The following is a 57671-nucleotide window of genomic DNA, read 5'->3' on the forward strand; positions in this document are numbered from 1 at the left end:
ATGGTAATTAAATCGGAAGCATTAGGAAATCTTCCTGATATTGATGTTAGATGTGTTACAATTGATAATAGAAATCAGTTGTGGATTGGAACTGCCAGAGGATTACGAATTATTTCAAGCGTTGATCAATTTCTTTCTCAAGATTTAATTCAAACTAGAGATATTATTATAAACGAAGACGGACTGGCACAAGAATTATTTTTTCAGCAATTTATAAATGATATTGCCGTTGATGGTGCCAATAGAAAATGGGTTGCTCTTGCCGATGCCGGTGTTTATTTAGTTTCTCCCAATGGCCAAGAAACGATTTATCAATTTACTAAAGACAACTCGCCATTGCCAAGTAATACTATAAATGATATTGAGATTGATAATGTCTCGGGTGAAGTTTTCTTTGCCACAGATAAAGGATTGGTTTCGTTTAAAGGTACTTCTACAAAACCAGAAGAAACGCTACAAAATGTTTATGTATATCCAAATCCGGTGCGACCAGAATTTTCAGGAACTATAAAAATTGCTGGATTAACAGATAAAGCAATTATTAAAATTACCGATATAGAAGGAAATTTAGTGTTCGAAACTACTTCATCTGGAGGAACAATTGAGTGGGACGGAACTGCTTTTGGGAAGTATAAAGTCGCTTCTGGAGTTTACATGATTTTTGTTTCAGCCCAAGATGCTGTTGAAACAACTGTGAAAAAAGTAATGATAATTAGATAAATGAATATTTATAAAATTCTTAAACTCAACCAATCTATAAAAAGTCATAGAATTAAATTTTTAGGGCTATGGTTGTTGAGTATTTCAAATAAAAGGTATTTGTCTATTCAGTTTGATCCAGTTCTTGCGTGTAATCTTAGATGCAAAATGTGCTATTTTACAGACAATGAAATTGTAAAAAAACTTAAGGGAATTTTTAAAAAAGAAGATTTAGAAATTCTTGCCAAAATTAATTACAAAAATGCATTGCGATTGCAAATAGGTTGTGGAGCAGAACCAACTCTTTTTAAACACGTTACAGATATTATAAAACTCGGTAAAGAATACAAAATTCCGCACATAAGTTTAATAACGAATGGCAATTTACTCACCGAAAAAGATGTTGTAGACTATTCAAATGCTGGATTGAACGAGTTTATACTTTCTATGCACGGTGTAAAAAAAGAAAGCTATGAAAACTTTATGAGTAAAGGCGATTTCTCAAAATTCAATCAGGTTTTACAATGGATTTCAAATGAAAAAATAACTAATAAAAACCTATCATTACGAATAAATTACACCTTTAATGTTGACAATTTCTTCGAATTAAAAGATTTTTTTGCCGATTATGGCAAGTACAATATCGACACAATACAATTTCGTCCAATTGATAAAATCGGCGAAACCGAATACAATAATTTTGATTTGTCTGCAATAGAAAATGAGTATTCCACAATAATTGGTGCGTTAAAAAACGAGGCAATTTCTAGAAAAATCACCTTCCTTGCACCAAGTTCTATTAAAAGAGATTTAAATCAAAATGTGGTCGAAAACACCAACAATAGTTCTTTTCTTGTGCCCTATACTAATTTTTACGTTGGACCAGATTTCGTCTGGAAAGATAATTTCGATTGGAAAACCCAAACATTTTCGCAATGGAAAAAACAAAACAATTGGAATTTAACAATCTTTAAAAACATTTTTATTTCTAAGAAAAAACTAGAAAAATTAAATAGAAATATGCTTAATTACAACGTAGATATCAATTAAGTAAATGTTAGTTAAAACCAAAGCCATTGTAATTTCATCATTAAAATATCAAGAAAAAAGCTTGATTGTAAAATGTTTCACACAATCCGACGGACTTAAAAGTTACTTTGTACAAAGTGCCTATTCTGGAAAAAAATCAAATCAAAAAATTGCTTATTTTCAGCCCTTGACAATTTTAGAAATTGAAGCCAATCACAAAAACAAAGGCACATTAGAACATTTTAAAGAGATAAAATTAGCAGCAGCTTTTCAAACCATTAATACCGATATTGTAAAAAGCACTATTGTCATTTTCTTGTCAGAAATGTTACACCACAGCATTCAAGAAGAAGAAAAAAACGAAAACTTATTTACTTTTCTAGAAACTGCATTACTTTGGCTCGATACACACGAAGAAACATCTAATTTTCATCTGATTTTATTGCTGGAAATCACAAAATTCTTAGGATTTTACCCAGATAATTCCGAAACCGATTTCAAACATTTTGAAATGATCGACGGAATATTTTCGCCTTTTCAAGGAACAAGTTGCCTTAACGAACACGAAACGCATTTGTTTAAAAAACTAATCAATCTGAAATTCGATTCCGACCAAAAAGTCTTCGCCGGAATTGAACGTCAAATTCTGCTAAAAATACTATTAGATTATTATTCCATTCACCTCGACGGATTTAAAAAACCAAAATCACTTGACGTTTTAAAGGAAGTTTTTTCATAAAAAGATAAAAAAGCATCCTTCTTTCTAATTTTTCGTCAAAAGTCCATTCTCTTTTCTCTATTTTCTATTCTCTTTTCTCAAAATTCATTACTTTCGCAAATTGATTTTAGAAAACGATAAAATGAGCACAAAATTTACTGAATACAAAGGACTTGACTTACCAACAGTAGCGTCAGAAGTTCTAAAATTTTGGAAAGAAAAGAACATCTTTGAACAGTCTGTAACTTCTCGAGAAGGAAACCAACCTTACGTGTTTTTTGAAGGTCCGCCATCTGCAAATGGTTTGCCAGGAATTCACCACGTAATGGCGCGTGCCATTAAAGATATTTTTTGTCGTTATAAAACTCAAAAAGGGTTCCAAGTTAAGCGTAAAGCAGGTTGGGATACACACGGTTTGCCAGTAGAATTAGGCACTGAGAAAGAATTAGGAATCACCAAAGAAGACATCGGAAAAACTATTTCTATCGAAGAATATAACGAAGCGTGCAAAAAAACCGTAATGCGTTACACCGACGTTTGGAACGACCTTACCGAAAAAATGGGTTATTGGGTTGATATGGAAGATCCGTATGTGACTTACAAATCCAAATATATGGAATCGGTTTGGTGGTTGCTTAAGCAAATTTACAACAAAGATTTACTATACAAAGGTTACACAATTCAACCCTATTCTCCAAAAGCTGGAACAGGTTTATCTTCACACGAAGTAAACCAACCAGGAAGTTACAGAGATGTTACGGATACAACTGTTGTGGCACAATTTAAAACTAAAAATGAAACATTACCAAGCTTTTTACAAGGTTTTGGAGATATTCATATTTTGGCTTGGACGACAACGCCTTGGACATTGCCTTCAAATACAGCATTAACCGTTGGGCCAAAAATCGATTATGTTTTGGTGGAAACGTTCAATCAATATACATTCGAACCTGCAAAAGTTGTCTTGGCTAAAAACTTAGTCGGAAAACAATTCGGAAAAGGATTTGCAGCAAGCGAAAATTCATCTGATTTTGAAAATTATAAAGCTGGTGATAAAGTAATTCCATTCAAAATTTTAACCGAATTTAAAGGAAAAGACTTAGTTGGAATTCGCTACGAACAATTAATGCCGTTAACGTTACCATATCAAAATCCAGAAAATGCTTTCCGAGTAATTTCAGGAGATTTCGTAACGACAGAAGACGGAACTGGAATTGTGCACACCGCGCCAACTTTTGGTGCCGATGATGCTAAAGTTGCCAAAGAAGCGTCGCCAGAAATTCCGCCAATGTTGGTTTTGGATGCCAATGGAAATCCGGTGCCTTTGGTTGATTTACAAGGAAAATTTATTCAAGGTTTAGGCGATTTATCTGGAAAATATGTTAAAAACGAATATTATGATGCCGGAACTGCTCCAGAACGTTCTGCCGATGTTGAAATTGCCATCCAATTAAAAGAAGAAAATAAAGCTTTTAAAGTAGAAAAATACGTTCACAGTTATCCACACAGTTGGAGAACCGACGAACCATTATTATATTACCCATTAGATTCATGGTTCATTAAAGTAACTGATGTTAAAGACAGAATGTTCGACCTTAACGAAACCATCAACTGGAAACCAAAAGCTACAGGTGAAGGACGTTTTGGAAACTGGTTGAAAAATGCCAACGACTGGAATTTATCGCGCTCAAGATATTGGGGAATTCCATTGCCAATTTGGAGAACCGAAGACGGAACTGAAGAAGTTTTAATTGGTTCAGTCGAAGAATTATATTCTGAAATCGAAAAATCTATCACTGCTGGTTTTCAATCAGAAAATCCTTTTAAAGGTTTTGAAGTGGGTAATATGAGCGAAGAAAACTACGATTTGGTTGATTTACATAAAAATGTAGTTGATGCAATTACACTAGTTTCTGCTTCTGGAAAGCCAATGAAGCGTGAAAGTGATTTGATTGATGTTTGGTTCGATTCGGGTGCAATGCCTTATGCACAATGGCATTATCCATTTGAAAATAAAGAACTAATTGACGGAGTTTGTCATTCTGAACTTGTTTCAGAATCTCAAGACCAGAACCTGAAACAAGTTCAGGTTGACAAGCGCATGTTTCCTGCCGATTTTATTGCCGAAGGTGTAGACCAAACGCGTGGTTGGTTCTATACTTTACACGCCATCGGAACATTAGTATTTGATAAAATTGCCTATAAAAATGTAGTTTCTAACGGATTAGTTTTAGACAAAAACGGTCAGAAAATGTCGAAACGTCTAGGAAACGCTACTGATCCTTTTACAACAATCGCCGAATATGGTCCAGATGCGACACGTTGGTATATGATTTCAAATGCTAATCCTTGGGATAATTTAAAGTTTGATATTGAAGGTGTTGCTGAGGTTCGTAGAAAATTCTTCGGAACGTTATACAATACTTATTCGTTCTTTAGTTTGTATGCTAACATTGATAATTTCAACTACTCAGAAGCTGAAATTCCGTTAAACGAAAGACCAGAAATTGATCGTTGGATTTTATCTGAATTGCATACTTTGATAAAAGTGGTTGATGAAGCTTACGCCGATTACGAACCAACAAAAGCAGCAAGAGCAATCTCCGATTTCGTTCAGGAGAATTTAAGTAACTGGTACGTTCGTTTGTGCAGAAGAAGATTCTGGAAAGGCGAATATGGAACCGATAAAATTGCGGCTTATCAAACGCTTTATACGTGTTTGTTGACTGTTGCAAAATTGGGTGCGCCAATCGCTCCATTCTTCATGGACAAACTTTACAGAGATTTAACACAAGCGACACATTCAGAGGAATTTGAGTCAGTACATTTGGCGAAATTTCCAAATTCGGTTGAAAACTTTGTTGATAAATCACTTGAGAGCAAAATGATGAAAGCACAGACGGTTTCGTCACTAGTTTTATCGCTTAGAAAAAAGGAGATGATTAAAGTGCGTCAACCGTTGCAAAAGGTTATGATTCCTATACTTGACGAAAATCAACGTGCTGAAATCGAGGCAGTTTCCGACCTGATAAAAGCCGAAGTAAACGTGAAAGAAATCGAACTTTTAGACGATGCATCGGGTGTTTTAGTGAAGCAAATTAAACCTAATTTTAAAGCACTTGGACCACGATTTGGTAAAGATATGGGATTGATTTCTAATGAGATACAAAAATTTTCACAAGATCAAATTAATGAAATTGATGGCAAAGGCGAGTTAACGCTTGTTATTTCAGGAAAAAGTATAACTTTAACTTCTGAAGATGTAGAAATAGCATCGCAAGATATTCCGGGTTGGTTGGTTGCAAATGCTAACGGAATTACAGTAGCATTAGACATCACCATTTCACCAGAATTGAAGCAAGAAGGAATTGCGAGAGAATTGGTAAACAGAATTCAAAACATCAGAAAAGATTCTGGATTTGAAGTTACCGATAAAATAAAAGTACAGTTGCAACGAAGTGGTGAATTAGAAGAAGCGATTAAAAATAACGAAGACTATATTAAGTCGGAAACGTTAACCGAAAACTTAATTTTTCAAGATAACGTAGATAATGGTATAGAAATTGAGTTTGACGATATAAAAACAAAAATATTAATCTCAAAATAGAAAACGATGGTAGATGAAAAAATGAGATACTCTGAAGCTGATTTAGCAGAGTTCAAAGAAATTATCCTTAATAAAATTGAAAAAGCACAAATAGATTTAGAATTAATCAAAAGTGCTTATATGAACGATTTAAATAATGGAACCGACGATACGTCACCAACATTCAAAGCATTCGAAGAAGGAAGCGAAACAATGAGTAAAGAAGCGAATTCGCAATTGGCAATTCGTCAAGAGAAATTCATTCGCGACTTGAAAAACGCGCTTTTCCGTGTAGAAAACAAAACTTATGGTGTTTGTAAAGTAACAGGAAAGTTAATTGGAAAAGAAAGACTAAAAATCGTTCCTCATGCTACAATGAGTATTGAAGCTAAAAATTTACAACGATAATACTTCGTATATAAATAGAAAACCTCGCTAATTGGCGAGGTTTTTTGGTTTTGAAAAGAAAAATATTTATTATATATTTTGTTAATTCTAGTTTGTTGATTAAGGTTTTTTATAAATAATTGTAAAGTTTTCTTCAAATGCTGGTTGCATAATATTTATATCCCAATCTTTTGGTATTTCTTGAAAAACTTCTTTTAGTTTTAATACTAGTTGAAACCAACCCGGAGATTCTTCATTGATTGTTAAAACATGACCTTCTGAAATAATATCCATAGCGACTAAATCATAAATAACAACATCTTTTTTATAAGTATTTATTTGATCTATATCAGACCAATTTATTGATTTTTGAAAATCTTTTGATTTAAATTTGAAACCTAATTCAGTATATTCAAACATTCCTAAATCAGAATAAATTTCATCAAATGATTTGGTTTTTTCTATGATTTTAGGAGTTTTTCGTTTAAATAAATTTTTAAAGAAATCCATATGAGTTTTTTTATTTAAAAACTTATCTCACTAATAGGAACCAACGTAAAATTAGCTCCATAATTGTATTGAATAATTTTATTCGTTCCCACAACAATTAAATGACTGTTCAACGGAATCACATCTTTTACATCTTCATTGTAGGTGTTCTCTAAAGTTAAATTGGAGCTGTTTACGGCATTAAAAACCTTTAAACCATTTGTGCCACAACATACATACAAAACATCATTGCGAATGCCTAATCCGTAAGGTTGGTCTAGTAAAGTTGTAGAAAGCAAAGTTGGATTAGCAATATCAGTTACATCAATAACATTTACTTGGTCTTCAATGGCACCACAACTAGAACCGCCACGAACCGTGATGTAAGCTGTATTTCCAAAAACTACTACAGGATCGCAAGCTGTTGCGTGAGAAAAACCTCCAACAAAACTTGGGTTGAACTCATCTGTCGCATCAACAGTGTACATTCCCGAAGTCGCGCCAATAAACAACGTTTCTTTCTGGATGAATAAGGTTTCAAATATTCCGCCATTGATCCAAATATTCATAGAAACCGATTTATCAAAAAACGTATTTTCAGGATTGGTGATATTAAATACATTCAACTGATACGAATCTATCGTGTAAAGTGCGTTATTATTGATTTGAAATTTAGCATACGATCCGCCAGTTCCAATGTTGTTTCCAGCCGAACTTTCAAACCCAGATAAAGCATCATTCGCCATAATAACTTCTGAATCATTAGGACGATTTTTCAATTGTAAAGTGAATCCAGTAATAATTTCTCCTGCTTCTGGATAAATCGTGTAATCATAATATTCGGCTTCTGTTGGATACGTTGGGGAAAACACAATCGAATTTTCTACCGTTTCCACTAACGTAATATTATTAATGTTCGAAATATCAAATACCAATAAATCCACAAAATTATCGGCATACAAATAATTGCCTTTCACAGCAATATCATGAACGCCTTCTAGATTTATAAAAGCTGTATTTACTGGCGATGCAGGATTTTGATTATTGTAAATATGAACGCCTTCTTCCTGCGCAATATAGAAAAGATAATTTTCTGAAACGTATATCTTACCATCAGAATTGGTTGCTTTTACTCCTGTAACCGAAACATTCGCTCTAATTTGAGTTAATGATTTTATTGTTGGAACTGCAAATTGTACTTTATCCGAATTAGAATCGTCATTGTCACAAGACACAAATAAAACGATACTAAAAAAAGCAATTAAATACTTTAATGTTTTCATAGCTAATGATTTATAAATCAAGTCAAATGTAATAAATTATTTTTTACACTTTAACAATTGTTCATGTCAATTCAAAATGAAGTGTTAAAATTATACAACTATTTAATTATCAAGTATAAATTCTTATTTCTTATTGCTAAATTATCTTTTTTTATATTATTTAATTGTTATTTTTGCACTCAAATAACCAAAAAGACCATGAAATCGCTACTATTTAAAAGTTTGCGATTGCAAAAACTAAATGATTATTTAGGCGATAACATATGTTACTGCTAAAAAATAAAATTTAAACATATGAAACTAAGGCATTCCGTACTTTTAATACTTTTAATTTTAGTTGTAGATCAATTCTCGAAAGTTTTTGTAAAAACAAATTTCTACTATCAAGAAGAAGTTCGAATTTTTGACTGGTTTCGATTAGTATTTATAGAAAATGAAGGAATGGCTTGGGGAACTGTAATTCCTGGGGAATATGGAAAGTTGTTTTTAACAATTTTCAGAATTTTAGTCGTGCCGTTTATCGGATATTGGCTTTGGGATTCAATCATTAGAGAAAAATCGAATTTCTTGATTACTGCCATCGCTTTAATTTTTGCAGGAGCAGTTGGAAACATCATCGATTCTGTACTTTACGGAGTAATGTTTGACGACAGCACACGAACACATTTAGCTACCTTTTTCCCAGAAGATCATTACAGCACTTGGCTTCACGGTCGTGTAGTCGATATGTTTTACTTTCCTATTATTGAAGATTATTTAGTACCAACTTGGGTTCCGTTCATGGGCGGAAAAACAGTAACCTTTTTCAACGCAATTTTTAATGTTGCCGACGTCGCTATTTCTACAGGAGTTGGTATTTTAATTGTATTCAATAAAAGAGCTTTCACTTTACCACCGCAAAGTATTTCTAGAGTTTTTCATAATAAATTAGATTAATTCTTTTAAGAAAAATTATAGATTTTATTCGGTGTAATGCAATAATCCAAGCGAATATCATCTTGGTAAACATCTACAATTTCTTCTTCGGCTTCAAAGAAAGACAATCCTATTTTTATAGTTTCGGGTTGGCATTGCGATAGGAATTTATCATAAAATCCTTTGCCATAACCAACACGATTCCCTTTAGTATCGAATGCTAAAAGCGGTACAAAAACCACATCAATTTTAGAAACAGGAACTTCTATACCATCAACAGGTTCGGGAATATTGTACTCGTTTTTCTTGAACTTTGTATTATCTGTTAACAGATAATGCGTCATTTTAATCGAATTAAAATCAGTTTTAGCCACCACAATTTCCTTATCTTTTCCTGCTAAAACTTGAAGAATAAACTCAGTATCAATTTCTTTTTGCTCTTCAATCGTTAGAAACAGATGAAAATACAATCGATCCCAAATAGCTAATGGAAGTAAATTATTAGCAATGGCAAGACTATTATTTTCAATTTCTTCCAAGGTTAATTCGCGTCGCAAGGCTTTGTACTTTTGTCTAAGTTCTTTTTTATACATATAGAAAATATAACGGTATTAGTCCTTCTTTTTTGTTTTTCCAGTTTTAGGAAAAAACACTTTAAGTTCGTTTATTTTTCCTTCATAACCAACTTCAGAAGCAAATCGGTTTTTATATTTAGCATACTGATAATCGCGCAAAGCATTGGTTTTATTATCATAATCGCGCAATATTTTTATAGAAAGAACACGTTCTTCTAGCGATTGTAGTTGCGCCAAAATACCGCTAACGAAAACCCTATCCTGATAATCGTTTTCAAATTCTACCCAATCTACTTCTGGCGATTTCAAATTGGGTTGCGACTCGTGATATGACTTTACTTTATCAATAAGCAGTTTCCCTTTTTCGCCTACTTTGCCATATTTACTGCGTTCTTTAGCTGTAATATTCACAGCCAAACTTTCGGTTAAGGCAAAAATCTGAGCCAAAGCTTCTTGTATTCCTTCCTTTTGCTCATCGCTGAAATGGGTATTCCCTAAATTGTCTATTGGCATAACTCTAAATTTTAATATATATCCAAAAATAGATAATTTTTATTAAAATATTGATGAACATCATTAAAATATATATAAGTAATAATGATAAATTAATGAATTTTACTAAAAATTATATAAATAACATTAAAATATAGATAAAATTTAATTATAAATTAATAAAATACATTAAAAAATTAATGATTTTCATCAATTTATCACGTCTAAAATTCCATTTTAATTGTAAAGTAAAGTTCAAATGAAAATACAACTTATCCCAAATAGCTAATGGAAGTAAATTATTAGCAATGGCAAGACTGTTGCTTTCAATTTCTTCCAATGATAATTCGTTGCGTAAGGCTTTGTACTTTTTTCTTAAATCTTTTTTAAACATAAACAGACGACTTCAATTCGTCTATAAAAACAGTCAAATGTTGCACTTCTACGTGATTCATGAGTACAATTTTATACCATTTATTTTCATTATTGTGCGTTTCAGGAACCAAATCATACTTTTCAGCAATTTCTTTGGGTATAAATTCGGAGTGAATTGTAACAATATTCATGTACGGTTCACGGAAATACTCAATTTCTAATTTATCCAATTCGTTACATAAAAACTGCGTTCTCATTTGCAAAACGCTAATTTTTTCAAACCATTTGTGTGGACCATAAGTAAACAAAATCATCCAAACCGCAATAGCATTGGCACCAGAACGACTTCCGCAAAGTGTTAAATCCATTCCTTCAACATATTGCGCTTCTTTGGTCAACACGTTTTCAATCAAGTTTTTTCGGCAAATGAAAATTCCTGTTCCATATGGTGCTTGAAGCATTTTATGAGCATCAATAGTAATTGAACTGATTTTAGGATTACTAAAGTTTATTATAGAATTCTCATTACTAAACGGATAAACAAAGCCACCATAAGCGCCGTCAATGTGGAGTTTGTAATCTAAATTGTACTTTTCTAATACAGTAGTATAATCTTCAGGATTGTCAACCGAACCAAACATCGTTGTTCCCATATTTGAAACCACAATGAAGTACTTTTTACCTTTATCTACAGCTTTAAGAACAATTTTTTCTAAAGCAATGGTGTCAATTTCTCTGTTTTCAAAAGAGACTGGAATTTTCAACCAATCCAATTGCAACAAGTTGGCCGCTTTCGGAATTGAATAATGAGTATCTTCTGAAGCCAAAATCACAATTTCTTCCAATTTTGCCTCCTTTTTATAAATGAAAAAGTTGCGATACATCCAAATAGCTTGAGTATTAGCTTCTGTTCCGCCAGGAGAAATATAACCGTCAAATTCGTTTGGTTTTGCTTTAAAAACATCAACAGCAAGTACATTCAAAACCTCTTTTTCGAGCTCGTGCGTGCCTTTGAAAGCACTTTCAGAATCGCCCAAAGTATGGCAACCAATATGATTTGGATTGGCAACAAAAGTCTGTAAAACTGGAGCGTCTTTCAAAAAATCGGCATCATAAAATACTTTTCCGTCTAGTTTTGAGGCTGGATAGCCCAAGGAGGTATCTTTTGCAAAATTGACATTCGCATTTAAAGCCTGTTGAATCTTATTTTTACGTTCTTCTTTTGGGAGTTTTTTCCAATATATCATACCTATAATTTTCGCCAAAACTACTTCAACCACTTAATATAAAACATGATAATTGTTAGTTTTAAAGATTGGCATTCGGAATTTGTTTTGTGAAGAATTTAAAGTTAAATTTGTTTGAAGAAAAAGAGTAATTTTTTTTCTCTGTGCCAATTCTCCGTGAAATAATTAAATCAAAATAAATCAATAAGCAGTTTCAAATTATAATGAGATTGCTTCGTGCCTCGCAATGACAATGAACAATCCATCTTTAGAACTTCAAATACAAACCTTGCCAAATAATCCTGGCGTGTATCAGTATTATGATAAAGATGAAAAAATTCTATATGTAGGTAAAGCCAAAAATCTCAAGAAACGAGTAGCGTCTTATTTTAATAAAATTCACGATACGGCAAAAACAAATGTGCTGGTTAAGAAAATTGTAACTATAAAACACATCGTTGTTACATCAGAACAAGATGCACTTTTACTCGAAAATAATTTAATAAAAAAGCTACAACCACGATACAATGTCTTGCTTCGTGACGACAAAACTTATCCGTGGATATGCATCAAGAAAGAACCTTTTCCTAGAATATTTCCCACACGCAGAATGGTAAAAGACGGCTCTGAATATTTTGGTCCTTATACCAATTTCAAGGTCGTGAACACAATTTTAGATTTAATAAAAGAACTGTATCCGCTTAGAACTTGCAATTATGATTTGTCGCCAAGTAACATCAATTCGGGCAAATTCAAAGTCTGTCTAGAATACCACATTGGCAATTGCAAAGGCGGATGCGAAGGCTACGAATCGGCAGAAAATTATCAAAATCACGTTAATGTCATCCGCGAAATATTAAAAGGAAATTTCAAAGAAAGTTTGAAAGACTTCAAGGTCAAGATGAATCAATTTGCAGCCAACATGGAATTTGAGGAAGCTCAAAAAATTAAAGAAAAGATAGATGTTTTACAAAACTACCAATCGCGTTCTACGATTTTGAATCCAAAAATTTCCAACATCGATGTTTTTTCAATCATTTCCGACGAAAGTATGGCGTATGTCAATTTCCTTCAAATTGCGCATGGTGCCATCATTCGTTCCTACACTCTAGAACTTAAAAAGAAACTAGATGAATCCGATGAAGAACTGCTAGAATTAGCCGTAGTAGAACTTCGCGAGCGATTTAGCCTAACATCCAAAGAAATTATTTTGCCTTTTCCATTAGATTTTGGCGATAGAATAAAAATTACAGTTCCGCAATTGGGCGATAAAAAACAAATTCTAGAACTGTCTGAAAGAAATGCAAAGTATTACCGAATGGACCAATTAAAACAAATTCAAATTGTAGATCCAGAGCGACATACCACTAGAATTATGGCGCAAATGCAAAAAGATTTACGCCTCTCGGTTGAACCGCGACACATAGAATGTTTTGACAACTCCAACATTCAAGGAACCAATCCTGTGGCGGCTTGCGTAGTATTTAAAGACGGAAAACCATCTAAAAAAGATTACCGACATTTCAATATAAAAACCGTAGAAGGACCAAACGATTTCGCATCCATGGAAGAAGTAGTTTATAGAAGATACAAACGGCTGCTAGACGAAAACCAACCGTTGCCACAACTTATCATTATTGACGGTGGAAAAGGACAATTGTCTTCGGCATTGAAAAGCATAGACGACTTGGGTTTACGAGGCAAAATAGCTATTATTGGTATTGCAAAACGACTAGAAGAATTATTTTATCCAGGAGATTCGGCTCCGTTATACTTAGATAAAAAATCGGAAACCTTAAAAATTATCCAACAATTGCGAAATGAAGCCCACCGATTCGGAATCACATTTCACAGAGATAAACGAAGCAAATCGGCACTAAATTCTTCCATAGAAACCATTCCGGGTATCGGCGAAAAAACCATGCTCACGTTAATAAAACATTTTAAAAGTGTTAAAAGATTGAAATTAGCTTCCGAAAAAGAAATTTCTGACATTGTAGGACTTTCAAAAGCCAAAAAAATTTCCGACTTTTACAAAGAGATCAAACCCTAAATTTTGTGAGCGAATGTATATATTCTGTCTGTTAGCCATTTTCCTGCTTTCCACTCTATCTTTTTTTTACAAAAAAAGGATGCCGTTGCAATCAGGGCTAAATAGTAATCGTCTTTTGCAAAAATCAGTTTTCAACACAAAATCTACATTCTACATTCTATTTTCTATAATCTTTTCTCTTTTTACTCAAAATAGTTATTCTCAAGACACAATTAAACGTCCAAAAATTGGCCTAGTTTTAAGCGGTGGCGGAGCCAAAGGATTTGCACATATTGGTGTTTTAAAAGTATTAGAGCAAGCTGGAGTTAAAATAGATTATATTGGCGGAACTAGTATGGGCGCAGTTGTTGGCGGTTTGTATGCTTCGGGTTACAACGCCAGTCAGATAGATTCTATCTTTCAAGACACCAATTTTGACGAGTTAATTCAAGACTATATCCCAAGAACATCCAAAAGTTTTTACGAAAAACGCAACGACGAGATGTATGCCATTTCGCTTCCGTTTAATAAATTTAGCATTGGCGTTCCTATTGCATTGTCCAAAGGAATGTACAATTATAATTTACTTTCAAAACTTACCAATTCGGTGAGAAACATCAACAACTTTGAAGAACTTCCCATTCCGTTTGTGTGTATTGCTACCGATATCGAAACAGGAAAAGAAGTAGTTCTAAAAAATGGGTTTTTACCTCAAGCATTGTTAGCAAGTTCGGCTTTTCCAACCCTATTTTCTCCAGTAGAAATTGATGGACGAATACTTATCGATGGCGGCGTAACCAATAATTATCCGATAGAAGAAGTAAGAAAAATGGGTGCCGATTTTATTATTGGCGTAGATGTGCAAGACGATTTAAAGGACAGAAATTCTTTAAAAGAAGCTACGCGTATCTTAGTTCAAATTTCCAATCTTCAAATGATTGAAAGCATGAAAAAGAAAATCTCAAAAACTGATATTTACATTAAGCCAGATATTAGAGATTTTACAGTAATTTCATTTAGTGAAGGAGCAGACATTATAAAAAAAGGTGAAGAAGCGGCATTTGCAGTTTATGAACAAATAAAGAAATTATCAAGCGGAGAAGATTTTGTTTTACAACATAAAAAACTCACAAATGATAGTATATATCTAGATAATATTTCAATTAAAAATCTAAAAAATTACACCCGTTCTTATGTTATTGGTAAATTAGGCTTCAAGCAAGGCTCAACGATTACGTATAATGATTTAAGAGACGGAATTAATAAATTAAATTCAACACAAAACTTTAGCGGAATAAGTTATTCGATAGATAAAAATGTAAGCGGTTGCGACGATTTGAATGTTTTTTTAACCGAAAGCACTAACAAAACCTTTTTAAAGTTTGGATTGCATTACGACGGATTATATAAAAGTGCTGTTCTTGTGAATTTTACTCAAAAGAAAACATTGTTTAAAAATGATGTATTCTCGTTAGACATCGGTCTGGGTGATAATGTAAGATACAATTTAGATTATTACATTGATAACGGATTTTATTTCAGCTTCGGATTTAAATCGCGCTATAATTCGTTTAATAGAAATGTTACAACCGATTTCAACGATGGACAATTATTTGATCAATTAGGAATTAATTCCTTAAATGTAGATTTTTCTGACTTTACGAATCAGGCGTATATTCAAACCATTTTTGCGCAAAAATTTTTAATAGGTTCTGGATTAGAATTTAAGCATCTTAAAATAAAATCAAAAACACTAGAAACTACAACACAAGTATTTGAAGATAGTAATTATGCAAGTGCATTTGGATATTTAAAATATGATTCATTCGACAATAAATATTTCCCCAAAAAGGGTTGGTTTTTTCAAGGAGATGTACAATCCTATCTTTACTCATCCGATTTTACTAATCAATTTAATGAGTTTACAATTGTTAAAGGTGACTTCCAATTTACAAAAACATTCTACAAGAAGTTCAATGTAAAAGTGCAGACAGACGCAGGTTTTTCTGTTGGTGAGGAATCGGTTTCCTTTCTAGATTTTGTTCTTGGTGGTTACGGATATAATACAATTAATAATTTTAAACATTTCTATGGCTACGATTTTTTAAGTATTGCTGGTGATAGTTATATAAAATCTACAGCAACTTTAGACGTAGAATTTTATAAAAAAAACCATGTCAATTTTTCAGCCAATGTAGCCAATGTAGATAATAAATTGTTCAGCACTGGAAACTGGTTTTCTACACCAAAATACACAGGATATGCTATTGGGTACGGACTTGAAACCATCCTTGGTCCTATAGAAGTTAAATATTCATGGTCGCCAGAATTACCAAAAGGATATACTTGGGTAAGTGTAGGATTTTGGTTTTAAATGGTGAAAAAATGTAGAAATTTTCTATTTTCGCAAAAATATTAAACAAAAAAAGTATATTTGAACAAATAAAACTAAAAACTACATACTATGTCGATTTGGAGAAGAAAGTCATTAGCAGTATTGATGGATGAAGCATCAGAAGATGAAAAAGGATTAAAAAGAACATTATCTTCCAAAGCTTTAGTTGCCTTAGGAATTGGTGCAATCATTGGAGCTGGGTTATTTTCATTAACAGGTATTGCTGCAGCAGAACATGCTGGTCCAGCGGTAACTTTATCATTTGTTTTAGCAGCTGTTGGTTGTGCATTTGCAGGTTTATGTTATGCAGAATTTGCTTCTATGATTCCTGTTGCTGGTAGTGCTTATACCTATTCATATGCTACAATGGGTGAGTTTATGGCATGGATTATTGGTTGGGATTTAGTGCTAGAATATGCTCTTGGAGCTGCAACTGTTGGTGTAAGCTGGTCGCGATATTTACTAGAATTATTAAGTAAATTTGGTGTTCATTTGCCCGTCGAGTTAACGTGTTCTCCATGGGAAAAGTTAACTTTAAGTGATGGAACTGTTATTGACGGCGGTTTTATCAATTTGCCAGCTATTTTTATAGTTTCTTTACTTTCTCTATTACTTATAAGAGGTACAAAAGAATCAGCTTCAATGAATAACTTTCTTGTAGTTTTAAAAGTTGCTGTTGTAATTTTATTTATTGTTATTGGTTGGGGCTTTATTGATCCAGCTAATTATACTCCGTATATTCCAGAAAACACTGGTGTTAAAGGACAGTTTGGTTGGTCAGGTATTGCCGCTGGAGCTGGAACGGTATTCTTTGCTTTTATTGGCTTTGATGCGGTATCAACTGCTGCGCAAGAAGCTAAAAATCCTCAAAAAGGAATGCCAATTGGTATTTTAGGATCTTTAGTAATTTGTACAATATTATATGTTTTGTTTGCTCACGTAATGACTGGACTTGTTCCTTATTATAAATTTGCAGGAGATGCAAAACCAGCTGCTACAGCTTTTGCCGTAACAGGATATGACTTTCTTCAAACAGGTTTAATCGTTGCAATTCTTGCTGGTTATACATCAGTTATTTTAGTAATGTTAATGGGACAAAGTAGAGTGTTTTACTCTATGAGTAACGACGGATTATTACCAAAATTCTTTAGTGACATACATTCAAAATATAGAACTCCATGGAAAACCAATTTGTTTTTCTTAGGTTTTGTGAGTCTTTTTGCAGGATTTGTTCCAGTAAGCGATTTAGGACACATGGTAAGTATTGGAACATTATTGGCATTCTCTTTAGTGTGTATTGGAATATTAATTATGCGTAAAAAAATGCCAGATGCAAAACGTTCTTTTAGAACACCATTAGTTCCGTTCGTTCCTATTGCAGGTGTTGTTGTGTGTTTTTACTTAATGTATTCGTTACCACAAGAAAGCTGGTTTAGATTGATTATTTGGATGGCTTTAGGAGTTGTTATCTATTTTATATATGGTAAAAACAGAAGTAAATTAAACAAATAAATTTTTTTTATAAATAGTTAAAAGCACTAAATTATCATCAGTATAATTTAGTGCTTTTTCTTTTTTTATAAATTATATTCAAAAAAACCATTCAAAAAATATTTTTTCCGATATTTGTAGTAATGAAAAAATGGGATGACTTATTAATACATTTAAAATTCCTCATCAAGAGAAATCCTGAGTGAGAATAACTCTTTTTGATTGTTAGTAAAGTTAAGTGCCAGCTTAAACTTTAAACTTTAAACTTTTAAACAAAAAGAAATGCCTATATATCATAAATTAGGAGATTTTCCTCAAAAACGCCACATACAATTTGAAAAACCAAATGGTGGTCTATACTACGAACAATTATTTGGGACAGAAGGATTTCACGGACATTCTTCGCTATTATACCATGTTCATCGTCCGACTCAAGTTAAAGAAATTACCAAATCGTATTCAGTTGAACCTAAAATTGCAATTGGTAAAAACATAAAATCATTGCTATTAAAAGGTTTCGAATTAAAACCCGAAAATGATTTTCTTGACAGCAGAAAAGCACTACTTGTAAACAAAGATTGCACCATTGGATTGGCTGCTCCAAAAAATTCCCTAACAGAATATTTCTATAAAAATGCCGATGCCGACGAAATGATCTTCATCCATAAAGGAAGCGGAAAATTAAGAACGATGATGGGAAACATTAATTTTGAATATGGAGATTATCTAATTATTCCACGTGGAATGATTTACCAAATCCAATTTGATACAGAAGAAAACCGATTGTTTTATGTAGAATCTTTCGCACCTTTTTACACACCAAAACGATACAAAAACGAATCGGGTCAGCTTCTAGAACATTCGCCATTTTGTGAACGCGATTTTAAATTGCCAACCGAACTTGAAACGCACGATGAAAAAGGTGATTTCACTATCAAAATAAAGAAAGAAGGAATGATGCACGAAGTAGTTTATGCAACACATCCTTTTGATGTTGTTGGTTGGGATGGATACAACTTTCCATATGCCTTTTCAATTCATAATTTCGAACCAATTACAGGTCGTGTGCATCAACCGCCACCAGTTCATCAAACATTTGAAACGTCAACTTTCGTGGTTTGTTCGTTCTGTCCAAGGTTATACGATTACCATCCTAAAGCAATTCCTGCTCCATACAATCATAGTAATATCGATTCTGATGAGGTTTTATATTACGTAGATGGCGATTTTATGTCAAGAAATAATATCGAGCAAGGTCACATCACATTGCATCCAAAAGGTATTCCTCACGGTCCAGCGCCAGGTGCAATGGAGCGTAGCATTGGTCACAAAGAAACATTAGAATTAGCCGTTATGGTTGATACGTTTCGTCCGTTAATGGTTACCGAAGAAGCAATGGGAATTGATGATGGAAAGTATTATAAATCGTGGGTCGAGTAACTACACTAAATCAAAAATTAAATAATGAGTTATAATAAATTAGCTGCCGATCCAACTTCTCTAATTCTAGGAATAGTAAGTTTAGTGATTATATTTTTAGGATGTTGCTGCGGTATTTTTGCAGTCATCGCATTAGTGATGAGTATTATAGGATTGGTTTTTGCTGTAAAAAGCTTAAAAGAATTTGATGAATATCCAGATAATTTTTCAATTCAAAGTAGAAAAAACGTCTACGCAGGAAAAATCGTTTGCTTAATCGGAATTATTTTAAGTGCTTTATTTATAATAATTTATGCGGTATTTTTTGCAATTTATCAAGTAAATTTCGCGGATAAGTTTAAAGAAATTTACCAAGAAGGTAGAGAACAACAATATAAAACAGAAGATACAATATACAATCAAAGTATAGAAGAAGAAACAATAAATGCATCAGATTCAGTTTATATCGATTCGGTAAAAATTGAATAATTAAAATTTAATATTATGTTAAAAGAAGTAAAATCAGTCGAATACGGCTTAGAAAAAATATTTGAAGGAGCACAAGATTTCCTTCCGCTTTTAGGAACAGACTACGTAGAATTCTATGTTGGAAACGCAAAACAATCAGCACATTATTACAAAACAGCCTTTGGTTATCAATCTTTAGCTTATGCCGGATTAGAAACTGGAGTGAAAGACAAAGCAAGTTATGTGCTAAAGCAAGACAAAATTAGAATCGTACTTACAACGCCATTAACACAAGATTCACCAATTCATGCTCATCTTCAAAAACATGGTGATGGCGTAAAAGTTGCTGCACTTTGGGTAGAAGATGCGACATCTGCTTACGAAGAAACCATGAAGCGTGGTGCACGTTCGTTTATGGAACCAACAGTAGAAAAAGACGAATTTGGTGAAGTAGTTCGCTCGGGAATTTACACTTATGGCGAAACGGTTCATATATTCGTAGAGAGAAAAAACTACAATGGTGTTTTCTTACCAGGTTACAAAGAATGGAAATCCGATTATAACCCAACAACAACTGGTCTAAAATACATCGATCACATGGTTGGAAATGTAGGTTGGAATGAAATGAATACGTGGGTAAAATTCTACGAAGATGTAATGGGATTTGTAAATTTCCTATCATTTGACGATAAACAAATCAATACCGAATATTCTGCTTTAATGAGTAAAGTAATGAGTAATGGTAATGGAAGAATTAAATTTCCTATAAATGAACCGGCCGAAGGAAAGAAAAAATCACAAATTGAAGAATATTTAGATTTTTATGGCGGACCAGGAATTCAGCATATTGCTATTGCAACTGATGATATTATTAAAACGGTTTCAGAATTACGTGCTCGTGGAGTAGAATTTCTATCAGCGCCACCATCAACTTATTATCAAGCAATCCCAGAAAGATTAGGTGTTCACATGGAAATGATGAAAGAAGATATCAACGAAATCGAAAAATTAGCCATTATGGTTGATGCTGATGAAGACGGATATTTATTACAAATATTTACCAAACCAGTTCAAGATAGACCAACTTTATTTTTTGAAATAATTCAAAGAATGGGTGCAAAAGGATTTGGCGCAGGTAATTTTAAAGCGCTTTTTGAGTCAATTGAACGCGAACAAGCTTTAAGAGGAACGCTATAATTTTCACATTTTATTAAACAATCAGCAAAATACAACGTTGTAGTAACGTCATTTTTGTCAAATAAATGTTAAAGTTTATTTTTCATTACGAATAATTCAAAAACGATAGTATCTTTGCACTCAGAAAAAAGAAAAGGAGTGGTTTCCTTTAATTTTTATATAAGTTTTTCATAATTTATATTTTTTGGTTGGTTAATAGCATAAAAACTCCGTCAATATTTGACGGAGTTTTTTTGTTTTGGTACATTTGGAACAAATATTGCATTATAGTTATAAAATCGCTTAAATTGTTTAATATGAAAAAGATTATAGTGCTTGCTTTGCTTTTTTTAACGGTCAGTTTTGATTCGCAAAAAGATTCAGCCTTTGATGTTGGTGAATGGTTTAAATTCAGAATTCATTATGGCCTAGTAACCGCAGGTTATGCAACTCTTGAAGTGAAAGAAGCTGTAAGAAATAATAAAAAAGTATATCATGCTATAGGTCATGGATATACAACTGGTATGTCTAAATGGTTTTTTAAAGTAGAAGATACTTATGAATCCTATTTTGATAAAACCACTGGTAAACCATATCAATATGTTAGAAAAATTGATGAAGGTGGCTATACAAAAAACCAAGAAGGTTTTTTTAATCAAGGTAAAAATAGTATCTTGGTAAAAGATTATAAAAAGAAAACAGAGAAGACATTTTCAACGTCAGAAAACATTCAAGATATTGTTTCTACATTCTATTATTTGAGGAATCATCCTACTATTGATAGGTTAAAAGTAGGAGAATCAATTAGTGTAGATATGTTTTTTGATGATGAATCTACAATATTTAAACTGAAATTCATTGGTCGTGAAGATGTGAAAACTAAATTTGGAACTATTCCTTGTATGATTTTCAGACCATTGGTACAATCGGGAAGAGTTTTTAAAGAACAAGAAAGTCTTACCGTTTGGATTTCAGATGACGATAATAAACTTCCAGTACGAATAAAAGCAAGTTTGGCAGTTGGTTCTTTAAAAGCCGATTTAGATTCTTTTAAAGGATTAGCCCATCCATTTACAATAAAAGTTAAAAAATGAACCCAGAAACAAACCAACTAATAGAAGAATTAGAACAAAAATTTGACGCAATTAACCAAAATACCAATACGCATCTCGAAGGATTATTATGGTCTAAGCCAATAACCTATTGGGATTATATTCAGACCGATGCGCTTTTAAATTTACAAACGCAAAGAACTACATTGCCAGATGAAATGGTATTTATAATGTACCATCAAGTCAACGAATTGTTATTTAAAATGATACTTTGGGAAATAAAACAAGTGTGTCATACCGAAAAACCCGAAACTAAATTTTTTGCAGAACGAATGTCAAGAATAAGCCGTTATTTTAACATGCTTACCACTTCATTCGATATCATGGGCGACGGAATGGAAGTAGATCAATACATGAAATTTAGAAATACATTAACGCCAGCAAGCGGATTTCAAAGTGCACAATATAGATTAATTGAGTTTGCTTCTACCGATTTAATTAACTTAATTGATTATCGTTTTAGAGCAACAATCGATAGAAATACGCCATATAGTCATGCTTTTGAACATTTGTATTGGCAAGCTGCGGGAAAAGATTACAAAACTGGAACGAAATCATTTCTAATTTTAGAATTTGAAAGAAAATACAAACAAGAGTTTTTACGTTATATGGAAGAATACAATACCATAAATATTTGGCAAAAATTCAAACAATTACCTATTGAAGATCAACAAGATTCCGATTTAATTGCTGCCATGCGTCACTACGATAAAACGGTAAATATAACTTGGGTAATGGGTCATTTAAATGCCGCTAAAAAATATATCGAAAGTGGTCAAGGTTCTGGAGAAGCTACAGGCGGAAGCGATTGGAAAAAATATATGCATCCAAAATACCAAAGACGTATCTTTTTTCCTGAACTTTGGAGTGAAGACGAATTAAAAAATTGGGGAGAAGATTGTTAAAGAAATAAAAAGCTTGTTTTGAAGAAAATAGCAATTATTTTATTGGTTTTAGTTTCATTAGTTTCTTGTAAAAAAGCACAAGAGGAATATGTTATTGAAGATATTGAACCCTACAAACCAGTAGTGGATTTCGGATTTAACTATGATGATTTTAATGTGCATTATGACACAATTGGACATCAAGATACTTTTGAAAGGATTTTAAAAAAGCAAAATCTCAACGGTAAAAAAGCTGCCGAAATTATTAAAATAGTTAAAGATTCTTTTCCAACAAGCGTTCGTTTTAAAAGGCCTTACGTAGCTCTACGGTCTAAAGACAAGTACAATAAATTGCAATATTTAATTTACCAACCCAACAGATTAGAATATCACATGGTAGATTTAACTGATTCTATCATTGGATATAAAAAATCAAGACCTCTTACTTTTAAAATTAGAACTGTCGCTGGTGAAATTTCAGGTTCGTTGGCAGCAACGTTAAAGAAGGAAAATGTCGATGCAGCATTGGCAAAGAAATTGATGAAAGTTTATGCTTGGTCTATCGATTTCTTCAAACTTAGAAAAGGTGATAAATATGCCATAAGTTTCACCGAAAGATACATTAATGACACTTTATATGATGGAATTGATAGTTTGAGATCGGCTTTTTTCGAGTATAAAGGCGAAAAATTATATGCGTTTCCATTCCAACAAGAACGCAATAGTAAAACTGATTATTACAATGAAAACGGAAAAGCATTAAAAAACTACTTTCTAAAAGCGCCATTAAAATTTATAAATATTACCTCGAAATTTACTAAAAATAGATTTCATCCAGTGCAATTAAGATGGAAACCTCATAATGGTACTGATTATGCAGCGCCAACTGGAACGCCAATTATGACAACAGCAACTGGAGTTGTAGAACAAGCCGGGTATACTGCAGGAAACGGAAACTTTGTTAAAATAAAACACGATAAAACCTATTCTACTCAATACCTTCACATGTCTAAAATCCTTGTGCGTCGCGGTCAAAGAGTGAAGCAAGGCGATGTTATTGGAAAAGTAGGAAGTACAGGTTTGGCATCGGGACCACACGTATGCTATCGTTTCTGGAAAAATGGCGTGCAGGTTGATGCACTTCGATTAAAATTGCCCAATTCGCAACCTATGGAAGGAAGAAATTTACCACGATTTAAAGAGCAAATTCGTCCATTAAAACGTGAGTTAGACAGTGTTGCTGATATTAAATTTAAATAAGTTGTCTTAAACTTGTTAATTTTAAACTTGTTCTCCAACTACAACGTTTAAGTAACTTTTTATATTCTAAAATCAAGGAATCGAACGTAATTTCTACATTCTTTTGATTAATTTTGTGGCTCAAAATTTAAAAAAATGGCCTTACAAAATACAAATCCTACTGAAACTAGTGCATGGAATAAACTGAAAATTCACTTTTCGTCAATGCAAAGCAATTCGATAAAGGAAATGTTTCAGCATGATACTAAAAGAGCAGAAAAATTTCACATTCAATGGGATGACTTTTTAGTAGATTATTCAAAAAATAACATTACTCAAGAAACAATAGATTTACTTTTGCAATTAGCAGAAGAAGTAAATCTTGAAGATGCAATTTCTAAATACTTTGATGGTGATGCCATTAATCAAACGGAAAGTCGCGCTGTGCTTCACACTGCTTTACGTGCTCCAGAATCGGCAACTATTTTAGTCAACGGTAAAAATGTAATGCCTGAGATTTATGAAGTCAAAAATAAAATCAAAGCTTTTTCAAATCAAATAATTTCTGGAGAATTAAAAGGATTTACAGGGAAACCATTCACAGATATCGTAAATATTGGTATTGGTGGTTCCGATTTGGGTCCGGCAATGGTCGTTGAAGCGTTGCAATATTATAAAAATCATTTAAACGTTCACTTTGTTTCTAACATTGATGGCGATCATGTAAATGAAGTTATAAAAAAAATAAATCCTGAAACCACACTTTTTGTAATTGTTTCAAAAACGTTTACAACGCAAGAAACATTAACCAATTCTGAAACTATTAGAACTTGGTTTTTAAAATCGGCAAAACAAGAAGATGTTGCTAAACACTTTGTAGCAGTTTCTACAAATATTAAAAAAGTAACCGAATTCGGAATTGATTCTAACAATATTTTTCCAATGTGGGATTGGGTTGGCGGACGATTTTCACTTTGGTCTGCGGTTGGTTTATCAGTTAGTTTAGCTGTTGGGTTTGATAATTTTGATAAATTATTAAAAGGTGCTAATCAAATGGATAACCATTTTGAAAATGAAACATTCGATAAAAATATTCCAGTAATTCTAGCTTTACTAAGTGTTTGGTACAATAATTTCTTTGGCGCTGAAAGCGAAGCCTTAATTCCGTATACACAATATTTGCAAAAATTAGCTCCTTATTTGCAACAAGGAATCATGGAAAGTAATGGTAAAAGTATAGGTCGCGACGGAAAACCAGTAAATTATCAAACTGGAACTATTATTTGGGGTGAACCAGGAACCAATTCGCAACACGCTTTTTTTCAATTAATTCATCAAGGAACAAAATTAATTCCAACCGATTTTATTGGATATATAAAACCATTATATGGTAACGAGGACCATCATAATAAATTAATGTCTAACTTTTTTGCTCAAACTGAAGCATTATTAAACGGAAAAACTGGAGAACAAGTAGAATCAGAATTTGAAAAACAAGGAGTTCCATCTGAAAAAGCCGATTATTTATTGCCTTTCAAAGTTTTTACAGGAAACAAACCAACCAATACAATTTTAATAGAAAAATTAACACCAGAAACTCTTGGTTCTTTAATAGCATTATACGAACATAAAATTTTCGTTCAAGGTATTATTTGGAACATTTTTAGTTACGATCAGTGGGGTGTCGAATTAGGGAAGCAATTAGCAAATTCAATTTTAGAAGAAATTAATTCTAAAGAAGTTAGCAGTCATGATTCCTCTACAAATTTTCTTTTAAACCATTATCTTACAAGAAAATAGAATAACTTCTGCAAATAAAAAGACTTCGTTTTTTCTGTTAAAATGAAGTTTTTTTATTTTTTTAGCCAATTATTTAATGATAATTTAATAAAACGGTAACATCTTGTGTTTGAATAGGAATTCTTCAATAAAAAATGGTTTCTTAACTTTTTCTTAACGTTGCATGGCAATAAAAGTTGGAATTTTGTCAAAAATTTTAACACTCAAAAACATGAAAAATTTTAAGGGCAATTTATTTTCAATTTTACTTCTTATGATGACATCTATTGTGTTCTCACAAGGAAAAATTAGAGGTACTGTTGTAGATAATGAATTAAAAGGTTCTTTACCAGGAGTAAATGTAGTTGTAAAAGGTTCGTCAACTGGCGCTTCTACTGATATTGATGGTAAATTTATAGTAACTACTACACAAACTACAGGACAAGTTGTTGTTTCTTTTATAGGATACAAATCAATGACTGTAAACTTCTCTGTAAAAAACGGTGAAACTGTAGATTTAGGAACAATTACTTTAACGGCAGATTCTAACGAATTGGATGAAGTAGTAGTAAGAAGTAGCGTTATTGACGTTGCCAAAGACAGAAAAACTCCTGTAGCCGTTTCAACTATTAGAGCTTCAGAAATTCAACAAAAATTAGGAAATTTAGAGTTTCCAGAAATTTTAGCAAACACTCCTTCAGTTTATGCGACTAAATCTGGTGGTGGTTTTGGTGATTCAAGAATTAATATTCGTGGATTTGCACAAGAGAATATCGCGGTAATGATCAATGGTGTTCCTGTAAACGATATGGAAAACAGTCGTGTTTTTTGGAGCAACTGGGCTGGTTTATCAGATGTAACTTCTGCTATGCAAGTACAAAGAGGTCTAGGTTCTTCTAAGTTAGCTATTTCTTCTGTAGGAGGAACAATTAACATTATTACTAGAACTGCAGATATGAAAGAAGGTGGGCAAATTTCTGTTGGTCTTGCAAATGACGATTACTTAAAAACGCAAGCTTCATATTCTACTGGAAAAATGAAAAACGGTTTATCGGCTTCTGTTTTATTTAGCCAAACTCGTGGTGAAGGTTATGTTGATGGAACTGGATTTGAGGCAGGAAATTATTTTGTTGCACTTGGATATGAAATAAATAAAAAGCATGATGTACAATTAACTTTTACTGGTGCTCCACAATTTCACGATCAACGTTCTAATGCACCAACAATAAACCAATATTTAAAATATGGAACTGGTGGTGAGCCAAATATTAAATACAATTCAGATTGGGGTTATTTAAATGGTGAAGAATACAGTTTTAGAACTAATTATTACCACAAACCAGTAGCTTCATTAAACTGGGATTGGAAAATTAACGAAACTACAAAATTATCTACAGTTCTTTACGGATCTTGGGGTCGTGGTGGAGGAACAAATGGTACTGGAGCACTAAGAGGAAATCGTTTTTTTAGCGATAACTTAAGAAAACCAGACGGAACTATTAATGTTGATTTAATTCAAGCATGGAACTCAGGACAACAAGTAACTGTAATCCCAGGAACAGGAGCGCAAGTACCAGGAAGCTACACTAGAGCTCAGATTGGTGGATTGTATCAAAATTCAAGTTCTTCTTCGAACAATGCAACTAATGGTATTACTCAAATATCATCAATTAATTCTCACAACTGGTATGGTGGTGTAATGAATTTAAACAAAAAATTATCGCAAGAATTAACTTTAGACTTTGGTATAGACGCAAGAACTTACAGAGGAATTCACTTCCAAAACGTGAATGATTTACTTGGTGCTGATGGTTATGCTGATAACACAGACGTAAATAATCCGGGTAGATTTGTGAATTTTGAATATGCTGCTGAACCAAATGGAAACCCATTTTATAATACAGACTACCAACAAAAGATAAACTATAACAATGATGGTGTTGTTAGTTGGTATGGTGCTTTTACACAATTGGAGTACTCTAGAAAGAACTTAACAGCTTACATCCAAGGTGCAATTTCTCAACAAGGATTTAAAAGAGAAGATTATTTTAAATATTTAACAACTGATCCTTTATACTCTACAGATTTTGAAAATATTCTTGGAGGAAACGTAAAAGGTGGTGTTAACTACAACATCAATAAAAATCATAACGTATTTGCAAATGCAGGTTATTATTCTAAACAACCATTTTTTAATGCAGTTTACATAAACAATGCATCTGTTGTTAATGAGAATTTAACTAATGAAAAAATACTTGGTTTTGAAGCAGGTTACGGATTCCGTTCTTCTAAATTTAATGCTAACTTAAACTTCTACAGAACTTCTTGGAAAGATAGATTCTTAAGAATTACAGCTAATATTGATGAAGACTTAAACAATGCGACACCAACAATTCCTGGTTCAGCATTTTTATCTGGAATTGAGCAAGTTCATACTGGTTTCGAATTAGATTTCACATACAAGCCAATGAGAATCTTAACAATCAATGGTATGGCTTCTATGGGTAATTGGAAATATGGTAGCGATGTCACTGCAAATTATCAAGACGAAAATAGTCAAGTAATTACAAATCCTTCTGGTGAAGTATTTACAGAAACATTATATTTAGATGGATTAAAAGTTGGTGATGCTGCTCAAACAACTGCAAGTATTGGAGCTTCTTTAGAAGTGGTTAGAAATGTAAAAATTGATGGTAACTATAGATATATTGATAATTTATATGCAAGTATTTCTCCAGAAAATTTTAGAACTGAAGCAGCGAACAAAGCTGGATCACTAGAATTACCTTCATACGGTTTAATGGATGCTGGTTTTTCATATAAAATGATGGTAGGAAAAGATAATACTAATTCAGTTAACTTTAGATTAAACATCAATAACGTATTAGATAAAACATATATTGCAGAATCTAGAACTAATCAATTTGCAGCTACTCAAGCAGAATTTGATGGAAATACCGGAAATGGTTTAATCAATCCTTCAGGAAGTCAAACTAGTTCGTCTAATTTCTTAAAAGGTAATGGTCCAACTCAATATGCAACTTATCAAGATTATCAAAACAGAGGAGTTTATGATGGTGTTGACACAAGAAATCAGGTTTTCTTCGGATTTGGTAGAACTTGGAATTTCACATTAAGCTACAACTTCTAAGATAAACACAAATTAAAAAATAATTTGAAAACGGCATTCTTAACAAAAGGATGCCGTTTTTTTTATTCTTTTTCTTATATTTGTTAAAACAAAAATTAAATTTCCTATGGATTATAACTTCATTCAAAAATTTCATTCGGGTTGGGCCTATTTAGCTCTTTTACTATTAGTTGTAGCTGTTGTTAACTCGCTTATCGGAATGACTTCTAAAAAAGAATTTACTGCAAAAGATAGAAAAATAGCATTATTCGGATTAATCGCAACACATATTCAACTTGTCGTTGGATTAATTTTATACTTCGTTTCTCCTCTTGGAAAAGCCAGTTTAGGAAACATGAAAGATGCCGCTTTACGATTAACTTCATTAGAACATCCACTTATAAATATAATTGCAATAGTTTTAATTACAGTTGGTTGGTCTAGACATAAAAAGTTAGCTACAAGCGAAGCTAAATTCAAATCAATAACTGTATTTTACGGACTAGGATTAGTGCTAATTCTTGCAAGAATTCCGTGGAAATTGTGGTTGTAAAAAAATAAAAAGTAAGTCCTGAAAAGGACTTTTTTTAGCGATTTTAAATTAATTTCAAGTAGGTTAAACTAATTCTACAAAATAAAAACGATTAAGGCATAGTCTTTGTTTTAATGATAATGCAAAAAATTTTAATTATGCAAAAATCAAAATTAAGTATTCTTGTCATGTCAATAATTGCGCTTTTTACATACAGCTTTACTGTAAATAGTGCTATTGAAAAAAAACAAGAACCAAAGAATAAACAAGAAGTAAAAAAGAATCAAGACACGGTTAAAAAATCAAAATTTACAACCGATTTGAATCAACAAATAGACAGTGTAATTGCCTATCAAGGAAAATTCAAACCTTATAAAAAGAACGCTCATGCATCTTATTATGCCGATAGATTTCACAATAAAAGAACGGCAAGCGGTAAGGTCTACAACATGAATAAATTAACTGCTGCTCACAAAAAACTACCCTTTGGAACCATTGTAAAAGTTACAAATGAAACCAATGGTAAATCAGTTTTTGTTGAAATTACAGATCGTGGTCCATTTGTAAAAGGTAGAGAAATTGACCTTTCTAAAAAGGCCTTTTTTGAAATCGCTGGAAACAGAAATTCTGGAAAAGTAAATGTAACGCTCGAAATTTTACAAAAATAATTACCAGTATTTAAAAGGATTCAAACTAATATAAGAATTATAATATCGTTCATCATTGGTTACTTCATTTCCCAACCAATGCGGCTTTTCTATAGATTCGTTTTCGTCTTCAAGTTCGATCTCAGCAATAATTAATCCATTATTATCTCCATGAAATTCATCAATTTCAATGGTATGATTTCCCGATTTTACTTCATATCTCGTTTTTTCAATTACACCTTTCTCGCACAATTTTAAAAGCTGTTTTGCTTCAAAAACATCAATTTCTTTTTCCCATTCAAATCTAGAAATACCACTTTCATTTCCTATTCCTTTTATCGTTAAATAGCCTTTAGTTCCTTTTATTCTAATGCGTACAGTTCGTTCAGGATTAGATGATAAATAACCTTGAGCAATTTCATTTTTTGCAAAATAGTCGTTTTTAAAATCTAAAGATGTAACTAAATATTTACGTTCTATTTCAATCATTTTTTATAAAAATTTGATGTTATTTTAGGAGCAAGTTAGTACAATTCTAACTTTGAAATTGTATTTTTACAATATTAATAAAATCTCTAAATGAATTTACGCCATAAATTTAAAGTTCCCATGTCGCTTGAAAAGTTATTTGATAATTATTTTTCAAATAATGCTATTCCGTCTGGTGATGAACTTTACTTTTTGGTAGACTTAATTCATTTGTTCAGACCAAAACATCCAAAAAAAGTTGCTGTTGTTTCTATTTCAAAATTACTTCTTTTTCTAGAACAAAATCCCAATCAGAAACTACTTTTTCAACATTACATTTACAATTTATTACAAAATAGAAAATTTAGTAATTTCCTTTCGGATGCAGGAATTCTTCAAAATCCAGAATTTATTTATGAAGTTAAAAAGCGAATTATTGCCAAATTTTTACCTTTTCAGCCACAAAGTGATACGTTAGAATTCGTTTTAAATCAGGTCTTTTACCGAAGTTCCGATACTATTTGGATTAATAAAATACCATTAATAGAACTTGACACATTATTTGATTTATTATTCTTCACCGATTTACATTCGTCTGTAGCAGAAAAATCGCCTTTGTCTGAATTAATGAATACCATTGGATTGCTTTCGCAAAGAATGAGCGGTCGTGCCATGGATACCGAAGTTCTTATGATGACGCCCGAGTACGAAGGACTTGAAAGTCCGTTTGTAGCATTTGAAAATGAATTACATGCCATTTTTTCAGACATAAAGTTGGGTGAAGCACATCACATAAATTCTGACGATGAACATTATAAACAAGTTTTAGTGCTACACAAACAGTGCGAAGAATATGTTGACAAAGCTTTTAGCAACAGCTCTAAATTTGGAATTTCAATAAGAGTAAATCAAAGTTTGTTGCGAATTAGACAACAATTACATCGACTTAAAATTTTGATACCACTTTTGGTTGTAAATAATATAAACGATAGACGAAGTAATTCTATTCAGTTGGCATTAAAACTAATAAAATTCAATTGTTATAAAAATAACGTCCGACAATTAATAGGCGAAAGCACGCAACTATTATCCTATGAGATAACGCAACATACTGCAAAAACAGGCGAACATTATATTACAGAATCTAAAAGCGAATATTTCTCTATGCTTAAAGCGTCGTCTGGTGGCGGATTGATCGTTGGAATTCTGTGTGTAATTAAATTGCTATTGTCATCGGTTGAAACTAGTAATTTTAATCACGCCGTTTTATACAGTTTAAATTATGCGCTCGGCTTTATTGCTATTTATTTACTTGGATTTACATTAGCGACAAAACAGCCAGCAATGACTGCCGCAACAATAACTTCGGCATTAGAATCTGGGATGAAAAAAAGAAATAAACATGAACACAAACACATTTCATTTGCACGATTATTTGCACGGTTGTTTCGTTCGCAATTTATCGCTTTCATTGGAAATGTTTTTATCGCTTTTCCGGTTTCTATGTTGATAATTTGGTTAGTTGATATCACTTTCGATGTAAACATTGCTTTCGTAAAATCGGGTAAATTATTAAATGATTTAAATCCAATTAGTTCTGCTGCGATTTTTCATGCTTCAATTGCTGGAGTATTCCTCTTTTTATCCGGAATTATTTCTGGAAATGTTTCTAATAAAAGTAAGCATAATCAATTGTTTTATAGAATTCAGGAACATCCAATTCTTAAAATGAGTTTTGGCAAAAAGAAAACCACTGCAATCGCCAATTGGTTCGAAAGAAATTGGGCTGGAGTTGTTTCCAACGGTTGGTTTGGAGTTTTTCTTGGAAGTACGGCTTCTTTGGGATTGTTTCTCGGATTAAATTTAGACATTCGACACATTACTTTTGCCAGCGGAAACTTTGCTTTAGGATTATACGGTCAGAACTTTTTCGTTACCGGATGGACAATTTTCTGGGCCATTCTTGGCATCGGAATTATTGGATTTATGAATTTTATAGTTAGTTTTTTATTATCTTTAGGTTTGGCTTTTAGATCTAGAAATATTCCAATATCGGAGTTTGCATTACTTACAAAATCAATTTGGTTCTATTTTAAGTCACATCCAACATCATTTTTCTTTCCTGTTAAAGACAAGTAATTGCATTATGGAAACCGAGGTTGTTTATCGAAAAATAATTCATGTAGATATGGATGCTTTTTATGCTTCGGTTGAGCAAATGGACAATCCTGAACTTAAAGGAAAGCCACTTGCGGTTGGCGGAAGTGAAATTCGTGGAGTAGTTTCTGCAGCAAGTTATGAAGCTCGAAAATTTGGCGTAAGAAGTGCGATGAGCGGTGTTCAAGCAGCAAAAAATTGTCCCGATTTGATATTTGTCCGACCAAGATTTGATCGCTACAAGGAAATTTCGAAACAAATTAGAAAAATATTCCTCGATTACACCGATTTAGTTGAACCACTTTCGCTCGATGAAGCCTATCTTGATGTAACTCAAAACAAAAAAGGAAATCCGAGTGCGACTTTAATCGCTCAAGAAATCAGACAACGAATTTTTAATGAAGTTGGATTAACAGCATCGGCTGGAATTTCGGTCAATAAATTTGTTGCCAAAATTGCCTCTGATTATAACAAACCCAACGGACAAAAAACAGTTAATCCTAACGAAGTTGAAGCTTTTTTAGAACAATTAGACATCAAAAAATTCTACGGAATTGGAAAAGTTACCAAAGAGAAAATGTACCAACACGGCATTTTCACTGGAAAAGATTTGAAATCAAAAACTAAAGAATATCTAGAACAACATTTTGGAAAAAGTGGCGGATTTTACTACAATATCGTTCGAGGAAATCATTACAGCGAAGTAAAACCTAATAGAGTTTCTAAATCGGTTGCGGCCGAACATACGTTTAACGAAAATTTGACGTCCGAAATTTTTATGTTAGACAAACTAGAACGAATAGCATCGGAACTTGAAAACAGATTAAAACGCTACAATATATCTGGGAAAACGGTTACTTTAAAAATAAAATACAGCGATTTTACAACCCAAACTAGAAGTAAAACCTTGCCGTATTTCATTGCCGATAAAGGACTGCTGTTTGAAACTGCAAAAGAATTATTGTATCAAGAACGAATGAAAGAATCGGTTAGACTTTTAGGTATTTCCTTAAATAATTTAAATACTGAAGTCAAGAAAACAGTGGTTGTGCAATTGCGATTTGAGTTTTAATCACTTCAACAAAAGTTAAACTTTAGCTGTAAATGAAACACTTAGAGAAATCCTTATATATTTGCTTCAAATTTTAGAATTATGGAATTTAAAGAATATGAAAAGGCAATTGCAAGATATCATAACAATATGACTTTGATGAGTTTACCATTAAACTCTTGGAGTTTTTACACTTCATTTTTTGGTAAAATTAGAAATTCGGTTGGTGATACAAGTTTATTAGAAACGATAGTCGCACAAAATAAATGGAAAACTACTTGGTCTTTTAACGAACAATTGCAAGACGATACGGTAATTGTTGTTACAGATGCCAATTTAAAAATAGTTTTCGCTTCAAAAAATATTATAGAAATGAACGGTTATGTTCCCGAAGAAGTTATTGGAAATTCACCAAAAATGTTCCAAGGAAAACTTACTAACGATAAGATTTCAAGAGAAATTAGTATTGCAGTTAAAGAACAAAAACCATTTGATAAAGTAATTATTAATTATTGTAAAGACGGTTCTATCTACAAATGTCACATTAAAGGTTATCCTGTCTTTAACACAAAAGGCAAACTGACTAACTTCATAGCATTTGAGAAAATCGCTGCTTAAAAGAAGTTTAAAATACCAAAAATAATCATTGACTTATTGGGTTAAATTATTTTTGTTAATCTATATTTAGGTTGCCATTGCAGTGGCAACCTTTTTTCAAGGAAATACTGTATTTGATATTGTAGCACCATTAAAATCAAATCTTCCATCCTTTATTTCAATTATATCATTGCTGTCAGAAGAATTTTTTAAAGTACAATTAAAGGTTCCAGAAACAATAAGTTTAACATTCGGTACTAATTCATAATTAATTATGTTTAATACACCAGAGTTTTCCATTGAACGATAATATTGATAACTATTAGTTTCTACATTAAATATTCTGCAATGTATATAAGTATGATTAAACCCATCTATATTGCTTGAACCATTGGATGCATTTATGGTATAATTATTTACTCCATTTTGATTTAAATTTTGAATATGCAAAAGTAAACTTGCAGTTCTATTACTTTTGTAATCTTTAACTTGAATTTCTGTATATTCCTGATTACCAGTTGGGTCTCCGTAAATTGTCACAGCATTATCACTTCCTCCAAAAGTACCAGTTCCGTCTCTTGGTATTAGCAGGTTGTCGTTTATACAACATCCAAAAGTGTTTGCTCCTGTTGTGGTAACAGCAGGAAGACTGTCTTGGCAAGAACTTCCTTTTTCATCATTAGAGCATGATGTGAGAAATTGCACCATAAGTGCTAAAAATAAAATTTGCTTTTTCATGTGTGTTTATTTATTATTTTAATTTGGACTAGTTGGACTCAAAGGAACGTTTATTTTTGGATTAGCAATATAACTGACAACTAATACAGTTAATAACATCGCAGAAGTAAAAACAATAGTTTGCACAACTGAAAACTCCCTTACTTTTAATTTATCAATTTCTGAATTTTTAATATTCATTTCACTTTTTCCAATTTTAAAAGTACTTATTGAATCATTAAAACTAATTAGCCTTCCTTTGTAATATTTGTTACCTAATTTAACTTTATGAATTTTTCCAATTTTTTTGGAAGTTAACTCTTTATCAATTGTTTTATAACTAAAACAGCTTTGAAGTAAGAATGAAACTAAGATAACTAATGCTGTTAATTTTTTCATATTTATTAATTACTTGTTTTTTTCAATTTTAAATCCAAATCAAATGTAGCTTAACCGCAAAAACAAACGTCCTAAATTATCTAATTTAAAGAATTTAGGACGTATTTGTAAAATTTAGGACTTTTTTTATCAACTATTTTGTTTTCTAAAATCGGTTGGAGTTGTATTGGTAAACTTTTTAAAAGCTAGATAAAATGTTGATTTAGAATTAAAACCACATTCTAAACCTATCGATAAAATGGTATATTCTTTAAAATCTATTGAAACAAGAAGATGTTTGGCTTTTTCAACTCTCAGAGAATTAATATAGTCTGAAAAACTAAAACCGCTTTCATCATTTATAGTTTTAGAGAGTGAACTAACACTAATTTTGAGTTCGCTACTTAATAACTCTAAACTATAATTAGGATTTAGATAATTCTTATTATTCTCAATATGATTTTTAATAATTTGAAATTTACTTGACTTACTATTCGTTTTTAATTCTTCATCTATGTTATTTAGCTCATTAGAAATGGCTTCTCTTAATTTTATTCTTTCATACATCAAAGAATAATTAAAAACTCCTTGATAACCCAGCCAAAACAATAATAAAGAACTACTTAAACGCAACGGATAATAAATGAAAATTTGTGGATTTAATACTTCATCAATATTAAAAACTATTGCTCCAATCCAGGTCATTAAAATTAAACTTCCTAGAAAGAGAAACTTCTTCAACCATTTTACGTTATCATAACTGGCTGTGTAGGAATATAATTTTGTTTTATTGAATAGTAATTGAATTGATTTCACAAATAGAAATAATGAAAATAGGGCATTAAAAATTTCTTCTATTTGTGAATACTTTGCCACAATGTAGCAATCGTCTATTTCATAATACAATTTAAAAAAAACTATGCGGTTTATAAGTTCTACTAAAAATAGTGCTGTTGAAAAAGCTACAAAAGAAGTAATTTTCCTTTCAACGTTTAGATAATAGGATATAAAGGTGTAAAAAGCTGGAACAATCAACGCATAAAAAGGCAAAAGCATGTTCCTAATAAAGAAATTTGCTTCTTGAAAAAAATTGTCAATTAATACAATTTGGAGATTGTTAAGCGTAAAAAATAAAACTACTAAATTCAAATAAACAATAGAATTATCTTTAGCTCTTTTAGATTGCAAAGTTGTAATAATGAATATAAATCCGATTATTACGCTTGCAATCATAAAGTAATTAAAGACTTCCTTTACCATTTTTATAAATTTGTAGGTAAATATATATAATTAAACAAAAAGCTTCGGCAATTAATTAGTTTTTCTGTTTGTTAAAAGTTTTTATTGTGACGCTAAATCAGCAGACATTTTTAGTCCACTTTATAGCATTCGAGAAAATCGCTGCTTAAAACAGTTTTAAAACATAAAAAAAGGTGTCAAGTAATTAAATTTGACACCTTTTCTATTTTATAAAATCTTGATTAATCTCTACTTGAAAGTTTAGATAACAATCGTAAGAATTCAATGTATAACCAAACTAGAGTTACCATCAATCCCATGGCACCAAACCATTCCATGTATTTTGGCATGCGTTCTTGTGCACCTTTTTCAATTTGATCAAAATCTAAAAATAAATTTAAAGCTGCAATTACTATCACAAAAACACTAATTCCGATACTCATCATAGAATTGCCATAATGAACAGGTTGAAAGCTTGTAAACATTGTTAGCAACCACGAAATCAAATAATAAACTCCAATCGCCAACGTTGCTGCAATAACTACCGATTTGAATTTTTCAGTAACTTGAACAATTTTATATTTGTACAAAGCAAAGCAAACTACGAAGGTTACAAATGTTCCACCAACCGCTTGAATTACAATTCCTGGATACATCGCTTCAAAAATAGCCGATATTCCTCCAATAAATAATCCTTCAAAAAGTGCGTAAGCTGGCGCTAAATAAGTAGAAAGTTGTGGTTTAAATGATGCAACAACAACTAAAATCAAACCAATTATTGCTCCGCCAATAGTTAAAAGCATCGGATTGTATCCGTTGAAAGCTAAATTCCAAGTTACTAATGCCGTTGCAACTAATAACAACAACAATATAAAACTTTTGTTTATAGTTCCAGAAACCGTCATGGTGTCATTGTAATCAATAACTACAGACGAATGATCATTCGCTGCAGAAGTGTTGGTAAAACCTTTAGATTTAAAAAAGGGATTTTTTGATTCCATAAATAATAATTTTAGTTTATCAAAGATACTTTTAGTTTTGAAATGAAAAAAGGATTACTAAAATATTTAACTATTTGACACCTTTTTTATGTGTGATTAAAGAAAATGTTTTTCAATTTGTTATAAGTTAATTAGTCATAAAACTTTAACATCAGCTAACCTATTCATAACCAACCATTTTTCTTACATTTATCAAATAAAATTGCATTTACTAAAATTCATTTGCTATGAAAAAACTACTTCTACTACTACTCACAACATTTTCACTAAGCTGTTGCAATAAAGACGACGACAACCCACAAACGCTACCACCAGCTACACAAACTGGAGCAGGCACATTTGCCTGCTATGTAAACGGTAAACCTTTTATAGACAACAGCGGTGGATTTTTTAACTGTTTTTACCAATTGGTTGATGGTGAATATTACTTTAGCATCGGTGGAAATGATGAGGACATTTTACCTCAAAATATTTACATACAAACCCAAAAGAGAACTATCTCAGAAGGAGAGACTTTAATTTTTAATGAAATTGCTGATGGCAATGCAAATGCTGGTGCGGGATTCACACTATCGATTACAGAAAATTATCAATCCTATACTAACACAATTTACTCAGGCCAACTAATTATAACAAAGTTAGATTTTGCAGACAACATTGTTTCAGGAACATTTTCATTTGACATTTTGCATCCTGTAACTGGCGAAATAATACAAATTCGTGATGGAAGATTCGATACAATTTTTACCCAATAACAAACAACTAAATCTAAAAAATAAAAAAGGATTACTAAAATATTTAACTATTTTAATAATCCTTAATTTGTATAGTATTTGAAATTATTCTATTTCAGTAATTCTTAATGTGTTTACCATTCCTTTGTCAACTACTGGCATTGCTGCAAGATTGATAAGAATGTCACCTTTTTTCACATAACCGTTTTGCTTTGCAATTTCGTTAATGTCTTCTACAGTGTCGTCTGTACTTACAAATTTGTCGTAGAAGAAAGCATTTACACCCCAAAGTAAATTCAGTTGCGTTAAAATTCTTTTATTAGAAGTATAAACCAAAATATGTGCCGATGGACGCCAAGCCGAAATTTGAAACGCTGTATAACCACTATTGGTTAAAGTAGAAATAGCTTTGGCTTTAATATCATTGGCCATTGTCGCTGCGTGATAACAAATAGATTTTGTAATAAATCGTTTTGTTCTAACGTGAGGCGGATTTTGTGGCACTTGAATAAGCGGAGAATCTTCAACTGCTTCAATAATTTGTGTCATTTTCTCAATTACTTGAACAGGATAATTTCCAACAGAAGTTTCTCCAGACAACATCACAGCATCGGCACCATCCATTACCGAGTTGGCAACGTCATTTACTTCGGCACGTGTTGGAGTCAAACTAGTAATCATCGTTTCCATCATTTGTGTCGCCACAATTACAGGAATTCTTGCTGTTTTAGCTCTGTGAATTAATTTCTTTTGAATTAACGGAACTTCGTGCGCCGGAATTTCAACTCCTAAATCGCCACGAGCAACCATCAGACCATCGCAAAAAGCAACAATTTTATCTATATTTTCAACTGCTTCTGGTTTTTCAATTTTAGCAATAATTGGAATTTTATGTTCAGAATGTTTAGCAATTAAATCTTGTAATTCTTCTAAATCGGCTGGAGTTCTTACGAATGAAAGCGCAATCCAATCTACTTTTTGTTCAATAGCAAAAATAGCATCTTTAATATCTTTCTTTGTCAATGCCGGAAGCGAAACCTTAGTATTTGGTAAGTTTACACCTTTTTTAGATTTTAATGGTCCGCCTTGAATAACTTTACAAACAACTTCTGTTGTTCCGTTAGTTTCAAGAGCTTCAAACATTAATTTACCATCGTCAAGAAGGATTTTTTCACCCGGTTTTACATCTCTTGGAAATTCAAGATAGTTCATGTAAACGCGGTCTTTTGTTCCAGGAACATCTTCGGCAGTTTGGAAAGTAATAATATCGCCAGGATTTACAACAACATCTTCTTTCATAACTCCAACACGAAGTTTCGGACCTTGTAAATCTCCAAGAATGGCTGTTGTATAACCATATTCTTGATTTAATTCTCTGATGATATCGATTCGCTCTTTTACGTCTGTATAGTCTGCATGAGAAAAATTAATACGGAATACATTTACTCCTGCATCAATCATGTCTATAATTACTTCTTTCGAACTACAAGCTGGACCTAGTGTGGCTACAATTTTAGTCTTTTTTCTTGTTGACATTTTTATTAAAAAATTAAATTATTTTTCGATTTTATAGTTTCCTTATCTACGTTATAAACCATGTTTATACTATCGATAGCGTTTATTTTAGATACAATTTCTGAGACATTAATTTCGTTGGCTGCATTTTCAATTTTTAAGAAAAAATCTACTTTTTTAAATTCAGATAGTAAATAAGCCGAAGAAGAGAAAGAGTTTTTAGTATTCGAAAATAAATCTTGAATCGTATTGTTTTCAGTGCCAACTACTTCGTTTTTATTTTGAATCAAATCCCAATTGATGACTTTTTTTTCGTCTTCAAATGTAAATCGGGCAAAAGATGTTTTTCCTTTCTTTACTTGAAACTGAATATCGACGTTACTTTTACTCAAACAAATTTCTAAATCTCGATTTAAAAAATAGGCCAAACGATAATCTTCCAATGAAGTGTGAATGGCGATTATATGATAATCAACCTCTTCGAAATCTTCAATATATACTTTATGATATACTTTTTGAACTGTCATTTATCGCTAAAATAAGTTGTAAAGATAAGATTTATAAAAAACAAAACACCAAACAAATATTAGATTAACGTTATTTTACTAACGAAAACGTTGTAGTTTTTTAAGAATTTGAATTAAATTTTGTTAATTTTTTCTTGAAATGCAAAATAGGCTCTTTTTGAAGCAATTTCTTCAGCTTTCTTTTTGGATGTTGCTCTCGATTTTGCAACCACTTTGTCATCAATACTTAATTTTACACCAAAATATTTTTGACCATCGTTTCCGTTATCATCAAAAATATCAAAATGAAATAATTTTTTCTCTTTTTGACACCATTCAATAACCAAACTTTTATAACTGATTACTTTTCCTTCCAATCGCGCAATATCAACGTAAGGAATGATTACTTTTTGATAAATAAATTGCTCACAACCTACATATCCTTTGTCAAGGAAAATAGCACCAACCAGAGCTTCAAAAATATTTCCGTGGATGTTTTCACCAAAATGTGATGGCGGTACTTTACTTTCAACTAAATCAATTAAATGCAAATCTCTACCCAATTCGTTTAAATGTTCCCGACTAACAATTTTAGAACGCATTTTGGTTAAATAACCTTCGTCACCAAGTGGTGCTTCTTTATACAAATGCGCTGCAATCACAGAACTCAACATAGAATCGCCTAAAAACTCTAAACGTTCATAATTTAAAGGATTTCCTTTATCATCGGTTTTATTTGAAGAACGATGCGTGAAAGCTTTTTCGTAAAATCTTATGTTTACAGGTTTGAAACCTACAATTTTTTCAACAGCAACAAAAAAATTCCCGCCTTCTGTAGGACGGGAATTTTTGCTAAATATTTTTTTAAGTAATCGCATGAAAACTTACTCTTCGAATTTTTTAAATAACACACAAGCATTGTGACCTCCAAATCCAAAAGTGTTACTCATGGCAACTTTGATCTCTCTCTTTTGTGGTTTGTTCAAAGTCAAATTCAATGATGGATCAATATTTTCATCAACAACTGTATGATTAATTGTTGGTGGAACAATACTGTGTTTCATTGCTAAAATAACGGCAATAGCTTCAATCGCACCAGCAGCTCCAAGTAAATGGCCTGTCATAGATTTAGTTGAATTGATATTGATGTTCTTAGCATGATCGCCAAAAACATGACTAATTGCTTTCAATTCGGCAACATCACCAAGTGGCGTTGAAGTTCCGTGAGTATTGATATGATCTACCATTTCTGGTGCCATTCCTGCATCGCGTAACGTATTTTCCATAACTGCAATTACACCAAGTCCTTCTGGATGTGGAGCGGTTAAGTGATAAGCATCAGACGACATTCCGCCACCGCCAATTTCACAATAAATTTTTGCACCACGCGCTTTTGCATGTTCGTATTCTTCTAAAACAATAGCACCCGAACCTTCACCAAGAACAAAACCATCACGAGTTGCATCAAATGGACGCGAAGCCGTTTCTGGACTTTCATTTCTGGTAGATAAAGCATGCATCGAATTAAATCCGCCCATTCCTGCAATAGTTACAGCAGCTTCAGAACCTCCAGTGATAATTACATCACACATTCCTAATCTAATGTAATTAAAAGCATCAATCATAGCATTTGCTGATGATGCACAGGCAGAAACCGTCGTATAATTTGGACCCATATAACCATTTCTCATAGAAATATGAGCTGGAGCAATATCGGCAATCATTTTTGGTATAAAAAACGGATTGAACTTTGGAGTTCCATCGCCTTTGGCATAATACATTACTTCTTCTTGAAAAGTTTCTAATCCGCCAATTCCGGCACCCCAAATTACACCAACTCTGTGTTTATTCACATTGTCATGAGTAATTCCGGCGTCTTTGATAGCTTCGTCACTGGATGCAATAGCATAGTGAGAAAATTTATCTAAACGACGCGATTCTTTACGATCCATGTAATCTTCAATATTGAAGTTTTTTACTTCGCAAGCAAATTTTGTTTTATGCTTTTCAGTATCGTAATATGTTATTGGAGCAGCACCACTTTTGCCACTTATTAAAGCATTCCAATATTCTTCTATTGAATTTCCAATAGGAGTTAATGCTCCAAGACCAGTTACAACAACACGCTTTAATTGCATATAATTTTTTTTAAATATCGTTTAAACAAATAATACCCATATTTCTTTATCCTATTTTGAGCTTAAAGAGACAAGGGTATTTCAATATATTGTGATTGAAATTCAATCAAAAATAGTCTAATTTTTTTAAAAAATAATAAAAACCCGCACACAAATAATGCATACGGGTTGTTTATTTTATTATTTTTTTGCTTCTTCGATGTAAGAAATAGCTTGACCAACAGTAGCAATATTTTCTGCTTGGTCGTCTGGAATTTGAATATCAAATTCTTTTTCGAACTCCATAATAAGCTCAACAGTGTCTAATGAATCTGCTCCTAAATCGTTTGTGAAGCTTGCTTCTGTTACAACTTCATTCTCGTCAACGCCTAATTTGTCTACGATAATCGCTTTAACTCTTGATGCAATGTCTGACATAATCTTTAATTTTAAAATTTAAATTGTTGGCAAAAATAAAAAACTTTATCTTAAAACCACCTTTTAGTTAATAAATGTGACTACGAAATTAAAAAATTTATTTCACAAAGACCTCATTTATATTATTTATTATCATTTATTATTCTTTTTTTTGCGTAATAAAAATTACAGGGTAAATGAAAAAGATAGTAATATTCGCTTCTGGATCGGGTTCTAACGCCGAGAATATCGTATTACATTTCAATAAAAAAGGAAGTGCGAACGTAGTCGGAATCTTTACTAACAATCCTAATGCCAAAGTATTAGAAAGAGCGAAATATTTAAATATACCATCAGAAGTATTCACTAGACAAGAGCTAAACGAAGGTGAAATTTTAGAAAAATTAATCCAATTACAACCCGATTTAATTGTACTTGCAGGATTCTTATTAAAATTTCCAGAACCTATTGTTAAAGCATTTCCTAACAAAATCGTGAATATTCATCCTGCTCTTCTTCCAAATTATGGAGGAAAAGGTATGTATGGTATGAATGTGCATCGAGCCGTTTTCGAAAATAAAGAAAAAGAGACAGGAATAACCATTCATTATGTAAACGAACATTATGATGAGGGTGAATTTATTTTTCAAAAATCGGTAAATATCGAAGATTGTAAATCGGCCGAAGAAATAGCTGAAAGAAATAGCGTTTTAGAACAATTACATTTTCCAGAAATAATCGAAACCCTTTTAACTTAAAAATCATGAAATTAATTTTATTGCCAATTTTATTTTTTCTCGGAATAGTAAATTCTTATTCTCAAGAGCGATTAGAAATAAAAAAATTAGGATTTTCTATGGATGTTCCAAAAAATTGGATTTCTCTAAATAATAACGAAATTTTAAAAAATCTTGATAATTTTGATTTTACTGATGAGCAACTAGAGGAGCTTTTAAAATCTAATAATTCGTCTTTTAATATTTCTACCTATACAAAGTATGATCCAAAAAAGTACAATGGAATTATCCCAACAATAAAAATCAGAACTATTTTAGATCAAACGAAAGACAGTAAAGAATTTCTGAAATTTGTTCAAGATTCTAATGAAAGTGCAAAAAAAACTTACACTAATTTTAGATTTATTGATAATCCAACTATTGTTCAAATTTCTAACAAAGATGTTGTAAAATTTTCTGTTCAATTCTTGCTCAAAAATCAAGGCAAGGATTACGAAATTAAGAGCAACAGTTATTACATTTTAAGAAAAGGATATTATATTTCTTTAAATTTTATTGAAGAAGTTGGAAAAGAAAATAACAATTCTTTCTTTGAGAAATTAATACAAAGTATAGAATTAACAAACTAATTATTTTGAGCCAACACCAAGTTCATATCTACACAGATGGCGCTGCCAAAGGAAATCCCGGAAACGGCGGTTATGGCGTTGTCATGGAACTAGTTGGAACGCCACACAAAAAAGAATTTTACGAAGGTTTTAGACATACAACCAACAACAGAATGGAACTTTTGGCAGTAATCGTTGGTTTAGAAAAGCTAAAAAATCCAAACATGAAGGTTTTAGTAATTTCCGATTCTAAATATGTTGTAGATTCTGTGGAAAAAAAATGGGTTTTAGGTTGGGAAAAGAAAGGTTTCGCAGGACGAAAAAATTCCGATTTATGGAAGCGCTTCCTTAAAATTTACCGAAAACATCAAGTAGATTTCAAATGGATAAAAGGCCATAACAATCATCCACAAAACGAACGATGCGACGAATTAGCCGTTTATGCATCGGGTTTGCCCAATTTATCGATTGATGCTTTTTATGAAAATGAAGAGGAGAAGTTGTTGTAAGATTTATATTTGATAAACTTGAAACACACAATTATTTATAATTTGAAAGGACAGCATTTCTTTTTGAATCAATTTATATAATTCTTGTTCAATAAATTCGTTAGATAAATTAAGAATTTTGTATTTTGGATGAGTTTCAACGAATGTAGTGATTTTCCAAAGTGAAAAATCTATTTCATTTCCTTTTGAAAAGATGCTATCATATTCGCAAATAACATCATCTTTTTCAATTCTACAACCTGCACCATGAAATTGATATCTATAATTATCAATGATTCCTTTTTTGTCAAATAATGTTCCTGCAAAATATCGAGGATTTTCTTTAATACTATATTTATGTTTTAAAATTGCTTCAAATTCTTTTATAAAACTGACATATGTATTTACAATTTCTTCCATTATAGATTCTAACATAGTACAAATCTAGCCAAATTTTATCAAAACTTTATAACTTACCACTAGTTTTCAAGGTTGCAACTCTGCAAGTAAAAGATTATCTTTGCACCTTCTAATTTGAAACATAGATAATGAACAAACTTTTAATAGTAGGAACGGTCGCTTTTGACGCTATCGAAACTCCTTTTGGAAAAACAGATAAAATCCTTGGTGGCGCTGCAACTTATATCGGACTTTCAGCTTCGCATTTTAATGTAAAATCAGGAATTGTTTCGGTTGTTGGTGAAGATTTTCCTCAAGAGTATCTTGATTTATTAACTGCAAAAAACATCGATATTTCTGGAATCGAAATCGTAAAAGGTGGAAAAACCTTCTTTTGGAGCGGTAAATACCACAACGATTTAAATTCTCGTGATACTTTAGCTACAGAATTAAATGTTCTTGCCGATTTTAATCCGGTTGTTCCTCAAGATTTTAAAAATGCCGATGTGGTAATGTTAGGAAACTTGCATCCACTAGTTCAAAGTTCCGTTCTTAATCAAATGACAACCACGCCAAAATTAGTAGTTCTTGATACTATGAACTTTTGGATGGATTGTGCTTTACCAGAATTACTAGATATTATTAAACGTATCGATGTAATAACAATCAACGATGAAGAAGCACGTCAATTATCTGGCGAATATTCATTAGTAAAAGCGGCTGCGAAAATCCATACAATGGGTCCAAAATATGTAGTAATTAAAAAAGGAGAACACGGAGCATTATTGTTCCACAACGAAAAAGTATTTTTTGCTCCAGCGCTTCCTCTAGAAGAAGTATTTGATCCAACTGGCGCAGGTGATACTTTTGCTGGTGGTTTCTCAGGTTACATCGCGCAAAGCGAAAACATTTCGTTTGACAATATGAAAAACGGAATCATTCACGGCTCCAACTTAGCGTCATTCTGCGTTGAGAAATTTGGAACCGAACGAATGGAAACATTACAAAAAGAAGAGGTGCAAGAAAGATTGAAACAATTCAAAGCTTTAACACAATTTGACATAGAATTATCATAAATTTATGCCTCGAAATTTTCGGGGCATTTTTATTTGAAATACACAAATAACATAAATAGTTTACTACTAAATATTTGTGAAACTGATTGAAGAAATAACACGAGGTTTTTACAATTCGTGTCTAAACAAAAACAACACAACTAAAATACAATTACAATGAGCGACGCAATCAAACACGAATGTGGAATTGCACTTTTAAGATTAAAAAAACCGTTAGAATTCTACAAAGAAAAATACGGTTCTGCTTTCTACGGAATACAAAAAATGTATCTGTTGATGGAAAAGCAACACAACCGCGGTCAAGATGGCGCTGGATTTGCATCAATTAAATTAGATGTAGAGCAAGGTGAACGTTACATAAGCCGAGTTCGATCTAACGATGCGCAGGCAATTCAAGATGTTTTCAAGCAAATTAATGAGCGAATTAACGAAGAGTTGACTTCTCATCCTGAATATGTTGATGATGTAGCTGCACAAAAAGCTAATATTCCTTACATCGGAGAATTATTTTTAGGTCACGTTCGTTACGGTACTTTTGGAAAAAACAGCATTGAAAGTGTTCATCCGTTTTTACGTCAGAACAACTGGATGCACCGAAATCTTATTGTTGCAGGAAACTTCAACATGACCAACGTTAAAGAACTTTTTAATAGTTTGGTAGAACTTGGACAACATCCGAAAGAAATGGCTGACACGGTTACCGTAATGGAAAAAATCGGACATTTTCTAGATGATGAGGTTACTGATTTATACCAAGAATGTAAAAACAACGGATTGTCTAAAAGAGAAGCTTCGCCAGTTATTGCCGAAAAATTAGACATTCAGAAAATACTAAAACGTGCATCTAAAGGTTGGGATGGCGGATATGCGATGGCCGGACTTTTTGGTCATGGTGACGCATTTGTATTTCGTGATCCAGCCGGAATTCGTCCAGCGTATTTCTACGAAGATGATGAAATTGTTGTTGTTGCATCAGAACGACCAGTTATCCAAACGGTTTTCAACGTTGCTTATGATAAAGTGCAAGAATTGCAACCAGGAAATGCCTTAATTATCAAGAAAAACGGAAAAGTTACTGAAGAAGAAATAATTGTTCCAACAGTTAAAAAAGCATGTTCGTTCGAAAGAATTTATTTTTCAAGAGGAAGCGATGCCGAAATTTATCAAGAACGTAAAAATCTTGGTAAATTAATTCTTCCAGCGGTTTTAGAATCGATTGAAAATGACACTGATAATACGGTCTTTTCATACATTCCAAATACAGCAGAAACTTCGTTCTACGGAATGGTAGAAGCCGCAAATGATTTTTTAAATCAAAGAAAAAACCAGCACATTCTTGATAACCGTAATACGTTAACAGCAGAAACTTTAAACGAATTGTTAGCGGTAAAAATTAGAACTGAGAAAATTGCAATAAAAGACGCCAAACTAAGAACGTTCATCACCGACGACAAAAATCGTGACGAATTGGTAGCGCACGTTTACGACGTTACTTACGGAGTAATCAAGCCAACCGACAATTTAGTAATTATTGATGATAGTATTGTTCGTGGTACAACGCTAAAAATGAGTATCATCAAAATGATGGATCGATTGAATCCTAAACGTATTGTTGTTGTGTCATCGGCTCCGCAAATTCGTTATCCAGATTGCTACGGAATTGATATGGCAAAGCTAGAAGGCTTAGTAGCTTTTCAAGCTGCAATTGAACTTTTAAAAGAGCGAAATCAGTATCATATTGTCGAAGACGTTTATAATAAATGTAAAGCGCAAGAGAACTTAAAAGACTCTGATGTAGTTAATTACGTTACAGAAATATATTCGCCATTTAGCGATATGGAAATATCAAATAAAATAGCCGAATTGCTTACAACACCAAGCGTAAAAGCAGAGGTAAAGATCATTTTCCAAACAGTTGAGAATCTACACATCGCTTGTCCAAAGAATTTAGGCGATTGGTACTTCACTGGAGACTACCCAACACCTGGCGGAAACCGTGTAGTTAATCGCGCTTTTATAAATTTTTTCGAAGGAAATGATGCACGTGCTTATTAAAATTTAATGAAACGTGTAGTTTGTCGATTTTTATTGTTATTCGTCAATAATATTTTGAAACACAATACACCACAATATATCTTTGGAAGACCATAGCATTAGTAGGTTAAGTTTATGGTAGATTTGGGGCAAAAAGGGTGAAGTTTACTTCACCTTTTTTATTTTCTATAAGTGTCTCACATCCTAAAAAGGTAAATTCTACTCTCATTTGCCTATCATTCCAATATATTTCACGGTTTAAGCTTTATCAAACTACAAATACTACTTAATTTTGTGGAACCATAGAATTTAGTAAGTTAAGTTTATGGTAGATTTGGGGCAAAAAGACGTCTGCCTTGGTAGACGTCTTTTTAATATAAATGCAAGAAACCCGTTCGCTTTACAAAGTGAACGGGTTTTTAGTATTCTAAATGTTTTAGATTATTTCTCTAATGCATATCTTCTAGCAACTTCGGTCCAGTTGATAACGCTAAAAAATGCCTCAATATAATCTGGACGACGGTTTTGATAATTTAAATAATACGCATGTTCCCAAACGTCCATTCCTAAAATTGGAGTTCCGCCACAACCAACACCAGGCATCAAAGTATTGTCCTGGTTTGGAGTTCCGCAAATGTCAAGTTCTCCGTTTTCTTTCACACAAAGCCAAGCCCAACCACTACCAAATTGAGTTGCTCCAGCTTTAGCAAAACGTGCTTTAAATTCCTCAAACGATTTAAAATCTCTCTCAATCGCCTCAAGTAATTCACCAGTTGGCAAACCGCCACCATCAGGAGACATCACTGTCCAAAACAAATTATGATTGTAAAAACCACCACCATTATTTCTAACAGCAGCATTTTTCATATCAAGATTTATTAACAGATTTTCAATCGATAAACCTTCCAACTCAGTTCCAGCAACAGCCGCATTCAAGTTAGTTGTATAAGCATTGTGATGTTTAGAATGATGAATTTCCATTGTTCTAGCATCAATATGTGGTTCTAACGCGTCGTAAGCGTAAGGTAATTGTGGTAATTCAAAAGCCATAATATATTTTTTTAAAAGATTATATAATAAGTGAATTCAAAGTTATAAATTTAACTTCAAAAAAAGTTACACAATTACGTTATAATTTTATTAAATCAATTTTTAAGAAGCTATTTCCAGCTATCCATTGCAAGTTTGTTTGTAAAATTATTTTTTTCTAAGCTGTAAAAAGAGCTTCCTTTGGTCGCTTTTTTACAACAAGAAAAAATATAATTTTCCTTCACAAAGCTTTCCATTACTATCTGGGCTAGACAATTCGGTAAACTATGACATTCAGTATTCAACCCACACATTTGCAAAATCAATTCGTAAAATTAGTTCCGCTACAAGAAACCGATTTTGAAGAACTCTATTCAGTAGCCAACGATGAATTACTATGGGAACAACATCCTAATAAATTGCGCTATCAAAAACCAGTTTTTCAAAATTTCTTTGATGGCGCAATGCAATCACAAGGTGCTTTTTTCATCCGAGAAAGTTCCACCAACGAACCCATTGGCAGCAGCCGATTTTATGATTACAATCCCGAAACTAATTCTATATTAATAGGTTACACTTTTATAGGAAGAAAATTCTGGGGAAAAGGCTACAACAAAGCATTGAAAGAATTAATGATGAACTACGCTTTTCAATATGTCGACACCATTTATTTTCACATCGGAGCCAACAACATTCGATCCCAAAAAGCGCTAGAAAAAATTGGAGGCGAAAAAATAGACGAATTTGAAGTAGAATATTTCGTTGAAGAAAGTAAATTGAATTATATTTATCAGATTAAAAAAGATAGGATTTAAACAATGAAAAAACTAAACAATGCTTTTTCAATTTTAATGATGATAATCGTTTTAATCTTGGGAGTTGTAGTCTATAAGGATTTCGAAAAAGAAAATAAGTTCGAAAAACAAAATTTGGGTACTAATTTAGAACTTTTTAAAGATTATTGGGGAAATCCAGATAAAAAATTTGTTGAGAAATCTGAGTTAATTTTAATTTATAATTCAAGTATTATTAATGGTGATAAATATGTTTTTAAATTTAACAACCAATCAAAAATTCTTGAATCAAAATTTTATGACGATTAGTAGGTATTCTAAAATCAAAAATCGTTAATCAGCAATCAAAAATCAAATGACTAAACCAGCTTTCTCAATATACGATGCATCCGCAGGGTCGGGAAAAACCTACACTTTGGTAAAAGAATACCTCAAAATCATTCTTTTGTCTAAGAAACAGGACGCCTATCGCAATATTCTCGCGATTACTTTTACCAATAAAGCGGTGCACGAAATGAAAAGTCGTGTGGTTGATAGTTTGTCGGAATTCGCTAAAGAAAATCCTTCGGAAAAGGTGCTGAATTTAATGCAAGTTATTCATTCAGAAACCGGAATTTCGTTATTTGACATCAAACAGAAAGCCAAAAACATCATCAAACACCTAATTCACAATTACGCAGCTTTTGATATTTCTACCATCGATAAATTCACTCACAAAGTCATTCGGGCCTTTGCACATGATTTGAATTTACCCATAACGTTCGATGTTTCTCTCGATACCGAAAACCTTTTAACAGAAGCCGTTGATGCTATTATTGCTCAAGCTGGCGAAGACGAAACTTTGACCAATCTTCTAGTGAATTTCACGATGGAAAAAACCGACGATGATAAATCGTGGGACGTTTCGCGCGAAATTATGGAAACCGGTAAACTAATTTTGAACGAAAATAATCGAGAAGAAATAAGTCATTTTAATAATAAATCAATTTCTGAATTTGTTGAAATCAAAAATAAGTTAGTAGAATTTTGTAAAGAAATTGAAGCCGAAACCATCGCTCAAGCTACAGAAGCATTACTTTTGATAGAAAATAAAGGGATTGATTTAAAATCGTTTTCAAGAGGAACTTTTCCAAATCATTTGAATAAAATTAAAGAAGGTCAGTTCAATCCAAATAACAAAATGTTTTATGAGTTTGAGGATATTCAAATAAATAGTAAAGCGTCAGATAAATCAATTATCGAAAGCGTTATTCCTGAATTGTTGGCAATTTTAAAATCGATTTACACCAAATTTGAAAAGAAAAATTTCTACGAAGCGTTCTTAAAAAACATTACGCCACTTTCCTTGATGAATACCTTGAGCAATAAATTGCAAGAGATTCAAAAAGAGCAAAATATACTTTCCATTGCCGAATTCAACAAATTGATTAACGAGCAAATTCAAAACCAACCTGCGCCGTTTATTTATGAGCGTTTGGGTGAGAAATACAAACACTTTTTCATTGATGAATTTCAAGATACGTCTGAAATGCAATGGCAGAATTTAATTCCGCTAATTGACAACGCACTTTCTAGCGAAGATTTGGATGGAACTCGAGGTTCACTCATGATTGTTGGTGATCCGAAACAATCGATTTATCGTTGGCGTGGCGGAAAAGCCGAACAATTTATCGAATTAAGTAAAGATAAAAATCCGTTTGTAAATCCAAGTAAAGAACTTTTTCCACTCGGAATTAACTGGCGAAGCTATGATCAAGTGATTGATTTTAACAATAAGTTTTTCAAATTTTTAGCATCCAAATTTTCCAATGAAGATTACAAAGATTTGTATGAGAACCATTCCCATCAAGAATTTAATGATAAAAAAGGTGGTTATGTAAATGTGAGTTTTATTCCAAAAATCGATAAAGAAGAAGTTTCCGATGAAGATAGTTTGGACAAAAACGATTTGTATTTAGAAGCAACCTTAAATACCATTTTGAAAGTAAAAGCCAATGGATTCAATTATAAAGACATCGTAATTTTAACTCGAAATAAAAAACCAGGAACAGCTATTGCAAATCATTTAATTGAAAACGGAATTCCTATAGTTTCTTCTGAAAGTTTATTACTTGGTGCGTCTTCCGAAGTGCAAACCTGTATTTATATATTGCGATATTTAAAAAATTCAAATGATTTAGAATCGAAAGCTAATTTCTTGTATTATTTGGCAAATAATCATCAATTGGCATTGCCAATCAACGATTTTATTTCCAAAGGAATGGAATTGAAAAACGAATTGGAATTTCAAAATTGGTTGACCGAAATTGATGTGGATTTTTCGTTTCAAAACATTCGAAAAAAAGCACTTTACGAAGCAACAGAAATCATAATTTCAAAAGTTATTCCGATTGAAAAACGAAATGCCTACGTGCAATATTTCTTGGATTTGATTTTGGAACACGATTTAAAAAAGCAATCGGGAATTTCTGATTTTCTTAGTTATTGGGAAAACAATTCAGAAAAATTAAGCATTCCATCACCTGAAGGAAATGATGCCGTTCGAATTATGACGATTCATAAATCGAAAGGTTTGGAATTTCCAGTAGTGATTTTTCCATTTGCAGAACAAAATTATTCGCAAAATTTAGGTGATAAAATTTGGATTACAGCCGATGAAGAACAAATTGGTTTGCCAAAAGCACTAGTTTCTAAAAACAAAGACGTCGAGAATTTTGGCGAAGAAGCATCAAAAGTTTACAATCAGAAAAAAGAAGAAGATTTATTAGACAATATAAATGTTCTTTATGTTGCATTAACACGTGCTGAAGAACAATTGTATGTAATTTCAGGATTGGTTTCTGAAAACAGCAAAGGAGAATTGCCTAATAATATGGCAACGTTCTTTATCGAATTTTTAGGAAACGAATTCAAAGAAGAACAGTTAGAATATGAATTTGGCTCGAATGAAAAAATCTCGACAACAAAAGAAGCAGTTTCAAATGCCTTGACAATTCCGCAACTTTCGGAAACATTAAATCCGAAAAATATCAAAATTGCCCAACGCGAAAGCATCATGTGGAATACCAAACAACAAAAAGCCATTGAATTTGGAAACATCATTCACGAAATTTTGGCATTCGTAAAAACTAAAAACGACATCGATTTGGCAATTACAAAAGCCATCGAAAACGGATTGATAATTTCAAGTCAGAAAGAGGAAGTTTTAGCAACGATTTATGAGATTGTAAATCACAAAGAATTATCCGATTATTTTTCAGAGGAACATAAAGTGATGAATGAGCAAACAATCATCCAAAAGCAAGGAAACATCGTAAAACCCGATAGAATGTCAATTTCGAAAGACAAAAGAGTGTATCTTTTGGATTATAAAACTGGACTACATTTGCCAAAACATAAAACCCAACTCGAAAATTATCAAAAATCTATCGAAGATATGGGTTACAAAGTCGAGAAAAAATCGCTCATATATATAGGAGAAACAATTGAAGTGTTACATTTGTAGCCACAAACAATAAACGACAAACAATAAACTAAAAATATGTACGGAAAAATTCAACAACACCTGCAAAACGAACTAAATACTATTGAGCAAAATGGTATTTTCAAAAAAGAACGCATCATTACTTCTCCACAAGGAGCAGAAATTACAGTTAATGGCGAAACGGTTTTAAACTTTTGTGCCAACAACTATTTAGGATTATCATCACATCCAGAAGTGGTTCAAGCAGCAAAAGATGCTTTAGATTCTCACGGCTTCGGAATGTCGTCTGTGCGTTTCATTTGTGGAACTCAAGATATTCACAAAACACTAGAAAAAAAGATTGCTGAATTTTATGGAACGGAAGACACAATCTTATACGCAGCAGCTTTTGATGCGAATGGTGGTGTTTTCGAACCATTATTAGGAGAAGAAGATTGTATTATTTCAGATTCTTTGAATCACGCTTCTATTATTGATGGCGTTCGTTTGTGTAAAGCAGCACGTTACCGTTATGAAAATTCCAATATGGAAGATTTAGAAAGTCAATTGAAAAAAGCAGTTGAAGCTGGACATCGTTTCAAACTTATTGTAACTGATGGAGTTTTCTCAATGGACGGATTAGTTGCGCCATTGGATAAAATTTGTGATTTAGCCGATAAATATGATGCTTTAGTAATGGTTGACGAATGTCACGCTGCAGGTTTCATCGGAGCAACAGGAAAAGGAACGCTTGAGGCAAAAGGCGTAATGGGAAGAGTTGACATTATTACAGGAACTTTAGGAAAAGCGCTTGGTGGTGCAATGGGCGGATATACAACTGCAAAAAAAGAAGTAATTGAAATTTTGCGTCAGCGTTCTCGTCCGTATTTGTTTTCAAATTCATTAGCGCCAGCAATTGTTGGAGCTTCTATTAAAGTATTCGAACTTTTAGAAAAAGACACCACTTTAAGAGATAAACTAGAATGGAATACCAATTATTTCAAAGATGGTTTGAGAAAAGCAGGTATTGACTTCATCGATGGAGATTCTGCAATTGTACCAGTAATGCTTTATGACGCTAAGTTATCTCAAGTGATGGCAGAGGAACTCCTTAAAAAAGGAATTTATGTTATAGGATTCTTTTACCCAGTAGTTCCTAAAGATAAAGCGCGTATTAGAGTTCAATTGTCTGCTGCGCACACTAAAGAACATCTTGACAAAGCAATAAATGCCTTTACAGAAGTGAGTAAATCACTAAAAATCATCGAATAAAGTAGAATTTTTACTACAACGTTTTGATAATTCAATTATTGGTATTACTTTTGTCTTAATTATATCTATAATCTAACAAAAATTAAGTATGAAACATCTAAACAAATTATTTGCTTTATTGATGCTTTTAGGATTAAGTTCTCAAGCTCAAGACAGCAACAACAAGTGGGCTATTGGGTTTGGAGCAAACGCTGTAGACGGAGGTAGAGTCAGTGCTGCTGACAAATTCGAGAATCAATTTTCTCAATTCTTTGATGCAAAAAAATATTGGAACATTCTTCCATCTGTATCGTACTTAAATGTATCTAGATACGTTGGAAACAACTTCACATTTGGAGTTACAGGATCTGTTAACAAAATCTCTAGATTTGTTCCTGAAAGAGTTCCATTTCAAGACTACGTAGTAGTAAATCCGGGTGATTTAAACTATTATGCAGTTGATGGTACTGTTAAGTATAGCTTCCAAAGCTTAATTAAATCTAAAGTAATTGATCCTTCTGCACACGTAGGTGGAGGTTATACTTGGTTAGGTGATGACGCTAAAGGTGGTACTGTAAACGGAGGTTTAGGTTTAACTTTATGGTTAACTGAACAAATTGGTCTTTCTTGGACTTCTTCTTACAAATATTCATTTGATTCAAGAGAAGATGCTACTGCAGTTCCAACTCACATGCAACACTTCTTAGGTTTAACTTTCAAATTTGGTGCTAAAGATACTGATAAAGATGGTATCTATGATAAAGATGATGCTTGTCCAGAAGTACCAGGTTTAAAAGCTTTCAACGGATGTCCTGATACTGACGGAGACGGAATTGAAGATAGTAAAGATGCATGTCCAAACGAAGCTGGTTCAGTTGAAATGAACGGTTGTCCTGATACTGATGGAGACGGAATTGCTGATAAAGATGATGCTTGTCCAGAAGTTGCTGGATTAAAATCTTTAAATGGTTGTCCAGATGCTGACGGTGACGGAATCGCTGATAAAGACGATAAATGCCCTACTGTAAAAGGTCCTAAAGAAAATGGTGGTTGTCCTTGGCCAGATAGAGATGGAGATTCAGTTTTAGATAAAGATGATAAATGTCCAGACGTTAAAGGTACTGTAGCTAATCAAGGTTGTCCTGAAGTTTCTGATGAAGCTATCAAAAGATTAAATGATTATGCTAAAACTATCTTGTTTGATACAAATAAAGATACTTTCAAACAACAATCTTACGCAGTATTACAATCTATCGCAGCTATCTTAAAAGAATATCCTTATTCTAAATTTAGCATCGAAGGTCATACAGATAGCGATGGTGGAGATGACTTTAACCAAAGATTATCTGATGCTAGAGCGAATGCAGTTAAAAAATACTTAGAAGAACAAGGTATTGACCAATTTAGATTATCTGCTCTTGGTTATGGTGAAACTAAACCAATTGATACTAATAAAACTAAAGCTGGTAAAGCTAACAACAGAAGAGTTGAAGTGAAATTAGTAAAATAATTTCTTCCAAAATATTTTCAAGAAACGCCTCGATTTATCGGGGCGTTTTTTTATATTTATAAAATGAATAATAACTCATTTTTAAATAAACTTGCTAAAGTAATTATTGCCGACTATTCTGATAATTTTTCAGATTTAGTAGTTATTCTGCCCAACAGAAGAGCTAAAGTTTTTTTAATTGATGAGCTAAAAAAAGAAACAATTCAAACCATATTTTCTCCTGAAATTATAAGTATTGAAGACTTTGTGCAAGACATTGCAGGAATTCGTTCTATTGATAGCGTCGAATTGTTATTCGAATTTTATAATGTCTATCTTTCAATAACCGAAAAAGACCAAGAATCTTTCGAAACCTTTGCCAATTGGGCAAAAACATTACTTCAAGATTTCAACGAAATTGATCGGTATCTTCTTGAACCTGAAAAGATTTTAAAATATCTAGAAAACATAAAAGAAGTTGAACATTGGGCGGTTGATATTGACAAACGAACTGACTTAATTGATAAATATTTAATTTTCTGGAAAAAACTTCCTCTTTATTATCATTCACTTTACAATTATTTATTGAATAAAGGAATTGGTTACCAGGGTTTAATCTATAGAGAAGCAGTTGATAATCTCAACCATTTTTCGGAAACAATTAAAAATAAAAAATTTCTTTTCACCGGATTCAATGCTTTGAACCATGCCGAAGAGAAAATCATCCAACATCTTCTAGCCATTGATAAAGCCAAAATTTATTGGGATATCGATGAAACCTTTTTGAACGATCCATTTCACGATACAGGACTTTTTCAACGTAGATTTAAATCAACTTGGCCTTATTATAAAACCAATCCGTATGAATGGATTACAAACGATTTTAAGCAAGAAAAGAACATTCAAGTTATTGGTACGCCAAAAGCTATTGGTCAAGCCAAAATTGTGGGCGAAATAATTGAAAAGCAAAGTATTCAAAACGAAGGAAAACTTCAAAATGTTGCGGTAGTTCTGGGTGAAGAATCACTTTTAGTTCCTATTTTATATTCGCTTCCGTCCAATGTTGATGCTTTAAATATTACGATGGGTTATTCGAGTAAAAATAATCCTGCGCAATTGCTAATTGCTAAACTTTTTAAAGCACACACCAATGCTATCTCAAGAAATGCGTCGAGTTATGTGTTTTATTACAAAGATGTTTTGGATATTTTAACGCATCCATTGATTGAGCCGTATATCAATGCTAAAGAGTTGGTAAATCGAATCAATCAGAACAATTATACCTTCATAGTTCACAAGCGAATCCTAGAATTACAAGAAAATCAGAA

52 protein-coding genes (2 of these 52 cut by a window edge) are annotated in these 57671 nt (G+C 32.3%); 34 read left to right on the forward strand and 18 right to left on the reverse strand.

Going from position 1 to position 57671, the window contains the following annotated elements; translation table 11 throughout:
* From porZ to LG45_RS12430, 5 genes are all read left to right on the forward strand, one after another.
* On the forward strand, window positions 1-720 hold the end of the coding sequence (porZ, locus tag LG45_RS12410; RefSeq protein ID WP_035127619.1) for a type IX secretion system anionic LPS delivery protein PorZ. 1575 nt of this gene lie to the left of the window's left edge; only the last 720 of its 2295 coding nucleotides appear in the window; the start codon falls outside the window, past its left edge; its stop codon occupies window positions 718-720.
* A complete protein-coding gene (locus LG45_RS12415; protein ID WP_035127622.1) occupies window positions 721-1749 on the forward strand; it encodes a radical SAM protein in 1029 nt (342 codons plus the stop codon).
* Between the two features lie 4 nt (window positions 1750-1753).
* Window positions 1754-2467 carry a DNA repair protein RecO gene (gene recO, locus LG45_RS12420; RefSeq protein ID WP_035127624.1) on the forward strand — a complete coding sequence of 238 codons (714 nt, stop codon included), beginning with the start codon at window positions 1754-1756 and terminating at the stop codon, window positions 2465-2467.
* A 121-nt stretch (window positions 2468-2588) separates the two neighbouring features.
* Window positions 2589-6053 (forward strand): isoleucine--tRNA ligase, encoded by a 3465-nt coding sequence (gene ileS, locus LG45_RS12425; RefSeq protein WP_035127626.1) that lies wholly within the window; start codon window positions 2589-2591, stop codon window positions 6051-6053.
* Between the two features lie 6 nt (window positions 6054-6059).
* Entirely contained in the window at window positions 6060-6440 is a 381-nt protein-coding gene (locus tag LG45_RS12430; protein WP_035127629.1) for a TraR/DksA family transcriptional regulator, read from the forward strand.
* 99 nt (window positions 6441-6539) lie between these two features.
* Here LG45_RS12430 and LG45_RS12435 read toward each other — a convergent pair whose 3' ends face one another.
* Entirely contained in the window at window positions 6540-6929 is a 390-nt protein-coding gene (locus LG45_RS12435) for a hypothetical protein (RefSeq protein ID WP_035127630.1), read from the reverse strand.
* Window positions 6930-6943: 14 nt separating this feature from the next.
* Window positions 6944-8191, reverse strand: coding sequence for an LVIVD repeat-containing protein (locus tag LG45_RS12440; RefSeq protein ID WP_035127633.1), 1248 nt, complete (start codon window positions 8189-8191; stop codon window positions 6944-6946).
* A gap of 294 nt (window positions 8192-8485) precedes the next feature.
* On the opposite strand from LG45_RS12440, the gene LG45_RS12445 reads away from it, so the two are divergent.
* Complete coding sequence (locus LG45_RS12445; RefSeq protein WP_035127635.1) at window positions 8486-9127, forward strand: lipoprotein signal peptidase; 642 nt, start codon at window positions 8486-8488, stop codon at window positions 9125-9127.
* Between the two features lie 5 nt (window positions 9128-9132).
* Here LG45_RS12445 and LG45_RS12450 read toward each other — a convergent pair whose 3' ends face one another.
* The 4 genes from LG45_RS12450 to LG45_RS12465 form a co-directional block, all read right to left on the reverse strand.
* Window positions 9133-9699 carry a 5-formyltetrahydrofolate cyclo-ligase gene (locus LG45_RS12450; protein WP_035127637.1) on the reverse strand — a complete coding sequence of 189 codons (567 nt, stop codon included), beginning with the start codon at window positions 9697-9699 and terminating at the stop codon, window positions 9133-9135.
* Between the two features lie 18 nt (window positions 9700-9717).
* Complete coding sequence (locus LG45_RS12455) at window positions 9718-10194, reverse strand: hypothetical protein (protein WP_035127639.1); 477 nt, start codon at window positions 10192-10194, stop codon at window positions 9718-9720.
* A gap of 148 nt (window positions 10195-10342) precedes the next feature.
* Complete coding sequence (locus LG45_RS12460) at window positions 10343-10567, reverse strand: hypothetical protein (RefSeq protein WP_052087586.1); 225 nt, start codon at window positions 10565-10567, stop codon at window positions 10343-10345.
* Window positions 10560-11795 carry a pyridoxal-dependent decarboxylase gene (locus LG45_RS12465; protein ID WP_035128406.1) on the reverse strand — a complete coding sequence of 412 codons (1236 nt, stop codon included), beginning with the start codon at window positions 11793-11795 and terminating at the stop codon, window positions 10560-10562. The genes LG45_RS12460 and LG45_RS12465 overlap by 8 nt, the downstream gene beginning before the upstream one ends.
* A 232-nt stretch (window positions 11796-12027) precedes the next feature.
* Between LG45_RS12465 and uvrC the strand changes: the two genes are divergently transcribed.
* The 13 genes from uvrC (at window position 12028) to LG45_RS12530 (ending at window position 30099) form a co-directional block, all read left to right on the forward strand.
* Entirely contained in the window at window positions 12028-13827 is a 1800-nt protein-coding gene (gene uvrC / locus LG45_RS12470; protein ID WP_035127643.1) for an excinuclease ABC subunit UvrC, read from the forward strand.
* Between the two features lie 79 nt (window positions 13828-13906).
* Complete coding sequence (locus tag LG45_RS12475; protein ID WP_089046949.1) at window positions 13907-16180, forward strand: patatin-like phospholipase family protein; 2274 nt, start codon at window positions 13907-13909, stop codon at window positions 16178-16180.
* 90 nt (window positions 16181-16270) lie between these two features.
* Window positions 16271-17713 (forward strand): amino acid permease, encoded by a 1443-nt coding sequence (locus tag LG45_RS12480; protein WP_035127647.1) that lies wholly within the window; start codon window positions 16271-16273, stop codon window positions 17711-17713.
* A gap of 261 nt (window positions 17714-17974) precedes the next feature.
* Window positions 17975-19132, forward strand: coding sequence for a homogentisate 1,2-dioxygenase (locus tag LG45_RS12485; protein ID WP_035127650.1), 1158 nt, complete (start codon window positions 17975-17977; stop codon window positions 19130-19132).
* A 24-nt stretch (window positions 19133-19156) separates the two neighbouring features.
* Complete coding sequence (locus LG45_RS12490; RefSeq protein WP_131494664.1) at window positions 19157-19600, forward strand: CCC motif membrane protein; 444 nt, start codon at window positions 19157-19159, stop codon at window positions 19598-19600.
* Window positions 19601-19615: 15 nt separating this feature from the next.
* Window positions 19616-20776: a 4-hydroxyphenylpyruvate dioxygenase gene (gene hppD / locus LG45_RS12495; protein ID WP_035127658.1), complete on the forward strand. Its 1161-nt coding sequence runs from the start codon at window positions 19616-19618 to the stop codon at window positions 20774-20776.
* 296 nt (window positions 20777-21072) lie between these two features.
* Window positions 21073-21849: a DUF3108 domain-containing protein gene (locus LG45_RS12500; RefSeq protein ID WP_035127659.1), complete on the forward strand. Its 777-nt coding sequence runs from the start codon at window positions 21073-21075 to the stop codon at window positions 21847-21849.
* The gene (locus LG45_RS12505) at window positions 21846-22772 is read left to right on the forward strand and encodes a tryptophan 2,3-dioxygenase family protein (protein WP_035127661.1); all 927 of its coding nucleotides are present in this window, start codon (window positions 21846-21848) and stop codon (window positions 22770-22772) included. The genes LG45_RS12500 and LG45_RS12505 overlap by 4 nt, the downstream gene beginning before the upstream one ends.
* An 18-nt stretch (window positions 22773-22790) precedes the next feature.
* On the forward strand, window positions 22791-24011 hold the full coding sequence (locus LG45_RS12510; RefSeq protein WP_035127662.1) for a peptidoglycan DD-metalloendopeptidase family protein: 1221 nt from the start codon (window positions 22791-22793) through the stop codon (window positions 24009-24011).
* A 135-nt stretch (window positions 24012-24146) separates the two neighbouring features.
* The gene (gene pgi / locus LG45_RS12515) at window positions 24147-25790 is read left to right on the forward strand and encodes a glucose-6-phosphate isomerase (RefSeq protein WP_035127664.1); all 1644 of its coding nucleotides are present in this window, start codon (window positions 24147-24149) and stop codon (window positions 25788-25790) included.
* A 211-nt stretch (window positions 25791-26001) separates the two neighbouring features.
* On the forward strand, window positions 26002-28920 hold the full coding sequence (locus LG45_RS12520) for a TonB-dependent receptor (protein WP_035128408.1): 2919 nt from the start codon (window positions 26002-26004) through the stop codon (window positions 28918-28920).
* A gap of 106 nt (window positions 28921-29026) precedes the next feature.
* Entirely contained in the window at window positions 29027-29452 is a 426-nt protein-coding gene (locus LG45_RS12525; RefSeq protein ID WP_035127666.1) for a hypothetical protein, read from the forward strand.
* A 137-nt stretch (window positions 29453-29589) separates the two neighbouring features.
* Entirely contained in the window at window positions 29590-30099 is a 510-nt protein-coding gene (locus LG45_RS12530) for a septal ring lytic transglycosylase RlpA family protein (RefSeq protein ID WP_035128410.1), read from the forward strand.
* Here LG45_RS12530 and LG45_RS12535 read toward each other — a convergent pair whose 3' ends face one another.
* Entirely contained in the window at window positions 30100-30567 is a 468-nt protein-coding gene (locus LG45_RS12535) for a CYTH domain-containing protein (RefSeq protein WP_035127668.1), read from the reverse strand.
* Between the two features lie 90 nt (window positions 30568-30657).
* Here LG45_RS12535 and LG45_RS12540 point away from each other — a divergent pair, with 90 nt between their 5' ends.
* The 3 genes from LG45_RS12540 (at window position 30658) to LG45_RS12550 (ending at window position 34372) form a co-directional block, all read left to right on the forward strand.
* Window positions 30658-32685: a recombinase gene (locus LG45_RS12540; protein WP_035127670.1), complete on the forward strand. Its 2028-nt coding sequence runs from the start codon at window positions 30658-30660 to the stop codon at window positions 32683-32685.
* 7 nt (window positions 32686-32692) lie between these two features.
* Complete coding sequence (dinB, locus tag LG45_RS12545) at window positions 32693-33775, forward strand: DNA polymerase IV (protein WP_035127673.1); 1083 nt, start codon at window positions 32693-32695, stop codon at window positions 33773-33775.
* Between the two features lie 81 nt (window positions 33776-33856).
* Window positions 33857-34372: a PAS domain-containing protein gene (locus tag LG45_RS12550; RefSeq protein WP_035127676.1), complete on the forward strand. Its 516-nt coding sequence runs from the start codon at window positions 33857-33859 to the stop codon at window positions 34370-34372.
* Window positions 34373-34468: 96 nt separating this feature from the next.
* Here the strand turns inward: LG45_RS12550 and LG45_RS12555 are convergent, their stop codons facing one another.
* The 4 genes from LG45_RS12555 to LG45_RS12570 form a co-directional block, all read right to left on the reverse strand.
* The gene (locus LG45_RS12555; protein ID WP_035127679.1) at window positions 34469-35089 is read right to left on the reverse strand and encodes a Riean_0653 family protein; all 621 of its coding nucleotides are present in this window, start codon (window positions 35087-35089) and stop codon (window positions 34469-34471) included.
* An 18-nt stretch (window positions 35090-35107) separates the two neighbouring features.
* Window positions 35108-35467, reverse strand: a complete 360-nt coding sequence (locus LG45_RS12560) for a hypothetical protein (RefSeq protein ID WP_035127682.1) — start codon at window positions 35465-35467, stop codon at window positions 35108-35110.
* A 129-nt stretch (window positions 35468-35596) separates the two neighbouring features.
* Window positions 35597-36706: a helix-turn-helix domain-containing protein gene (locus LG45_RS12565; protein WP_081932080.1), complete on the reverse strand. Its 1110-nt coding sequence runs from the start codon at window positions 36704-36706 to the stop codon at window positions 35597-35599.
* A gap of 221 nt (window positions 36707-36927) precedes the next feature.
* Window positions 36928-37686 (reverse strand): Bax inhibitor-1/YccA family protein, encoded by a 759-nt coding sequence (locus tag LG45_RS12570; RefSeq protein ID WP_035127687.1) that lies wholly within the window; start codon window positions 37684-37686, stop codon window positions 36928-36930.
* Between the two features lie 227 nt (window positions 37687-37913).
* Between LG45_RS12570 and LG45_RS12575 the strand changes: the two genes are divergently transcribed.
* Window positions 37914-38441, forward strand: a complete 528-nt coding sequence (locus LG45_RS12575) for a Riean_0653 family protein (RefSeq protein WP_035127690.1) — start codon at window positions 37914-37916, stop codon at window positions 38439-38441.
* An 84-nt stretch (window positions 38442-38525) separates the two neighbouring features.
* On the opposite strand, the gene pyk is transcribed toward LG45_RS12575, so the two are convergent.
* From pyk to LG45_RS12600, 5 genes are all read right to left on the reverse strand, one after another.
* Window positions 38526-39956, reverse strand: a complete 1431-nt coding sequence (gene pyk / locus LG45_RS12580; protein WP_035127693.1) for a pyruvate kinase — start codon at window positions 39954-39956, stop codon at window positions 38526-38528.
* A gap of 5 nt (window positions 39957-39961) precedes the next feature.
* Window positions 39962-40462: an IPExxxVDY family protein gene (locus tag LG45_RS12585; RefSeq protein WP_035127696.1), complete on the reverse strand. Its 501-nt coding sequence runs from the start codon at window positions 40460-40462 to the stop codon at window positions 39962-39964.
* Between the two features lie 113 nt (window positions 40463-40575).
* Window positions 40576-41319 (reverse strand): ribonuclease III family protein, encoded by a 744-nt coding sequence (locus tag LG45_RS12590; protein WP_035127708.1) that lies wholly within the window; start codon window positions 41317-41319, stop codon window positions 40576-40578.
* 6 nt (window positions 41320-41325) lie between these two features.
* On the reverse strand, window positions 41326-42579 hold the full coding sequence (gene fabF / locus LG45_RS12595) for a beta-ketoacyl-ACP synthase II (RefSeq protein WP_035127710.1): 1254 nt from the start codon (window positions 42577-42579) through the stop codon (window positions 41326-41328).
* 180 nt (window positions 42580-42759) lie between these two features.
* Window positions 42760-42996 (reverse strand): acyl carrier protein, encoded by a 237-nt coding sequence (locus LG45_RS12600; RefSeq protein WP_007137004.1) that lies wholly within the window; start codon window positions 42994-42996, stop codon window positions 42760-42762.
* A 176-nt stretch (window positions 42997-43172) separates the two neighbouring features.
* Between LG45_RS12600 and purN the strand changes: the two genes are divergently transcribed.
* Genes purN through rnhA form a run of 3 tightly spaced genes read left to right on the forward strand, consistent with a single transcriptional unit; the run spans window position 43173 to window position 44829 of the window.
* Window positions 43173-43733: a phosphoribosylglycinamide formyltransferase gene (gene purN / locus LG45_RS12605; protein WP_035127713.1), complete on the forward strand. Its 561-nt coding sequence runs from the start codon at window positions 43173-43175 to the stop codon at window positions 43731-43733.
* Window positions 43734-43738: 5 nt separating this feature from the next.
* The gene (locus LG45_RS12610) at window positions 43739-44341 is read left to right on the forward strand and encodes a hypothetical protein (protein WP_035127716.1); all 603 of its coding nucleotides are present in this window, start codon (window positions 43739-43741) and stop codon (window positions 44339-44341) included.
* 5 nt (window positions 44342-44346) lie between these two features.
* Window positions 44347-44829 carry a ribonuclease HI gene (gene rnhA, locus LG45_RS12615; RefSeq protein WP_035127719.1) on the forward strand — a complete coding sequence of 161 codons (483 nt, stop codon included), beginning with the start codon at window positions 44347-44349 and terminating at the stop codon, window positions 44827-44829.
* 3 nt (window positions 44830-44832) lie between these two features.
* Here rnhA and LG45_RS12620 read toward each other — a convergent pair whose 3' ends face one another.
* A complete protein-coding gene (locus LG45_RS12620; RefSeq protein WP_131494665.1) occupies window positions 44833-45243 on the reverse strand; it encodes a DUF6896 domain-containing protein in 411 nt (136 codons plus the stop codon).
* A gap of 113 nt (window positions 45244-45356) precedes the next feature.
* On the opposite strand from LG45_RS12620, the gene LG45_RS12625 reads away from it, so the two are divergent.
* Complete coding sequence (locus tag LG45_RS12625; RefSeq protein WP_035127723.1) at window positions 45357-46283, forward strand: PfkB family carbohydrate kinase; 927 nt, start codon at window positions 45357-45359, stop codon at window positions 46281-46283.
* A gap of 156 nt (window positions 46284-46439) precedes the next feature.
* Entirely contained in the window at window positions 46440-48338 is a 1899-nt protein-coding gene (locus tag LG45_RS12630; RefSeq protein ID WP_035127724.1) for an amidophosphoribosyltransferase, read from the forward strand.
* A 420-nt stretch (window positions 48339-48758) separates the two neighbouring features.
* On the opposite strand, the gene LG45_RS12635 is transcribed toward LG45_RS12630, so the two are convergent.
* Complete coding sequence (locus tag LG45_RS12635; RefSeq protein ID WP_035127727.1) at window positions 48759-49367, reverse strand: superoxide dismutase; 609 nt, start codon at window positions 49365-49367, stop codon at window positions 48759-48761.
* A gap of 266 nt (window positions 49368-49633) precedes the next feature.
* On the opposite strand from LG45_RS12635, the gene LG45_RS12640 reads away from it, so the two are divergent.
* The 6 genes from LG45_RS12640 to LG45_RS12665 form a co-directional block, all read left to right on the forward strand.
* Window positions 49634-50161 (forward strand): GNAT family N-acetyltransferase, encoded by a 528-nt coding sequence (locus LG45_RS12640; protein WP_035127729.1) that lies wholly within the window; start codon window positions 49634-49636, stop codon window positions 50159-50161.
* 3 nt (window positions 50162-50164) lie between these two features.
* Window positions 50165-50449 carry a hypothetical protein gene (locus LG45_RS12645; RefSeq protein ID WP_035127731.1) on the forward strand — a complete coding sequence of 95 codons (285 nt, stop codon included), beginning with the start codon at window positions 50165-50167 and terminating at the stop codon, window positions 50447-50449.
* Window positions 50450-50495: 46 nt separating this feature from the next.
* On the forward strand, window positions 50496-53645 hold the full coding sequence (locus tag LG45_RS12650) for a UvrD-helicase domain-containing protein (RefSeq protein WP_035127734.1): 3150 nt from the start codon (window positions 50496-50498) through the stop codon (window positions 53643-53645).
* 36 nt (window positions 53646-53681) lie between these two features.
* Window positions 53682-54875 (forward strand): glycine C-acetyltransferase, encoded by a 1194-nt coding sequence (kbl, locus tag LG45_RS12655; protein WP_035127736.1) that lies wholly within the window; start codon window positions 53682-53684, stop codon window positions 54873-54875.
* 88 nt (window positions 54876-54963) lie between these two features.
* The gene (locus LG45_RS12660) at window positions 54964-56364 is read left to right on the forward strand and encodes an OmpA family protein (protein WP_035127739.1); all 1401 of its coding nucleotides are present in this window, start codon (window positions 54964-54966) and stop codon (window positions 56362-56364) included.
* A gap of 63 nt (window positions 56365-56427) precedes the next feature.
* On the forward strand, window positions 56428-57671 hold the beginning of the coding sequence (locus LG45_RS12665) for a PD-(D/E)XK nuclease family protein (protein ID WP_035127741.1). The gene runs 1513 nt beyond the window's last position; only the first 1244 of its 2757 coding nucleotides appear in the window; its start codon is at window positions 56428-56430; its stop codon lies beyond the right edge, outside the window.

Source organism: Flavobacterium aquatile LMG 4008 = ATCC 11947 (assembly GCF_000757385.1).
Taxonomy (GTDB): Bacteria; Bacteroidota; Bacteroidia; order Flavobacteriales; family Flavobacteriaceae; genus Flavobacterium; species Flavobacterium aquatile.

Bases quoted from the DNA above. Each gene is read 5' to 3' on its own strand.
- LG45_RS12415 (WP_035127622.1), top strand. From the start codon at position 721: ATGAATATTTATAAAATTCTTAAACTCAACCAATCTATAAAAAGTCAT.
- recO (WP_035127624.1), top strand. From the start codon at position 1,754: ATGTTAGTTAAAACCAAAGCCATTGTAATTTCATCATTAAAATATCAA.
- ileS (WP_035127626.1), top strand. From the start codon at position 2,589: ATGAGCACAAAATTTACTGAATACAAAGGACTTGACTTACCAACAGTA.
- LG45_RS12430 (WP_035127629.1), top strand. From the start codon at position 6,060: ATGGTAGATGAAAAAATGAGATACTCTGAAGCTGATTTAGCAGAGTTC.
- LG45_RS12435 (WP_035127630.1), bottom strand. From the start codon at position 6,929: ATGGATTTCTTTAAAAATTTATTTAAACGAAAAACTCCTAAAATCATA.
- LG45_RS12440 (WP_035127633.1), bottom strand. From the start codon at position 8,191: ATGAAAACATTAAAGTATTTAATTGCTTTTTTTAGTATCGTTTTATTT.
- LG45_RS12445 (WP_035127635.1), top strand. From the start codon at position 8,486: ATGAAACTAAGGCATTCCGTACTTTTAATACTTTTAATTTTAGTTGTA.
- LG45_RS12450 (WP_035127637.1), bottom strand. From the start codon at position 9,699: ATGTATAAAAAAGAACTTAGACAAAAGTACAAAGCCTTGCGACGCGAA.
- LG45_RS12455 (WP_035127639.1), bottom strand. From the start codon at position 10,194: ATGCCAATAGACAATTTAGGGAATACCCATTTCAGCGATGAGCAAAAG.
- LG45_RS12460 (WP_052087586.1), bottom strand. From the start codon at position 10,567: ATGTTTAAAAAAGATTTAAGAAAAAAGTACAAAGCCTTACGCAACGAA.
- LG45_RS12465 (WP_035128406.1), bottom strand. From the start codon at position 11,795: ATGATATATTGGAAAAAACTCCCAAAAGAAGAACGTAAAAATAAGATT.
- uvrC (WP_035127643.1), top strand. From the start codon at position 12,028: ATGAACAATCCATCTTTAGAACTTCAAATACAAACCTTGCCAAATAAT.
- LG45_RS12475 (WP_089046949.1), top strand. From the start codon at position 13,907: ATGCCGTTGCAATCAGGGCTAAATAGTAATCGTCTTTTGCAAAAATCA.
- LG45_RS12480 (WP_035127647.1), top strand. From the start codon at position 16,271: ATGTCGATTTGGAGAAGAAAGTCATTAGCAGTATTGATGGATGAAGCA.
- LG45_RS12485 (WP_035127650.1), top strand. From the start codon at position 17,975: ATGCCTATATATCATAAATTAGGAGATTTTCCTCAAAAACGCCACATA.
- LG45_RS12490 (WP_131494664.1), top strand. From the start codon at position 19,157: ATGAGTTATAATAAATTAGCTGCCGATCCAACTTCTCTAATTCTAGGA.
- hppD (WP_035127658.1), top strand. From the start codon at position 19,616: ATGTTAAAAGAAGTAAAATCAGTCGAATACGGCTTAGAAAAAATATTT.
- LG45_RS12500 (WP_035127659.1), top strand. From the start codon at position 21,073: ATGAAAAAGATTATAGTGCTTGCTTTGCTTTTTTTAACGGTCAGTTTT.
- LG45_RS12505 (WP_035127661.1), top strand. From the start codon at position 21,846: ATGAACCCAGAAACAAACCAACTAATAGAAGAATTAGAACAAAAATTT.
- pgi (WP_035127664.1), top strand. From the start codon at position 24,147: ATGGCCTTACAAAATACAAATCCTACTGAAACTAGTGCATGGAATAAA.
- LG45_RS12520 (WP_035128408.1), top strand. From the start codon at position 26,002: ATGAAAAATTTTAAGGGCAATTTATTTTCAATTTTACTTCTTATGATG.
- LG45_RS12525 (WP_035127666.1), top strand. From the start codon at position 29,027: ATGGATTATAACTTCATTCAAAAATTTCATTCGGGTTGGGCCTATTTA.
- LG45_RS12530 (WP_035128410.1), top strand. From the start codon at position 29,590: ATGCAAAAATCAAAATTAAGTATTCTTGTCATGTCAATAATTGCGCTT.
- LG45_RS12535 (WP_035127668.1), bottom strand. From the start codon at position 30,567: ATGATTGAAATAGAACGTAAATATTTAGTTACATCTTTAGATTTTAAA.
- LG45_RS12540 (WP_035127670.1), top strand. From the start codon at position 30,658: ATGAATTTACGCCATAAATTTAAAGTTCCCATGTCGCTTGAAAAGTTA.
- dinB (WP_035127673.1), top strand. From the start codon at position 32,693: ATGGAAACCGAGGTTGTTTATCGAAAAATAATTCATGTAGATATGGAT.
- LG45_RS12550 (WP_035127676.1), top strand. From the start codon at position 33,857: ATGGAATTTAAAGAATATGAAAAGGCAATTGCAAGATATCATAACAAT.
- LG45_RS12555 (WP_035127679.1), bottom strand. From the start codon at position 35,089: ATGAAAAAGCAAATTTTATTTTTAGCACTTATGGTGCAATTTCTCACA.
- LG45_RS12560 (WP_035127682.1), bottom strand. From the start codon at position 35,467: ATGAAAAAATTAACAGCATTAGTTATCTTAGTTTCATTCTTACTTCAA.
- LG45_RS12565 (WP_081932080.1), bottom strand. From the start codon at position 36,706: ATGGTAAAGGAAGTCTTTAATTACTTTATGATTGCAAGCGTAATAATC.
- LG45_RS12570 (WP_035127687.1), bottom strand. From the start codon at position 37,686: ATGGAATCAAAAAATCCCTTTTTTAAATCTAAAGGTTTTACCAACACT.
- LG45_RS12575 (WP_035127690.1), top strand. From the start codon at position 37,914: ATGAAAAAACTACTTCTACTACTACTCACAACATTTTCACTAAGCTGT.
- pyk (WP_035127693.1), bottom strand. From the start codon at position 39,956: ATGTCAACAAGAAAAAAGACTAAAATTGTAGCCACACTAGGTCCAGCT.
- LG45_RS12585 (WP_035127696.1), bottom strand. From the start codon at position 40,462: ATGACAGTTCAAAAAGTATATCATAAAGTATATATTGAAGATTTCGAA.
- LG45_RS12590 (WP_035127708.1), bottom strand. From the start codon at position 41,319: ATGCGATTACTTAAAAAAATATTTAGCAAAAATTCCCGTCCTACAGAA.
- fabF (WP_035127710.1), bottom strand. From the start codon at position 42,579: ATGCAATTAAAGCGTGTTGTTGTAACTGGTCTTGGAGCATTAACTCCT.
- LG45_RS12600 (WP_007137004.1), bottom strand. From the start codon at position 42,996: ATGTCAGACATTGCATCAAGAGTTAAAGCGATTATCGTAGACAAATTA.
- purN (WP_035127713.1), top strand. From the start codon at position 43,173: ATGAAAAAGATAGTAATATTCGCTTCTGGATCGGGTTCTAACGCCGAG.
- LG45_RS12610 (WP_035127716.1), top strand. From the start codon at position 43,739: ATGAAATTAATTTTATTGCCAATTTTATTTTTTCTCGGAATAGTAAAT.
- LG45_RS12620 (WP_131494665.1), bottom strand. From the start codon at position 45,243: ATGTTAGAATCTATAATGGAAGAAATTGTAAATACATATGTCAGTTTT.
- LG45_RS12625 (WP_035127723.1), top strand. From the start codon at position 45,357: ATGAACAAACTTTTAATAGTAGGAACGGTCGCTTTTGACGCTATCGAA.
- LG45_RS12630 (WP_035127724.1), top strand. From the start codon at position 46,440: ATGAGCGACGCAATCAAACACGAATGTGGAATTGCACTTTTAAGATTA.
- LG45_RS12635 (WP_035127727.1), bottom strand. From the start codon at position 49,367: ATGGCTTTTGAATTACCACAATTACCTTACGCTTACGACGCGTTAGAA.
- LG45_RS12640 (WP_035127729.1), top strand. From the start codon at position 49,634: ATGACATTCAGTATTCAACCCACACATTTGCAAAATCAATTCGTAAAA.
- LG45_RS12645 (WP_035127731.1), top strand. From the start codon at position 50,165: ATGAAAAAACTAAACAATGCTTTTTCAATTTTAATGATGATAATCGTT.
- LG45_RS12650 (WP_035127734.1), top strand. From the start codon at position 50,496: ATGACTAAACCAGCTTTCTCAATATACGATGCATCCGCAGGGTCGGGA.
- kbl (WP_035127736.1), top strand. From the start codon at position 53,682: ATGTACGGAAAAATTCAACAACACCTGCAAAACGAACTAAATACTATT.
- LG45_RS12660 (WP_035127739.1), top strand. From the start codon at position 54,964: ATGAAACATCTAAACAAATTATTTGCTTTATTGATGCTTTTAGGATTA.